General features: G+C 69.6%; 39 protein-coding genes. 19 read left to right on the forward strand and 20 right to left on the reverse strand.

All coding sequences use genetic code 11. The annotated features are described in order from the left end of the window. Positions 1 to 272 precede the first annotated feature (272 nt). The 3 genes from QNJ30_09170 to QNJ30_09180 all read left to right on the forward strand — a co-directional run bounded on the left by QNJ30_09170 (position 273) and on the right by QNJ30_09180 (position 1,517). Positions 273 to 515: a hypothetical protein gene (locus tag QNJ30_09170; protein ID MDJ0943623.1), complete on the forward strand. Its 243-nt coding sequence runs from the start codon at positions 273 to 275 to the stop codon at positions 513 to 515. 178 nt (positions 516 to 693) lie between these two features. Further along, positions 694 to 1,302 (forward strand): hypothetical protein, encoded by a 609-nt coding sequence (locus QNJ30_09175; GenBank protein MDJ0943624.1) that lies wholly within the window; start codon positions 694 to 696, stop codon positions 1,300 to 1,302. Further along, positions 1,299 to 1,517, forward strand: a complete 219-nt coding sequence (locus QNJ30_09180) for a hypothetical protein (protein MDJ0943625.1) — start codon at positions 1,299 to 1,301, stop codon at positions 1,515 to 1,517. Before QNJ30_09175 ends, QNJ30_09180 begins: the two co-directional genes overlap by 4 nt. A 112-nt stretch (positions 1,518 to 1,629) precedes the next feature. On the opposite strand, the gene QNJ30_09185 is transcribed toward QNJ30_09180, so the two are convergent. Then, positions 1,630 to 3,210 carry a hypothetical protein gene (locus QNJ30_09185; GenBank protein ID MDJ0943626.1) on the reverse strand — a complete coding sequence of 527 codons (1,581 nt, stop codon included), beginning with the start codon at positions 3,208 to 3,210 and terminating at the stop codon, positions 1,630 to 1,632. Positions 3,211 to 3,351: 141 nt separating this feature from the next. Between QNJ30_09185 and bmt the strand changes: the two genes are divergently transcribed. Then, the gene (bmt, locus tag QNJ30_09190) at positions 3,352 to 4,416 is read left to right on the forward strand and encodes a betaine--homocysteine S-methyltransferase (GenBank protein ID MDJ0943627.1); all 1,065 of its coding nucleotides are present in this window, start codon (positions 3,352 to 3,354) and stop codon (positions 4,414 to 4,416) included. An 89-nt stretch (positions 4,417 to 4,505) separates the two neighbouring features. Here the strand turns inward: bmt and QNJ30_09195 are convergent, their stop codons facing one another. The 5 genes from QNJ30_09195 to QNJ30_09215 form a co-directional block, all read right to left on the reverse strand. Then, positions 4,506 to 5,225 (reverse strand): HAD family hydrolase, encoded by a 720-nt coding sequence (locus tag QNJ30_09195; protein MDJ0943628.1) that lies wholly within the window; start codon positions 5,223 to 5,225, stop codon positions 4,506 to 4,508. Between the two features lie 10 nt (positions 5,226 to 5,235). Continuing rightward, a complete protein-coding gene (locus QNJ30_09200; protein ID MDJ0943629.1) occupies positions 5,236 to 6,051 on the reverse strand; it encodes a transporter substrate-binding domain-containing protein in 816 nt (271 codons plus the stop codon). Beyond that, entirely contained in the window at positions 6,041 to 7,264 is a 1,224-nt protein-coding gene (choV, locus tag QNJ30_09205) for a choline ABC transporter ATP-binding protein (protein MDJ0943630.1), read from the reverse strand. The genes QNJ30_09200 and choV overlap by 11 nt, the downstream gene beginning before the upstream one ends. A 3-nt stretch (positions 7,265 to 7,267) precedes the next feature. Then, entirely contained in the window at positions 7,268 to 8,128 is an 861-nt protein-coding gene (gene choW / locus QNJ30_09210; GenBank protein MDJ0943631.1) for a choline ABC transporter permease subunit, read from the reverse strand. A 96-nt stretch (positions 8,129 to 8,224) separates the two neighbouring features. Beyond that, positions 8,225 to 9,172, reverse strand: coding sequence for a choline ABC transporter substrate-binding protein (locus QNJ30_09215; protein MDJ0943632.1), 948 nt, complete (start codon positions 9,170 to 9,172; stop codon positions 8,225 to 8,227). Positions 9,173 to 9,428: 256 nt separating this feature from the next. On the opposite strand from QNJ30_09215, the gene betI reads away from it, so the two are divergent. From betI to QNJ30_09235, 4 genes are all read left to right on the forward strand, one after another. After that, the gene (gene betI, locus QNJ30_09220) at positions 9,429 to 10,022 is read left to right on the forward strand and encodes a transcriptional regulator BetI (GenBank protein MDJ0943633.1); all 594 of its coding nucleotides are present in this window, start codon (positions 9,429 to 9,431) and stop codon (positions 10,020 to 10,022) included. Between the two features lie 157 nt (positions 10,023 to 10,179). After that, a complete protein-coding gene (gene betA, locus QNJ30_09225) occupies positions 10,180 to 11,841 on the forward strand; it encodes a choline dehydrogenase (protein ID MDJ0943634.1) in 1,662 nt (553 codons plus the stop codon). Positions 11,842 to 12,333: 492 nt separating this feature from the next. After that, a complete protein-coding gene (locus tag QNJ30_09230; GenBank protein MDJ0943635.1) occupies positions 12,334 to 13,971 on the forward strand; it encodes a M28 family peptidase in 1,638 nt (545 codons plus the stop codon). Positions 13,972 to 14,190: 219 nt separating this feature from the next. Then, the gene (locus QNJ30_09235; GenBank protein ID MDJ0943636.1) at positions 14,191 to 15,588 is read left to right on the forward strand and encodes a DUF3179 domain-containing protein; all 1,398 of its coding nucleotides are present in this window, start codon (positions 14,191 to 14,193) and stop codon (positions 15,586 to 15,588) included. A gap of 1 nt (position 15,589) precedes the next feature. Here the strand turns inward: QNJ30_09235 and QNJ30_09240 are convergent, their stop codons facing one another. Both QNJ30_09240 and QNJ30_09245 read right to left on the reverse strand, forming a co-directional pair. Further along, positions 15,590 to 17,170 carry a cisplatin damage response ATP-dependent DNA ligase gene (locus QNJ30_09240; protein ID MDJ0943637.1) on the reverse strand — a complete coding sequence of 527 codons (1,581 nt, stop codon included), beginning with the start codon at positions 17,168 to 17,170 and terminating at the stop codon, positions 15,590 to 15,592. After that, a complete protein-coding gene (locus QNJ30_09245) occupies positions 17,167 to 18,228 on the reverse strand; it encodes a ligase-associated DNA damage response exonuclease (protein MDJ0943638.1) in 1,062 nt (353 codons plus the stop codon). Before QNJ30_09245 ends, QNJ30_09240 begins: the two co-directional genes overlap by 4 nt. Here QNJ30_09245 and QNJ30_09250 point away from each other — a divergent pair. After that, positions 18,227 to 18,646: an HIT family protein gene (locus QNJ30_09250; protein ID MDJ0943639.1), complete on the forward strand. Its 420-nt coding sequence runs from the start codon at positions 18,227 to 18,229 to the stop codon at positions 18,644 to 18,646. The two genes, QNJ30_09245 and QNJ30_09250, sit on opposite strands and share 2 nt — an antisense overlap. Positions 18,647 to 18,797: 151 nt before the next feature. On the opposite strand, the gene QNJ30_09255 is transcribed toward QNJ30_09250, so the two are convergent. From QNJ30_09255 to QNJ30_09270, 4 genes are all read right to left on the reverse strand, one after another. Then, on the reverse strand, positions 18,798 to 19,568 hold the full coding sequence (locus QNJ30_09255; GenBank protein MDJ0943640.1) for a slipin family protein: 771 nt from the start codon (positions 19,566 to 19,568) through the stop codon (positions 18,798 to 18,800). A gap of 2 nt (positions 19,569 to 19,570) precedes the next feature. After that, positions 19,571 to 21,031 carry a nodulation protein NfeD gene (locus QNJ30_09260; GenBank protein ID MDJ0943641.1) on the reverse strand — a complete coding sequence of 487 codons (1,461 nt, stop codon included), beginning with the start codon at positions 21,029 to 21,031 and terminating at the stop codon, positions 19,571 to 19,573. A 63-nt stretch (positions 21,032 to 21,094) separates the two neighbouring features. Next, complete coding sequence (locus QNJ30_09265; protein MDJ0943642.1) at positions 21,095 to 21,556, reverse strand: DUF2269 domain-containing protein; 462 nt, start codon at positions 21,554 to 21,556, stop codon at positions 21,095 to 21,097. Beyond that, positions 21,553 to 22,869 (reverse strand): complex I NDUFA9 subunit family protein, encoded by a 1,317-nt coding sequence (locus tag QNJ30_09270; protein MDJ0943643.1) that lies wholly within the window; start codon positions 22,867 to 22,869, stop codon positions 21,553 to 21,555. Before QNJ30_09270 ends, QNJ30_09265 begins: the two co-directional genes overlap by 4 nt. Positions 22,870 to 22,948: 79 nt before the next feature. Here QNJ30_09270 and QNJ30_09275 point away from each other — a divergent pair, with 79 nt between their 5' ends. Further along, positions 22,949 to 25,417, forward strand: coding sequence for a ligase-associated DNA damage response DEXH box helicase (locus tag QNJ30_09275; protein ID MDJ0943644.1), 2,469 nt, complete (start codon positions 22,949 to 22,951; stop codon positions 25,415 to 25,417). Here the strand turns inward: QNJ30_09275 and QNJ30_09280 are convergent. After that, positions 25,414 to 26,886 (reverse strand): hypothetical protein, encoded by a 1,473-nt coding sequence (locus QNJ30_09280; protein ID MDJ0943645.1) that lies wholly within the window; start codon positions 26,884 to 26,886, stop codon positions 25,414 to 25,416. The genes QNJ30_09275 and QNJ30_09280 overlap by 4 nt on opposite strands. Positions 26,887 to 26,948: 62 nt before the next feature. Between QNJ30_09280 and pdeM the strand changes: the two genes are divergently transcribed. The 4 genes from pdeM (at position 26,949) to QNJ30_09300 (ending at position 32,723) form a co-directional block, all read left to right on the forward strand. Next, positions 26,949 to 27,692, forward strand: a complete 744-nt coding sequence (pdeM, locus tag QNJ30_09285; GenBank protein ID MDJ0943646.1) for a ligase-associated DNA damage response endonuclease PdeM — start codon at positions 26,949 to 26,951, stop codon at positions 27,690 to 27,692. Between the two features lie 60 nt (positions 27,693 to 27,752). Then, a complete protein-coding gene (locus tag QNJ30_09290) occupies positions 27,753 to 29,204 on the forward strand; it encodes a deoxyribodipyrimidine photo-lyase (GenBank protein MDJ0943647.1) in 1,452 nt (483 codons plus the stop codon). Positions 29,205 to 29,346: 142 nt separating this feature from the next. Continuing rightward, positions 29,347 to 31,341, forward strand: coding sequence for a PhoX family phosphatase (locus QNJ30_09295; GenBank protein MDJ0943648.1), 1,995 nt, complete (start codon positions 29,347 to 29,349; stop codon positions 31,339 to 31,341). A 275-nt stretch (positions 31,342 to 31,616) separates the two neighbouring features. Then, entirely contained in the window at positions 31,617 to 32,723 is a 1,107-nt protein-coding gene (locus QNJ30_09300) for a hypothetical protein (GenBank protein ID MDJ0943649.1), read from the forward strand. 37 nt (positions 32,724 to 32,760) lie between these two features. Here QNJ30_09300 and QNJ30_09305 read toward each other — a convergent pair whose 3' ends face one another. Continuing rightward, positions 32,761 to 33,651, reverse strand: a complete 891-nt coding sequence (locus tag QNJ30_09305; protein ID MDJ0943650.1) for a tyrosine-protein phosphatase — start codon at positions 33,649 to 33,651, stop codon at positions 32,761 to 32,763. Positions 33,652 to 33,883: 232 nt separating this feature from the next. Between QNJ30_09305 and QNJ30_09310 the strand changes: the two genes are divergently transcribed. Beyond that, positions 33,884 to 34,981: a cyclase family protein gene (locus QNJ30_09310; protein MDJ0943651.1), complete on the forward strand. Its 1,098-nt coding sequence runs from the start codon at positions 33,884 to 33,886 to the stop codon at positions 34,979 to 34,981. A 185-nt stretch (positions 34,982 to 35,166) separates the two neighbouring features. Here the strand turns inward: QNJ30_09310 and QNJ30_09315 are convergent, their stop codons facing one another. Next, on the reverse strand, positions 35,167 to 36,225 hold the full coding sequence (locus tag QNJ30_09315) for a zinc ABC transporter substrate-binding protein (GenBank protein MDJ0943652.1): 1,059 nt from the start codon (positions 36,223 to 36,225) through the stop codon (positions 35,167 to 35,169). A gap of 136 nt (positions 36,226 to 36,361) precedes the next feature. Here QNJ30_09315 and QNJ30_09320 point away from each other — a divergent pair, with 136 nt between their 5' ends. Genes QNJ30_09320 through QNJ30_09330 form a run of 3 tightly spaced genes read left to right on the forward strand, consistent with a single transcriptional unit; the run spans position 36,362 to position 38,462 of the window. Then, a complete protein-coding gene (locus QNJ30_09320; protein ID MDJ0943653.1) occupies positions 36,362 to 36,859 on the forward strand; it encodes a Fur family transcriptional regulator in 498 nt (165 codons plus the stop codon). Continuing rightward, the gene (znuC, locus tag QNJ30_09325) at positions 36,859 to 37,659 is read left to right on the forward strand and encodes a zinc ABC transporter ATP-binding protein ZnuC (protein MDJ0943654.1); all 801 of its coding nucleotides are present in this window, start codon (positions 36,859 to 36,861) and stop codon (positions 37,657 to 37,659) included. Before QNJ30_09320 ends, znuC begins: the two co-directional genes overlap by 1 nt. 2 nt (positions 37,660 to 37,661) lie before the next feature. Further along, positions 37,662 to 38,462, forward strand: a complete 801-nt coding sequence (locus tag QNJ30_09330; GenBank protein ID MDJ0943655.1) for a metal ABC transporter permease — start codon at positions 37,662 to 37,664, stop codon at positions 38,460 to 38,462. Positions 38,463 to 38,468: 6 nt separating this feature from the next. On the opposite strand, the gene QNJ30_09335 is transcribed toward QNJ30_09330, so the two are convergent. Further along, entirely contained in the window at positions 38,469 to 39,311 is an 843-nt protein-coding gene (locus QNJ30_09335; protein ID MDJ0943656.1) for a phosphonoacetaldehyde hydrolase, read from the reverse strand. Positions 39,312 to 39,313: 2 nt separating this feature from the next. Beyond that, the gene (locus QNJ30_09340; protein ID MDJ0943657.1) at positions 39,314 to 40,480 is read right to left on the reverse strand and encodes a 2-aminoethylphosphonate--pyruvate transaminase; all 1,167 of its coding nucleotides are present in this window, start codon (positions 40,478 to 40,480) and stop codon (positions 39,314 to 39,316) included. Between the two features lie 99 nt (positions 40,481 to 40,579). Here QNJ30_09340 and QNJ30_09345 point away from each other — a divergent pair, with 99 nt between their 5' ends. Then, a complete protein-coding gene (locus tag QNJ30_09345) occupies positions 40,580 to 41,449 on the forward strand; it encodes a LysR substrate-binding domain-containing protein (protein ID MDJ0943658.1) in 870 nt (289 codons plus the stop codon). On the opposite strand, the gene QNJ30_09350 is transcribed toward QNJ30_09345, so the two are convergent. From QNJ30_09350 to QNJ30_09360, 3 genes are all read right to left on the reverse strand, one after another. Further along, the gene (locus QNJ30_09350; GenBank protein MDJ0943659.1) at positions 41,446 to 43,527 is read right to left on the reverse strand and encodes a putative 2-aminoethylphosphonate ABC transporter permease subunit; all 2,082 of its coding nucleotides are present in this window, start codon (positions 43,525 to 43,527) and stop codon (positions 41,446 to 41,448) included. The genes QNJ30_09345 and QNJ30_09350 overlap by 4 nt on opposite strands. Continuing rightward, the gene (locus tag QNJ30_09355; GenBank protein MDJ0943660.1) at positions 43,520 to 44,635 is read right to left on the reverse strand and encodes a putative 2-aminoethylphosphonate ABC transporter ATP-binding protein; all 1,116 of its coding nucleotides are present in this window, start codon (positions 44,633 to 44,635) and stop codon (positions 43,520 to 43,522) included. Before QNJ30_09355 ends, QNJ30_09350 begins: the two co-directional genes overlap by 8 nt. A gap of 122 nt (positions 44,636 to 44,757) precedes the next feature. After that, a complete protein-coding gene (locus QNJ30_09360) occupies positions 44,758 to 45,798 on the reverse strand; it encodes a putative 2-aminoethylphosphonate ABC transporter substrate-binding protein (GenBank protein ID MDJ0943661.1) in 1,041 nt (346 codons plus the stop codon). Between the last annotated feature and the right edge of the window lie 352 nt (positions 45,799 to 46,150).

Raw genomic sequence — 46,150 nt, forward strand, 5'->3', positions numbered from 1 at the left:
TGGCTGATCCACACCGACTGAGACGCCGGGCCGAGCCCGCGTCCTTCGAGGGGCCGCCGTCAAGCGGACGGCGGCCCCCACCCGGCGGAGACGGAACGCTCGGCCCTGCCGGCTGAAGACCTGCTCTGTTCTCGCATTAGATTTTCTGACCTGCTTGATAGGGATTCGTCGTTTGCGCTGCGCGGCGACGCGCCGCATTTCTTTTCCAAGACTGGACCTGCCGGCAATGCCAAGCCAAGGACAGGTCCAAGCTTCGGATGAGGAGATCTCAAATGAGTTATGCCAAGCCGCAGAGCTTTCAGCCGGCCGGACGCGCGCCGGAGGGGACGCGGATCCGGCTCTATCTCGGCCTCTCGGCGATCCTCGCCCTGGCCGCCTGGGGCCTGGTGAGCGACCCGAAGCTGCCGGACGCCCCCGAGCTGGCGGCGGATCGCGGGACCGCCGCGCCCGGTGCGGGCGCCGGGCAAGAGCCGGTCTTCGACGGCCGCGGCAAGTGGGGCGGCTACGCCCGCTGACCCGGGCCCCTTCGGGCTCGGCCGAAAGACCGACACCGCCCTCTGGCCAAAGGCCTGCCACCTGCGGTTGCCGGACCTCTTTCGTCGGCTAGGCCGCCTTGGCAATCCCTGCTATACTTTCCTGCCAACCAAGCAATCAAGACTTGCAGTAGGAACGGAACGACGGGGAGGTCTTTCGATGACTTCAAGGGAAGCGCAGCGTAGCGCGCTGGTTGCTGCGCTCGCTCTGGTGTTCGCGCTGGTCGGCGCGGCCGGGCCGGCGCCCGCCTTCGACGACGACGATGACGACGACGACCGGCGCAGCGCCCGCAGCCGGATCAAGATCGATGCGCCGAGCGGGTCACTGCGCATCACCGGCGATCGCCTGGTGCTGGAGGCAGCAGAGGACGAGCTGCGCCACAGGGGACCGGGCTACCGGACCAGCCTGATCGACGGCGAGTTGCGCGTCGACATCAACGACGGCCGGCTGGGCATCCGGGACGACGACGACGGCGCAGCGCCGGTCACCGTCGACGTGTTCGATCTGGCAAACTTCGCCGCGTTCCCGATCGTCTGCGGCGACACCACCTACACCTTCGCCAGCGGCGAGTTGATCTTCACCCGGCGAGAGACCAGCGAACGGGACCGTCCGGCGCCCTTCCCGCCCGAGATCGACGACGCCTTTCCCGTCGCCACCCTGGTCGGCGAGATCATCGGCACGGCAATCAACCAGGACGGCGAGGTCTTCGACGTGACCGGGCTCGACAACGCCGACGAGGTCTTCGACGGGACGACTTCACCTCGGTGACGGCGGTCTGGCTGAGCTTCATCGATCAGGACGGCGTGGTGGTGGACCGCGCCGCCTTGAGCGGCCGCTTCAAGGCCGACGAAAAGAGCAGCGAGACCGTCGTGGTCGACCACGGCAACTGCGGGGCCGAGATCGTGCCCGGCGATATCCGGGTCGGGCCCTTCTTCATCTACCCTTACCCGGCGGATCAGGTGATCAAGATCCGGAGCTTCTGAAGGCAGCGGCGGGACGGGAGATTCCCCTCACCCTCTCCCCTTGGCAGAGGGTGGAAGCGGCGTCGGCCGCGAGCGGTTGAGGGATGCAGCTGCGGTAGAGACCTGGAACCACCTACTCCGTGGCGGCGAAGGTGGCGCCCTGGGGCGACCAGGGCGAGAAGCCATAGGGCGGCAGGTCCGGGCGCAGCTCGCGGCGCTGCCGGTCCTCGGCCCAATAGGGCCCCTCGGGCGGCAGGCAGCGGGCGACGTCGATCAGGGCCTCAATGCGAGCCTCGCGCGATTCCTCGCGCTTCGCCGTCTCGATCGCCTCGGCCGGCGCGCCCAGGCAGGCCTGCGCCTCGGCCAGGTTGTGCAGCGCCGGCGCGTAGCCGCGGCTGTCGGCGCTGGCCGTCTCCAGCAGCCCCCGATCACCGGACAGCAGCGCGAGGGCGGCCAGGGCCTCGGCGCGGCGGCCGGATTCGGCGATCCGCTTGGCCGACCTGGCCGCCGCGGCGGTATCGCCGCGGGCCGCCAGCAGGCCGGCCACGCCCTTGCTGACCTCGAAGCCGGTCTTGGCGCCCAGGCGGTGCGCGCGGAAGGGCAGCTGACGGACCAGGTCCTCGTCCTCGGCCACCGTGGCCAGGCCGTAGACCGCCGAGCCGCGCATGAAGGGCAAGGTGATCTCCTGGATCAGGTCCAGCGCCTCCTGGGTCCGGCCGTACCTGGCCAGGGCCGGGACGATCCCGGCCTGGGCCGCCTCGCGCCAGCTGGTCTTCTCGATCTGCTTGGCCAGTGCCAGGGCCTCGTCCAGCTGCCCGGCATCGGCCATGCGCGGCGCGATTCCGGCCAAGGCGGCGTCGCGCAGGGTGCTGGGCGCCTTCTCGGCCACGGCGACGGCCTCGGCGAAGAGCTCCGGCCGGCCGGCGACCGCGGCCACCCCCGCCAGGTTGGGGGCCAGGAAGTCCGACTTGCGGATCTTGCGCGCCGCCACCAGGGCCTCCTCGGTCCGACCCAGCCGCGCGAAGCTGAGCGCGATCCAGGAGAAGGCCGTTGTCCGGGATTCTAGGTGGTCGCGGCCCTTGCCGCTCAGCTTCTGGACCGCGCCCAGACCGAGCTTGATCTCGCCGCCCTCGGCCTGCAGCCGGATGACGTGGGCCACGGCCAGGGCCTTGTACTCGCTGACCGGGATCCTGCCGGCGACCGCGAGGCCGGCCTGGAACTCGCCGCGCTGGGCCAGGGCCTCGACCACCTTGGCCAGGGCCGAGGAGCGCTCGGTGATCCAGGGGATCTTGCCCGCCGTCTTGACCGCCTCCTGGGCCAGGCCGAGCTCGCCCTGGCGCCGCGCGATGATGCTGAAGGCCCGGCCGGTGCCCATCGGCCGGCTGGCGGCCAGGGCCTTGGCCTCCTTCAGAAGCTCAGGCTTCGACCAGGCCGCGCCGAGTGCGGCGAGCTGGCTGCTCGCCTCGGCATCGGTCCTGTCGACCTCGGCCAGGGCCAGAGCCAGGACGCAGTCCTTGTCCGGCCGCGCGGCACAGTCGCCGGAGGCCGGGCCGGGTGCCGGTGCCGCCACGGCGACGGCCGTGGCCCCGGGCGCGCTGGTCGGGGTCGCGGACGCGGTCTCGGCAGGCTCCGAGTCCAGGACCTCGCAACCCATCAAAACCAGACCCGCCAGCGGTACCAGGACACAGGCCGGGACACAGAACAACCGTCTCATGACTCGAAACCTCCGAAACACTTGCCTATCCAGTCTGCGCCAGCCGGCGCCAAAGCAAAAGAGCCCGTGCTTCCAAGCCGGGCGGCACTATGCTATGAGCAGCGCCCTTTTCACTCCCAGCGGCTCTCGAAAGGCCGGCCGATGACCGATCCGATTCACGAAATGCTGGCAGAGCGCCCCTGGCTCCTGGCCGACGGCGCGACCGGCACAAATCTCTTCCTGGCCGGCCTGGGTCACGGCGACGCGCCCGAGCTCTGGAACGTCGAGCGGACCGAGCCGGTCTACGACCTGGGCAAGGCCTTCGTCGATGCCGGCGCCGACATCATCCTGACCAATTCCTTCGGCGGCACCCGGCATCGGCTGAAGCTGCACAAGGCCGAGGACCGGGTCACCGAGCTCAACGCCGCCTCGGCCCGCCTCGCCCGCCGGGCCGCCGACAGCGTCGGGCGCCGGGTCCTGGTCGCCGGATCGATCGGCCCGACCGGCGAGCTCTTCCAGCCGCTGGGTCCGCTCAGCGCGGCCGACGGCCTCGCCGCCTTCCGTGAACAGGCCGAGGCCCTGGCCGAGGGCGGCTGCGACCTGCTCTGGGTCGAGACCATGTCCTCGGTCGAGGAGCTGAAGGCCGCGGTCGAGGGCGCCGGCGCGACCGGCCTGCCGATCGTCTGCACCATGAGCTTCGACACCAACGGCCGGACCATGATGGGCGTCATGCCGGGCGAGGTCGCGGCCCTGGTCAAGCGGCTCGACCCGCGCCCGGTCGCCTACGGCGGCAACTGCGGGGTCGGCGCCGCCGAACTGGTCGCTGCCCTGCTCAACATGGCCGAGTCGGCCGATCCCGACGACGTCCTGGTGGCCAAGAGCAACTGCGGCATTCCGGAGTTCGTCAAGGACGAGATCCACTACACCGGGACGCCGGAGCTCATGGCCGACTACGCCCGCATGGCCCTCGACGTCGGCGCTCGGATCATCGGCGGCTGCTGCGGCACGACGCCGATGCACCTCGCGGCCATGCACGAGGCCCTGTCGGGCTACGAGCGAGGGCCCAAGCCCAGCCTGGAGCAGGTCGTCGCCTGCCTCGGCGCGATCTCGACCGGCGCCAGCGAGCAGCAGCAGGCTGGCGGCCTTCTGCAACGTCCCGACCGCGAGGGCCGCCGTCGCCGCGGCCGCCGCCGCGAAGCCGGCAGCGAGGACACCCCGCGGTTCTAACGGCGGGCGCCCCGCGGCGCATTGGCCGCAAGTCAGCCGCCAGGCGCCGACAGAAGCTAGACCTTCCTGCCTTGCCCGCCACCACGACCTCAGAGCCCGTCCAACAGCGCCTCCAGCTCGGCGGCGCCGTCGATCACGTGATCGGCGGCCGCGGCCAGAGCGGCCGGGTCGCCGGTGCCGGAGCGGACGCCGATCAGGAGGCCGGCGCCGGCGGCGCGGCCCATCTCCAGGTCGTGGAGGTTGTCGCCGACCACCGCGACCTCGGCAGCGGCCAGGCCGGTGGCGCGGCAGAAGGCCTCGGCCATGCCAGGCGCCGGCTTGGCGCCGTGGCCGCTGTCGTAGCCGGCCAGGAAGTCGAGCGCGGCGAGGCCGCCGAGCCGCTCCAGGCCGCGCCGGGCGCCGAGCGCGCTGTCGTTGGTCGCCACGCCGAGCGCGAGCCCCCTGCCCTTCAGCCGTTGGAAGAGCGCGGCCACGTCCAGCAAAGGGACCGTGAGCTCGGGGCTGGTCGAATCGAAGAAGCGGTCGACCTCCGCGGCCAGCGCCGCCTCCTCCCAGGCCGGCAGGTGGTCGATCCAGGCGGCCGCCACCTCCAGCGAGGTCCCGGCGGCCAGGATGGTGCCGGGCCGCAAGGATCCGGTCTCGCCGTCGTAGCCGCCGGCGGCGAGCAGGCGCGCCTCCAGCGCCAGGTCCCCGCCGGCCATCGCCGCCGCCAGGCGGCGGTTGACCGGGTCCCAGGTCGCCTCGAAGTCGATCAGGACCCCGTCCTTGTCGAAGAGGACGCCGCGGATCCGCCCGGGGGCTGCCGTCACTGTCTGCCCGTCACTTCTTGAAGGCGGAGAGGTCCCGCGGAAGGCCGGACTCCACCACGATGCGCTCGTACTTGCCGGTCGCCACCGCCGCCGCGATGGCGTGCTCGATGGCGTGGTGGATGTTCGAGCCCTTTTCACGCACCGCGAAGCCGACCTCGCGCTCGGCCCGGAACACGCCCTCGACCAGCATCATGCGGCTTTCGGGATCGCGGGTGGTGGCGATCGCGCTGACCGTGTGCACGAAGTAGGCGGCGGCGTGGCCCATGGAAACCGGAATGTGGGTGTGGCGGTGGTTGGGGAAGGAATGGATGCGCATCTTGCTCCGCCCGGCGGCCTGGAGCTCGTCGCTGAGCGCCTGGGCGAAGACCTCGGCCGAGGTGCCGCCGGTCACCGCGACCGTCCGTCCGCCCAGGTCATCGGCGCCGTTGATGCGGAAGGGGTTGCCCTTGAGAATCAGCATGTGGTTGCCGACCGCGAGATAGGGCAGCAGGACCAGGCCCTCGGCCTGGGCCTTCTGCTTGAGCGGCAGGGTGTTGATGGCATCGACCTCGCCGGCCTCGAGGGCGGCCCGCAGCTTGGCCCGTGGCAGCTGTTTGATCTCGAGCTCCAGGCCGTGGGCGGCCGCGACCGCGCGCGCCATCTCGACCTCGAAGCCCTTGACCTCGCCGCCCTGGCGGTAGGCGAAGGGCCGGCCCGAGAGGCCGAGGCCGACGGTGAGGGTACCCTTGGTGACCAGCTCCTCGTCCAGCCGCACGTAGTGCGCCGCCGCCCCGCCGGCGAGGCAGAGCAGAAACGCGAGCAGGCAGAAAACGCGGCTAGTCCGCATCGGTGGCCTCCTCCCCGATGGTCTTGGCCGGCGCCAGGGCGGCCTGGCGCAGGATACCCTTATAGATCTCGTCATCGCCGCAGACCCCGACAAGGCGGCCGTTCTCCAAAAGGGCCACGGGATGGCCGCTGGCCTGGCGCAGCTCGATCGCCCTGCGCAGGGTCATCTCGGTCGAGGCGGTGATCAGCGCCGCGTCGCGCCAGGCCTCGGGGTCCTGGTCGGGCGCGTAGGCGAGCAGGCGGCCGGCCCGGCCGTCGAGGCTGACGGCGCTGGGCGCGCCGGCGCCGTCGAGCTCGACCCGGAAGCGCCCCTCGCGGTCCAGCAGGACGGCCTCGCCTTCGCGCCGCAGCGCCGCCAGGGGCGTCATCAGCGAGGCGCCGCGCAGTACGTCGAGCGGGTTCATGTGGGCGACGAACTCGGCGACGTAGTCGTTGGCCGGATCGAGCACGATCTGCTCCGGCCGGCCGACCTGGACGATGCGGCCGCCCTCCATGATCGCGATGTCGCTGCCCAGCTTCAGGGCCTCGTCCAGGTCGTGGCTGACGAAGATGATGGTTTTCTTCAGGCGGCGCTGCAGCTCCAGCAGCTCGTCCTGGAGGTGGGTGCGGATCAGCGGGTCGAGTGCCGAGAAGGGCTCGTCCATCAGCAGGATGTCGGCGTCGGTGGCGAAGGCCCGGGCCAGGCCGACCCGCTGCTGCATCCCGCCGGAAAGCTCGTGGGCGTACTTGTCCTTCCACTGCGCCAGGCCGACCAGCTCGAGCTTCTCCGCCACGATGGCACGGCGCTCCTCCCGCGCCATGCCGCGCAGCTCCAGGCCGAGCCCGACATTTTCTTCCACGGTGCGCCAAGGAAGCAACGCAAACTGCTGAAACACCATGGCGATGCGGTCGGTCCGCAGGCGGCGCAGGGTGGCAGCGTCGCAGCGCGCGACGTCGATCATCTCTTCCCCGTCGCGGACCAGGACCTGGCCCCGGGTCACCGGGTTCAGGCCGTTGACCGCGCGCAGCAGGGTCGACTTGCCGGAGCCGGAGAGCCCCATGAGGACGCAGATCTCGCCTTCGTCTATCTCCAGGCTGGCGCCCGCGACGCCGAGGACACAGTCGGTCGCCTCCAGGATCTCGTCGCGCGAGCGGCCCTGGTCGAGCAGCGGCAGGGCCCGCTCGGCGTCTTTGCCGAAGACGATGTCGACGTCGACGAAGGCGACGATCGCCATGCCTCAGCCTCCCCGGGCCTTGCGCTCCGGCTGCTTGCAGATGCGGTCCAGCAGGATCGCCAGGATCACGATCGCCAGGCCGGATTCGATGCCCATGTCGGGCTTGAACTGCTGCAGGCCGCGCACGACGTAGGTGCCCAGGCCGCCGGCGCCGACGAAGGCGGCGATCACGACCATCGAGAGGGACAGCATGATCGCCTGGGTGAAGCCGGCCATGATGGTCGGCATGGCGTGGGGCAGCTCGACCTTCCACAGCAACTGCTGCTTGGTCGCGCCGAAGGACTCGGCGGCCTCGGTCAGCTGCTTGGGGGTCGAGGAGACGCCCAGGTAGGTCAGGCGGATCGGCGCCGGAATCGCGAAGACCACGGTCGAGATCAAGCCCGGCACGACGCCCAGCCCGAAGAGCACCACGGTGGGGATCAGGTAGACGAAGGGCGGCAGGGTCTGCATCAGGTCCAGGACCGGCCGGATCGCCGTGTAGAGCCAGGGCCGATGCGCGGCCGCGATCCCGATCGGGACTCCGAGCAGCATGCAGAGGAAGGTCGCCACCCCGACCAGCGCCAGGGTGTTGATCGTCGGCTCCCAATAGCCCTGGTTGATGATGAAGAGCAAGGAGACCACGACCCCGCCGACCAGCCACCAGGAGCGCTGCAGCCAATAGGCCAGGCCCGCAATGATCGCGATCAGGACCAGGGGCGGAAACCACAGCAGCCCGTCGGTCAGGCCGTCGATCATGGCTTCCATGGCTTGGGACACGAGGTCGAAGGCGGTCGCGAAGTTGGTGGTCAGGAGATCGATGAAATCCTTGCCCCAAAGGCCCACGGGGATCTTCAAGGCCTCGATCTGCTCCGTCAGCGAGTCCATGGGCGCCTTCCCTTCCATCGGCCCGAATGCAAGAGGCGGCCGGTCCCGAGGGGAGCCGACCGCCCGGTCTTTCGTGAGTCCACTGCTGGCGCCGGCCTACATGCCGAGGTGCTTCTTCACCGCCGCGGCGCCGTCGCCACTGCCGTCGATGGTGGTGACGCCCTCGAGCCAGCGGTCGACCAGGTCCGGGTTGTTCTTGACCAGCTTCACCGCCGCGGCCGCCGGGTCCATACCGTCGTCCAGCATGTAGCCCATGATCTCGTTCTCCATGTCGAGGGAGAAGGTCAGGTTCTGCAGCAGCTTGCCGACGTTGGGGCAGGTCTCGCTGTAGCCCGCCGGCGCCAGGGTGTAGACCGTCGCACCGCCGAAGTTGGGGCCGAAGTAGTCGTCGCCGCCGTCCAGGTAGGCCATCTCGAAGCGCCGGTTCATGGGATGGGGCTCCCAGCCGAGGAAGACGATCCAGTCCTTGCGCTTCCCGGCCCGGTCGACCTGCGCCAGCATGCCCTGCTCGGAGGACTCAACCAGCTCCCAGCCCTTCAGGTCGAAGGCGTCGTTGTCGATCATGTCCTGGATGATCTGGTTGCCGTCGTTGCCGGGCTCGATACCGTAGATCTTGCCGTCGAACTTGTCCTTGTTCGCGGCCAGGTCGGCGAAGGTCTTCACGCCGCCGTCGAAGGCCGCCTGGTTGACCGCCAGGGTGTACTTGGCGCCCTCCAGGTTGGTCGCGACCCGGGAGATCTGGTTCTTCTCGAAGTAGGGATCGATCATGCTCTGCTGGGTCGGCAGCCAGAGACCCAGAAAGGCGTCGATGTCCTTGTTGGCCAAGCCCTGGAAGGTGACCGGGACGGAAAGCACGTCGACCTTGGTCTCGTAGCCCAGGCCCTCCAGGATCGAGACCGCGATCGAGGTGGTCGCGGTGACGCAGCTCCAGCCGACGTCCGAGAAGCGGACCTTCTTGCAGGACTCCGGCTCCGCGGCCCGGGCCGCGCCGGCGGCGACCAGCAGCGACAGCGAAAGGACGGCGAGTAAACGCTTGGCGATCATGACTTTCCAACCTCCCCTAGACGCAGGTTCCGGCACCGGCCCCTGTCGGCCCGCCGCGTCCTGCCGCGCGCGCCCCGCAGCCGAACGGCGGGGCTTGTTGTTGTCCCGGAAGTCTAGAGGAAACCCGACGCGGCCGTCAGCCCTCCCAGTTCCGACTCGCCTTCCGGACCGGAACTATAGTTCTTTATTGATTGAACGTTCAATATAAAACACCTAGGGTAAAGGCCAACTTCGACGACCTCTTGGGGCGGCAGTAATGCCCAAGCTCGGGATGGAGCCGATCCGGCGGCGCCAGCTCATCGACGCGACCATCGCCTCGATGCACGAGGACGGCTTCGCCAACACCACGGTGCAGCGGATCAGCCGCCGCGCCGGGCTCTCGGCCGGGATCATCGCCCACTACTTCCAGGACAAGGCCGGGCTGATGGAGGCGACCATGCTGAGCCTGGTCGAGGCCCTGCGCGGCGAGGCGGTGGCGCGCCTGGCCCGGGCCCGCGGCCCGCAGGCGCGGGTCCACGCCATCATCGACGCCAACTTCGCGCCGACCCAGTGCGTGCCCGAGGTCGTCTCGGCCTGGCTCGCCTTCTGGTCGATGGTCCGGCAGTCGCCCGGCCTGCTGCGGATCCAGCGGATCTACCAGCGCCGCCTGCGCAGCAACCTGCTGCACGCCTTCAAGCTCTTCCTGCCGGGACCCGAGGCCGAGCGCCTGACCGCCGGCCTGGCGGCACTGATCGACGGCCTATGGCTCAACGCCGCCCTGGCCGGCGGGACCATGGACGCCGAGGCGGCCCGGCGCATCGCCCGGGAGTACGTCGAGTCCCAGATCTCTGCCTCGGGGCGACGACCGTGACCGCAGCCCGGACCCTGCCCCGGCCGCAGCCCTTCATCGGCGACCGCCCGATGGACGCGGTCGAGCGCGGACTCTCATGGATCACCGGGTCAAGCCCGGTGATGACAGTGGAAAAGGCGGCAGGGGTGTGTGCGCGCCCCGAAGGCGGCGAAGCGCGATGAGTGCGGAAAGCTACGACTACATCGTGGTCGGGGCCGGGTCGGCGGGCTGCGTGCTGGCGGAGCGGTTGAGCGCAGAGGGGCGCCACCGGGTGCTGCTGCTGGAGCACGGCGGCAGCGACGCCGGGCCCCTGATCCAGATGCCGGCCGCCCTCTCCTACCCCATGAACATGAAGCGCTACGACTGGGGCTACCGGGCCGAGCCGGAGCCGCAGCTCGGCGGGCGCAGCCTGGCCTGCCCGCGCGGCAAGGTGATCGGCGGCTCCTCCTCGATCAACGGCATGGTCTACGTGCGCGGCCATGCCTGCGACTTCGACGGCTGGGAGGCGGCCGGCGCCGCCGGCTGGGGCTACCGCCACGTCCTGCCCTACTACAAGCGGCTGGAATCGAGCCACGGCGGCGAGGCCGGCTGGCGCGGCGAGAGCGGGCCCCTGCACGTGACCCGGGGCCCGCGGGCGAACCCGCTCTACGCGGCCTTCGTCGAGGCCGGCCGCCAGGCCGGCTACGCGCTGACCGCGGACTACAACGGCGCCAAGCAGGAAGGCTTCGGGCCGATGGAGATGACGGTCTGGCAGGGCCGGCGCTGGTCCGCCGCCAAGGCCTATCTCCAGCCGGCCTCGAAGCGATCCAACCTGCGCCTGGTGAGCCGGGCCCTGGTCCAGCGGGTCCTGCTCGACGGCAAGCGCGCCATCGGCGTCGAGTACCGGCGAGGGGGCCGCCTGATCCTGGCCCGGGCGACGCGGGAGGTCGTGCTCGCCGCCGGCGCGATCAACTCGCCCAAGCTGCTGCAGCTCTCGGGCATCGGCGATCCGACGCGCCTCAAGGCGGCCGGCGTCGCGCCGCTGCACGCCCTGCCCGGGGTCGGCGAGAACCTGCAGGACCACCTGGAGCTCTACGTCCAGCAGGCCTGCAGCCAGCCGATCACCCTCTATTCCCAGCTCAACCTCGTCTCCAAGGCGCGGATCGGCGCCGAGTGGCTGCTGTTCAAGCGCGGCCACGGCACCAGCAACCACTTCGAATCGGCTGCCTTCATCCGCTCCAAGGCTGGGGTGAGCTATCCCGACATCCAGTTCCACTTCCTGCCGGTGGCGATCCGCTACGACGGCAAGGCGCCGGCCGAGACCCACGGCTTCCAGGCCCACGTCGGGCCGATGCGCTCCAAGTCGCGCGGTTGGGTCCGCCTGCGCTCTGCCGATCCCGAGACGGCGCCGGAGATCCGCTTCAACTACCTCTCGCAGCCGGAGGACTGGGCCGACTTCCGCACCTGCATCCGCCTGACCCGGGAGATCTTCGCCCAGCCCGCCTTCGACCCCTACCGCGGGCCGGAGATCGCGCCGGGGCCGGAGGCGGAGAGCGACGCGGCGCTGGACGACTTCATCCGCGCGTCGGTCGAGAGCGCCTACCACCCCTGCGGCACCTGCCGCATGGGCGCGCCCGACGACCCCGGGGCCGTGGTCGATCCCGAATGCCGGGTGATCGGCCTGGAAGGCCTCAGAGTCGCCGACTCCGCGATCTTCCCGCAGATCACCAACGGCAACCTCAACGGGCCCTCGATCCTGGTCGGCGAGAAGGCCAGCGACCACATCCTCGGCCGCGATCCCCTGCCGCCCGCGAACCAGGAACCCTGGATCCATCCGCACTGGCAGACGGCGCAGCGCTGACGCGCTTGCACACTCCTGGATTCCCGCCTAGACAACCGGCGCGCGCAGCGCGTCGAGTCGGCCGCCGAGCCGCACTTGAGATATGCCATGCATATACCGCAATCTGAGCAATAAAATTGTGCCCGCGACACAGCCTGGGCTCGAAAATTTCTATCTTCGCTAGCAGCCCTACAATTGACTTCTCGTTTACCAGGCGCTGTGTCTAAACTCCGCCGGCAAGAAGTGAGGACTGCCGAGGCCCTCGACCAACACGAAGAAGGGGGCTCGGCCTGCCGTCCGGAGAAGGGAGACGCCGGATGGTTGCAAGTCCACCGGAGGTCAGGGAGTGCTCGTTTTTCATCCCACATCACGGTTGAAGTCGGATCGGCGCGTTTAGGGCCGGGTCGGCTTGCCGCATCTGGACAGGCAGTCCCGTCGGCGTCGGGCACGGAGTGAAGGCGGTCGTAACAAGAGGCAAACTCTCCCGCAACGAAGAAAGAGGGAACTCGTCTCATGACCGACGAATCCAAAGGCGTGCGAGAGCGCTTCAAGCTCTTCACGAGTCTGACAAGCGTTCTGCTTGTCGCAGGCCTGGTCGCGGCGCTGGCCGTTACCGACGCCAGGGCCGACGACGATGACGATGACGACGACAGGGCGAATATCGAGGAGGCCGTCAGAAAGGTCTTCGACAGGCTGATCAAGGTCGAGAACGTCAACGCACACTTGGAGGCCTGGCAGGCGATCGCCGACGAAAACGACGACACGCGCGTGTCCGGCACCTCCGGCTACGACCAGTCCGTCGACTATGTCGCCGAGTTGACCGGGAAAAAGGGCTACAAGGTCACACGCCAGGAGTTCGAGTTCCCCTTCTTCGAGGAGCTGAGCGAAGCGGTCCTCGAGCAGGTCAGCCCGACCCCGACGGTCTACCCGGCCAACGATGCCGACGGCTTTTTCACCATGCAGTATTCCGGGAGCGGCGACACAGGCGCACAGAAAATCGAGCTCATCGATCCGGTGCTGCCGCCGGCGCCGGATCCCAACACCTCGACCAGCGGCTGTGAGCCCGAGGACTTCGACGGCTTCACCGCAGGCAATATCGCGCTCGTCCAGCGCGGCAGCTGCAGCTTCCTCCTGAAGGCGCAGAACGCCGAGGCTGCAGGCGCCTCCGGCGTGATCATCTTCAACGAGGGCCAGGACGGACGCACCGGTGCGATCAACGGAACCTTGCAATTCCCCGACGTCGACATCCCCGTGGTGGGGTCGACCTTCGCCATCGGCAATGAGCTCGCAGCGGCAGCCGGCGCCGAAGCCCGCATCGTGGTCGACGCTCTGTCCGAGTTCCGCCTGACCGAGAACCTGATCGCCGACCTGCCGGCCTGGCCGCACCAGAAGGACAATCCGGTCATCCTGCTCGGCGCGCACCTGGACTCGGTCGCCGAAGGCCCGGGCATCTCGGACAACGGCACCGGCTCCGGCGCGCTCCTGGAGATCGCCCGGAAGCTGAGGCCCTTCTCCTTCCTCCTGAAGAACCGGATCCGCTTCGCCTGGTGGGGCGCCGAGGAGTCCGGCTTGCTCGGCTCGGAGTTCTACGTCGCCAACCTCACCGCGGAGGCGCAGGCCGAGATCGCCATGAACCTGAACTTCGACATGATCGGCTCGCCCAACTACGTGCCCTTCGTCTACGACGGCGACGGCTCCGACATCGAGCCCGCCGGTCCTCCGGGGTCCGAGATCATCGAGCAGGTCTTCATCGAGGCCTTCCTGGCCCGCGGCGTCAATTCCCAGCCGACCCAGTTCTCGGGACGCTCCGACTACGGCCCTTTCATCGCGGTCGGCATCCCGGCCGGCGGCCTCTTCACCGGCGCCGAGGGCATCAAGACCGAAGAGCAGGCGGCGGAGTACGGCGGCACCGCCGGCGAGCAGTACGACTCCTGCTACCACACACCCTGCGACACCATCGACAACGTCTCGCTGGAAGCGCTCGAGTTGAACAGCAAGGTCGCGGCCGACGTCATGCTGCAGTTCGGCTTCGCCGACCTGAGCGATTTCCCGCCGGCGCCGCCGGCGGCGGCGCTCAGCGCCTTCTCGAGCTCGGTGAGCACCACCACCGGCTACGACTTCGAGTATCTCGGCAACCACCTGCGCAGGTAGGAGGGGGCCGACGGCAGCCGGGAACAAGGCTCGCCTCCAGAACGCCTCGAGGGGTGGCGCCCTGCGCCACCCCTTTTTCTTTCCGCGCCGGGTTGCGGGGTCCGCACACGCTTGCTCACAATCCGGCGAGGACGCCCTGCAATCGGGACCTGGAACCCCAGATCAGAATCCTCGCACGGCCGGGCGCCGCGCGCTGCTACCGGCTGGAGGATTCGGTCGATGCGCTTCACTCCTCTGAAGTCCCTGTTGCCCAACGCGACCGGGCTCTGGTTCGCCGTCCTGCTCGCGGCGGCCCCCTTCCCGGCCGGCGCGCTGACCGACGGCGAGATCGCGCGGCACAGCGACGACCTGGTCTTCGGCAGCCGCGACGAGCTGCTGGCGGCGCTCGAAGCCTTCGAGGCGCGCGGCGAGCGCGACATCGCGCCGGCGCTGATTCTCGCCCTGCGCTACGCCGGAACGGCGAAAGCCGAGATCGCGGCGACCCTGAGGGCGCTCACCGGGCACGAGGCCGAAAGCTGGTTCGACTGGATGCTGTGGCAGCAGGCCCACCCCGAGGTCGCGCCCCACCCCAGCTACGCCACGCTGAAGCTTAAGCTCTTCGCGACCATCGATCCGCGCTTCCTGAGGTTCCTGGTCCCCTGGGCCTCGCAGCCGGAGACCATGCGTATCCGGCTGGAGGAGATCACCTGGGGCGGGGTCGCGGTCGACGGCATCCCCTCGCTCGACGACCCGGAGCTGATCGCGGCGGCCGAGGCCGACTACCTGCGCGAGGACGACCTGGTCTTCGGCGTCGAGATCAACGGCGACGCCCGGGCCTATCCGCTGCGGATCATGGGCTGGCACGAGATGTTCAACGAGACCATCGGCGGCGTGCCGGTGGCGCTGGCCTACTGCACCCTCTGCGGCGCGGGGATTCTCTTCGAGACCCGGGTCGAAGGCCGCGCCGCGCCCTTCGTCTTCGGCTCCTCGGGCTTCCTCTACCGCTCCAACAAGCTGATGTTCGACCGGGAGACCGACAGCCTCTGGAACCAGTTCACCGGCGAGCCAGTGGTCGGCCCCCTGGCCGGCAGCGGCATCAAGCTCAAGATCCGCCCGGTCGCCATAACCTCTTGGGGCCGCTGGCGGGCGCGCAAACCCGAGACCCGGGTCCTGTCGCTCGACACCGGACACAGCCGGGACTACGGCTCGGGCGTCGTCTACCACGACTACTTCGCCAGCCCGAACCTGATGTTCCCGGCCCTGGTCGACCAGACCCGCCTGAAGCAGAAGGACTACGTCTTCGGAATCCGCAGCGTCGGCGCAGCGAAGGCCTGGCCGGTCACGGCCTTCGGCGAGGGCCGGGTGATCAACGATCGGGTCGGTCAGCAGGAGGTCGTCCTGATCGGCGACGCCCGCACCCGTAGCGTGCGCGCCTACGCCCGCGACGGCCGGCGCTTCGAGGCCAGCGTCGACCGCGGCCGCCTCTCCGGCCCGGGCGGGCTCTGGCGCCTGGAAGAAGACGCCCTGGTCGGCCCGGACGGCACGCGCCTGCCGAGGATCCCGGGGCACATCGCCTACTGGTTCGCCTGGGACGGCTACCTGGGGGTGGAGAGCGAGCTCTACGCCGAGGACGGCTGAGCTACTCCTCGACCAGCTTCTCCAGGCTCTCCAGCCTGTCGGCCTCGGCGGCGGGCTTGTCCCAGCGGATGCGGTGGATGCGCGGGAAGCGCATGGCCAGGCCCGACTTGTGACGCTTGGAGCGCTGCACGGCGTCGAAGGCGACCTCCAGGACCAGGCCGGGCGCGACCGCGCGCACCGGGCCGAAGCGCTCGGTGGTGTGGTCGCGGACCCACTTGTCGAGCTGCTTCAGCTCCTCGTCGGTGAAGCCGAAGTAGGCCTTGCCGACCGGCACCAGCTCCTCGCCCTCCGTCCCCGCGCGCCAGGTCCCGAAGGTGTAGTCGGAATAGAAGGAGGAGCGCTTGCCGTGGCCGCGCTGAGCGTACATCAGCACGGTGTCGAGCAGCAGGGCGTCGCGCTTCCACTTGAACCAGGGGCCCTTGGGGCGGCCGGCCTGGTAGGGGCTGTCGCGATGCTTGAGCATCAGGCCCTCGATGCCGTTCCGCCGGGCCTCGGCGCGCAGGGCGGCCAGGTCGTCCCAGGTCTCGAAGGGCACCAGGGGCGAGAGGTCCATGCGCGCCGGCAAGGTCTCCCGGTACCAGGCCTCCAGCGCCCCGCGCCGCTCGGCCAGGGACAGGGGGCGCAGGTCGCGCTCGCCCAGGTGCAATACATCGTAGAGCCTGAGGTGCGCCGGATGGGCGTCCAGCAGCTTGCCGGTCACGGCCTTGCGGTTCAGGCGCTGCTGCAGGTCGTTGAAGGGCGCGACCTCGCCTTCCCGCAGGACCAGGAGCTCGCCGTCGAGCACGGCGTCGAAGCCGGCGGCCTCTACGATGTCGGGAAAGGTGTGGCTGATCTCGTCGCCGCTGCGCGAGAAGAGCCGGGCCTGGCCGCCGCCGGCGGCGAGCTGGACCCGGATGCCGTCCCACTTCCACTCCGCCAGGTAGTCGGCGGGCGCGAGCTTCGCCAGGTCGGCGTCCTCCAGCGGGTTGGCCAGCATCAGGGGATGGAAGACGGCGCGGCGGTCGATCTCCGGCCTGGGCGCGCGGCCCTCCAGCCAGGCGAAGAGCTCGGTGTAGGGCGGCTCGAGCCCGTGCCAGATCTCCTCGATCTCGCTGAGCTCGGCGCCCCGCCACTCGGCCAGGCCGGTCTTGGCGAGGCGGGCCGAGACGCCGATCCTAAGGCCGCCGGTGATCAGCTTGAGCAGGGCCCAGCGGCCGCCGGAATCGAGCGCGTCGAGCCAGCCTTCCAGCAGGCCCGGCACTTCGTCGCGCTTGGCGTCCTGCAGGGTCTCGACCACCTCGGCCAGGTCCGGCGGCCGGTTGGCGCCGGGGCGCTGCGGCCAGATCAGGGCCACGGTCTCGGCCAGGTCGCCGACGAAGTCGTAGGACCAGCGGAAGAGCACCGGGTCGACCCGGCTCTCGACCAGGGCGCGGACCTGCCCGGCCTTGGCGGCGCGGAAGGACAGGGCGCCGGTCAGGGCGGCCAGGGCGTAGCCGCGCTGCGGGTCGGGCGTCGCCTCGAAGTACTGGGCCAGGTGGCGCAGCTTGCCGTTGCGCGCCGGGGTGAAGACCAAGCGGTCGAGGAGCTCGGCGAAGGGCTTCACGCCGCGCCCTCCCCCGGCGCGCCAGACGCGTCCCCGCCCTCCTGCTCCTCCTCGCCGCGGCCCAGGAGGGAGAGCGCGCGGGCCGCGAAGCCCCGGCCGCGGGCGTGGTGGACCAGGGCCTCCTCGTTGCCGTGGGTGACCCAGACCTCGGGCGCGCCGACGTCCTCCAGGGTCCGGGTCAGCTCGTCCCAGTCGGCGTGGTCGGAGATCACCAGGGGCAGCTCGGCGCCGCGCTGGCGGGCGCGCTGGCGCACGGTCATCCAGCCCGAGGCCATGGCGGTCAGCGGCTCCGGCAGGCGCCGGGACCAGCGGTCGTTGAGCGCCGAGGGCGGCGCCAGGACGATCTCACCCTTGAGCTCGGCCTTGGCCAGGCCCATCGCCGGGCGCAGCTCGCCCAAGGAAATCCCAAGGGTTTCATAGAGCTCGGTCAGCTTCTTCAGGGCGCCATGAAGGTAGATCGGGCGGTCGTAGCCGGCCGCGCGCAGCAGCCCGATCAGGCGCTGGGCCTTGCCCAGGGCGTAGGCGCCGACCAGCAGGCAGCGCTCGGGGAAGGTCTCCCGGGCCCGCAGCAGCTTGCCGACCTCCTCGGCGTCCGGCGGGTGGCGGAAGACCGGCAGGCCGAAGGTCGCCTCGGTGATGAAGACGTCGCAGGGCACGACCTCGAAGCCGGCGCAGGTCGGATCGGGCCGGCGCTTGTAGTCGCCCGAGACCACCACCCGCCGGCCTTGCCACTCCAGCACCGCCTGGGCCGAGCCCAGCACATGGCCGGCCGGCGCGAAGCCGACCGCAACGCCGTCGATGTCCTGGCGCGCGCCGTAGGCCAAGGGCTGATGCTGTCTGCCGGCCGCATCGCCGTAGCGCGCCTTCATGATCTCGAGGGTCTCGGGCGTCGCCAGCACCGCGTCGTGGCCGGGCCGGGCGTGGTCGGCGTGGCCGTGGGTGATCACCGCCCGCGCCACCGGCCGCGCCGGATCGACGTAGAAGTCCCCCGGCTCGCAATAGAGGCCCTTCGGGGTTACTCTGAGCCAACCTTCCGCTTTGCTTGGACTCTCGCGCATGCCAACCGACTTCCAGCTTCACGAACGCCTTGCGGCGGACTGCGTGGCGGTGACGACCGGGCCGCTGTCGCAGATCCTTCTGATGAAGGACGCCAACTTCCCCTGGCTGGTCCTGGTGCCGCAGCGTCCGGGCCTGCGGGACTTCCACGACCTGGACGCCGCCGACCTGGCCCTGGCGACCCGGGAGATCGTCGCCGCCAGCCGCGTCTTTGAAGATAGCCTGCGGCCGGACAAGATCAACGTCGCGGCCCTGGGCAATCAGGTGCCGCAACTCCACGTCCACGTCATCGCCCGCTTCCACGACGACCCGGCCTGGCCGAAGCCGGTCTGGGGCGTGCTGCCGCCCAAGGACTACGCGCCCGACGCCCTGGCGGCGCGGGTCGAGGCCTTGCGGAGCGCCTTGGCCGCGCAGTTCTGATCTCAGGTTCCTCCTGCTGTCATGCCCGGACTTGATCCGGGCATCCATGGCACCGCTCGGCGCCCTTCCCCGACATGGATCACCGGATCAAGTCCGGTGATGACAGTGGGTTAGGCAGCATAGCCGAAGCGAAACGGCAAGTGGCCCGCCGCTAGTCCCCCTGGCCGTCGCCGCGCGGGCCGGTCAGGCGCTCGAAGACGCCCTTGAGGTCCATCGGGAAGGGGAAGATGATCGTGGAACTGCGCTCGCTGGAGATCTCGTGCAGGGTGGTCAGGTAGCGCAGGTGCATGGCCTCGGGCTGCCGGGACAGGGTCTGGGCCGCCTCCAGGAACTTCTGCGCGGCCTGCTGCTCACCCTCCGCATCGATGATCTTGGCGCGCCGAATGCGTTCCGCCTCCGCCTGCTTGGCGATGGCGCGGATCATGCTCTCGTCCAGGTCGACGTGCTTGAGCTCGACGTTGGCGACCTTGATGCCCCAGGCGTCGGTCTGCTCGTCGAGGATGACCCGGATGTCCTTGTTGAGGCTCTCCCGCTTGGCCAGCATCTCGTCCAGCTCGTGCTGGCCGAGGACCGAGCGCAGGGTGGTCTGGGCGAGCTGGCTCGTCGCCAGCATGAAGTCCTCGACCTGGATGATCGCCTTCTCGGCATCCATCACCCGGAAATAGACCACGGCGTTGACGTGGACCGAGACGTTGTCACGCGAGATCACGTCCTGGGTCGGCACGTCCAGGACCCGCACCCGCAGGTCGACCCGGACCATGCGCTGGATGACCGGGACCACGAGGCGCAGGCCCGGCCCCTTGACCGTCTGGAAGCGGCCGAGCAGGAACACCACCCCACGTTCGTATTCGGGCAGGACCTTAAGCGAGGCCGCGATCAGCGCCAGGATGGCGACCGGGATTCCAACGAAGACCCAAAACACGGCTAGCTCCCTTCCCTCTGCGGCTCGACCACCAGGGTCATGCCCTCCATGGCGGTGACCCGGACCGCCCGGCCCGGCTCCAAGACGCCCTCGGCGCGGGCCTGCCAGACTTCGCCCTGGACCCGGACCTCGCCCCGGTCGCCCGACCAGTCGATGACCTTGCCCGGGCTGCCGACCATCTCGTCGCTGCCGGTGCGCACCGGCTGGCGGCGCAGGCCGTACATCTTGGTCGCGATCAGCAGGGTGCCGCCGCCGGCGAGCAGCGCCACCGCGCCCATGAAGTAGGGCGAGACCCCGAAGCCGGGCACGTCGGTGTCGATCAGCATGACCGAGCCGATGACGAAGGCGATCACCCCGCCGAAGCCGAGGATCCCGAAGCTGGGCAGGAAGGCCTCGGCGATCAGGAGGATCATGCCGAGGATGATCAGTCCCAGGCCGGCGTAGTTGATCGGCAGGACGTGCAGGCCGTAGAGCCCGAGCAGCAGGCAGATCGCCCCGACCACGCCGGAGACGACGGCACCGGTGTAGAACTCGAGCACGATGCCGTAGAAGCCGATGGTCATGAGGATCACGGCGACCGTTGGGTTGGTAATGATCTCCAGCAGTTCGACGCGCCAGTCCTTCTCGATCTCGACCACCGCGACCTCCGCGGTCGCCAGGGTGACCGTGCCGTCGTCCATCTCGATCTCGCGGCCGTCGACCCGGGCCAGCAGGTCCTCGACGTCGGTCGCGACCAGGTCGATCACGCCCGCCTCCAGGGCGTCCTGGGAGGTCAGAGTCGCCGCCTCGCGCACCGCCTTCTCGGCCCACTCGACGTTGCGCTTGCGCAGCTGGGCCAGGCTGCGGATGTAGGCGATGGCGTCCTGCAGGACCTTGTCCTCGATGGTCGGCTTGGCGGCCTTGGCGGGTTCCTTCTCGGGCGCGTCGGCCTCCTCGGGCTCGGCAGCCTCCTCGGACTCGGCAGCCTCCTCCGTCTCCGCATCGCCTTTCTCTTCGGCCGGCTTCTCCTTGTCCTCCTCCGGTTCCGGCTGCCGGCCGAAGGGAAAGCCGCCACCGACCTGGACCGGCGTCGCCGCGCCCAGCTCGGTCGCCGGCGCCATGGCCGCGACGTGACTGGCGTAGAGGATGTAGGTGCCGGCGCTGGCGGCCCGGGCGCCGCGTGGCCCGACGTAGCCGATGACCGGGACGGGCGACGCCAGGATGTCCTTGATGATCTCGCGCATCGAGGTGTCGAGGCCGCCGGGCGTGTCCATCTTGAGGACGATCGCGGTCGCGCCCTGGTCCACCGACTTCTCGATGCCGCGGCTGACGTAGTCGGCGACCGCGGGTCCGATCGGGCCCTTGATGGTCAGCACCGCGACCACCGGCGCCTGGGCGCGCCCCGCCGGCGCCTGCAGCCAGAGCAGGGCGCCGAGAGCCACCAGCAGCAGATAGAGTGTCAGCCTGTGGGCGCGTTCGACCATCGTCGGTTCCTCGCCCTTCAAGAATCGGCTTTTAGCCTTTGAAAGTCCACTGTTTCCTTTGGGCTAAGGCTTCGCGACCATGAGATAGAAGATCACGGCCACGGCCAGGAAGGCCGGCCAGCCCAGGCGGAACCAGTGGGCCAGGTAGCGGTGATAGCGCTGCGGCAGGGCGCCGCCTTCGGCGGCGGCCACGGCCAGGTCCCGGATGCGCAGCTGCAGCCGGACCACCGGCAGCCAGCAGGCGCCGGCCAGAAGGAAGAGCCCGTAGGCCCAGAGCAGCCAGGGCTCCAGGGGGTCGTAGCCGCCCTGCCAGATCAGCCAAGCGCCGGAGCCGGCCTGAAAGGCGATCGCCGGCGCGGTGAAGATGCCGTCGGCCAGGACGACGTTGCGGGCGATCACCGCCAGGGCCCGCAGGTCGCCCGCGCGATGGCCGCGCCACATGTAGAAGGCCGTCCCCAGGCCGGTCCCGAAAATCAGGGTCGCCGAGAGGACGTGCAGGGTCTTGACCAGGTCGTAGGCGTTCACTTGTCGTCCTCGAGGGCCCAGGCCACCAGGGTCGCAAGCAGGATCAGCGCGAATCCCAGAAACAGCATGAGGTTGGGCCAGACGAGCTGCCAGCCGATCGCGACCATCAAGCCGACCAGCGAGGCCGCCCACCACAGCAGCGCGATCGCCAGCACCCAGAGCTGCCAGGCCAGGACCAGGCGGACCTTCCAGCGCAGCAGCAGGAGCAGGCCTGACGCCAAGGCCAGCCCGAAGACGATCTGCCAGGGATCGAAGCCGCCGCCCGGCGCCGCGTCGCCCCCGGAGAGCGCCCGGCCGACGTGGAGCCCGCCGCCGAAGAGCATCACCGAGGCGCCGACGATCCAGTAGAGCCCCAGGACCGTCCGCAGGGCTGGCCGCAGGACATAGAGCCGGGCGTGCCAGCGGTCCTGGACCTGCGCCGGATGCTGGGCGAGGACCTCGTCGAAGCCGCGCGGCACGATGCCGGTGACCAGCGTGAAGCGGTCCGGCGCGGCCGCGTTGCCCTGCTCGATCATGCGCAGGGACGTCGTGGTCAGCGGGCCGCCGCCGACCAGGTCGCCGAGGCGGGCCAGGAGCCGCATCACCGGCATCGGGATCCGCAACGCCCAGGCCCGCCCGAGGCCGAGCCAGCGCCGGAGGCGGAACAGGACCTCGCGGATGGCGATCGGCTCCGGCCCGGTCACCGGGATGATCTCGCCGATGCCCACGCCGTCTTCCAGCAGGCGGCGGATGCCCTCGGTCAGGTCGTCCATGAAGACCGGCTGGAAGGGCTGCTCGCCCTTGCCGGGCAGGGGCACGAAGAGGGGCAGCGCCGCCTGGGCGCGCAGCAGCGAGGTGCCGCCGTAGGAGCCCGCCGGCGTGTAGACCAGCGAGGGCCGCAGGATCGTCCACTCCAGGTCGAGACCCTGGAGGTGCGCATCCGCCGCCAGCTTGCTGGTCGCGTAGTGCAGGTCGATGCCGGTCTCGACGCCCAGGGCCGAGACGTGGATCACGCGGCGGACGCCGGACGCCGCGCAGGCGTCGAAGAGCGCCGCCGTCGCCGTCAGATGCACCGCCTCCATGGTCGCCCGCCGTCGCGGTTGCAGCACGCCGACGCAGTTGACCAGCGCCTCGACGCCTTGCAGGCGCGGGCGCCAGTCATCGGAGCTCAGATCCCGCGTGAAGTCGCAGGCGATAAAGCGCTGATCCGGAAAGATACGGTCGGCCCGCTGGCCGTCCCGGGCGCCGATCAGCACCTCGTGGCCCGCCGCGATCAGGCAGGCCGCGACATGGCGGCCGATGAAGCCGGTCGCGCCCGTGACGAGAACCTTCATGGCCCCTCTCTAGCACGTTCGGCCGAGTCGGCGGTTAATCCGGCTTGGAGAACGGATCCGGAACGCTATAGTCGGAGTCATGGACCTGCCGCGGACTGCGCCCCTGCCCGCCGAGCTGCTGCCGGAGACCTTCGGGTCCTGGTTCGCGGCGCGCGGCTGGGCGCCACACGCGCATCAGCTCGAGATGCTGGCGGCGGCGCGCGACGGCGCCTCGGCCCTGCTGATCGCGCCGACCGGCGGCGGCAAGACCCTGGCCGGCTTCCTGCCCTCCCTGGTCGAGCTGGCGGCCGAGCCCACGGCCGGGCTGCACACGCTCTACATCTCGCCGCTCAAGGCGCTGACCGTCGACATCCACCGCAACCTGACCCAGCCGATCGCCGAGATGGGCCTCGACATCGCCTGCGAGACCCGGACCGGCGACACACCCCAGGCCAAGCGCCAGCGGCAGCGCCGGCGGCCGCCGCAGGTCCTGCTGACCACGCCGGAATCCCTGGCCCTGCTGCTGTCCTATCACGACGCGGCGCGGGTCTTCGGACGCCTGCGCTGCGTGGTCGTCGACGAGCTTCACGCCCTGGCCGACAACAAGCGCGGCGACCTGCTGTCGCTGGGCCTGGCGCGGCTCCAGGCCCTGGCGCCGGACTGCCGGCGGGTCGGGCTCTCGGCCACGGTGCGCGATCCCGAGGCCCTGCGCGCCTGGGTGACCGCGCCGGAGAGCGCGACGCCGGCACGGCTGATCCGCGGGGCACCCGGTCCGGACCCCGAGATCGAGATCCTGGTGACCCGCGAGCGCCTGCCCTGGTCCGGCCACATGGCCCTGCACGCGGTCGGAGAGATCTACGAGCGCCTGAAGGCGGTCGACACCGCCATCGTCTTCGTCAACACCCGGGCCCAGGCCGAGCTGGTGTTCCGCGAGCTCTGGCGGATCAACGACGACAACCTGCCGATCGGCATCCACCACGGCAGCCTGGAGCGCGAGCGCCGGCGCAAGGTCGAGGCGGCCATGGCCCGGGGCGAGCTGCGCGCGGTGGTCGCGACCTCCTCCCTCGACCTGGGGATCGACTGGGGCGCGGTCGACCTCGTGGTCCAGGTCGGCGCGCCCAAGGGCGTGTCGCGCCTGCTGCAGCGGATCGGCCGCGCCAACCACCGCCTGGACCGGCCGAGCCGGGCGCTGCTGGTGCCCGGCAACCGCTTCGAGTACCTGGAGTGCCTGGCCGCCCTGGCCGGGGTCCGCGAGATGACCCTGGATGGCAACCCGCCGCGCAGCGGCGGGCTCGACGTCCTGGCCCAGCACCTCCTGGGTACCGCCTGCGCCGGGCCGCTCGATCCCGATCTTTCTTATCGTCAGGCGGTTACCGCCCCACCCTACAGCGAGCTGACAAGGCGGGACTTTGACGACGTGCTCGACTTCGTCGCCACCGGGGGTTACGCGCTGAGGGCCTACGAGCGCTTCCGCCGCCTGGTCCGGGGGCCGGACGGGCTCTACCGCCTGGCCAACCGGCGCTTCGTCCAGCGCTACCGGATGAACGTCGGGACCATCGTCGAGGCGCCGACCATCAAGATCAAGCTGCGCAACGGCCGCGGCCTGGGGGAGGTCGAGGAGTACTTCGTCAACGGCCTGACCGCCGGCGACACCTTCATCTTCGCCGGCGAGCTGCTGACCTTCCTGGGCCTGCGCGAGACCTGGGCCGAGGTCGCCCGCGGCGGCAAGGGCGATCCCCAGGTGCCGGCCTACGGCGGCGGCCGCCTGCCGCTCTCGACCCACCTGGCCGAGCGGGTCCGCGGGCTGCTGGAGGCGACGGCGGCCTGGCGGGACATGCCGCCGGCGGTCGCCGAGTGGCTGCGCCTGCAGCACTGGCGCTCCGTCATGCCGCCGCGCGACGGGCTCCTGGTGGAGACCTTCCCGAGGGGCGAGCGCGAATACCTGGTGGCCTACTGCTTCGAAGGGCGCAACGCCCACCAGACGCTGGGCATGCTGCTGACCCGGCGGATGGAGCGGCTCGGCCTCTCGCCCCTGGGCTTCGTCGCCACGGACTACGTCATCGCGGTCTGGAGCCTGCGCCCGGCGGAGGACATGGCGGCCCTTTTCAGCGAAGACCTGCTGGGCGACGACCTCGAGGAATGGATGGCCGAGTCCTCCCTGCTGCGCCGGACCTTCCGCAATGCCGCGGTGATCGCCGGCCTGATCGAACGCCGCCATCCCGGCCAGGAGAAGACACGGCGCCAGGTCACGATCTCCTCGGACCTGATCTACGACGTGCTGCGCAAGTACGAGCCGAACCACGTGCTGCTGCGCGCGACCTGGGCCGACGCCGCCGGCGGGCTGACCGATATCGGCCGCCTGGGCGACATGCTGGGCCGGATCAAGGGCCGGATCCGGCACCGCCATCTCGAGAAGGTCTCGCCCCTGGCGGTGCCGGTCCTGCTGGAGATCGGCCGCGAGCAGGTCTACGGCAGCGCCTTCGACGAGCTGCTGGACGAGGGCGCCCGGGGCCTGATCACCGAAGCCACCGAGGGCGCCGACCAGGCCCGGCTGCCGCTGTCCAGTTAGAAGAAATCGGGGAAGAGGCGCTCGAGCTCCGCCTCCATGGCCGAAATCTCCTCCAGCGTGTCGTTGGCCTGGCGGTTCGGCAGGGAGCGCCCCAGGTCGTAGCAGGCGAAGGCGCGGATCAGGTCGTTGCGGCGCGCATAGTGGTCGCCCAACTCCTTGTAGAAGTTGGGCACATAGGGGTTCCTGCGGATCCCCTCGGCGATCAGGCGCGCCGGATCGAGCCCGAACTTGGCTTCGAGTTCGGGCGCCTCCGACAGCGCGTTGCCGGCGAAGACGTCGAGCAGATAGCCTCGGGTCACGCCCTTGCGCGAAAGCCGGACCAGCGTCTCGACCGTGGCCTCTGGGTTCCGCGTCCTCTGCTCGCGCGACAGGGCGCCGCGCAGCACGAGGATCCGATCGTCGCGCCCGATCATGTCCTGGACGACCTCGGCGTCCAGGCAGGACGCGCTGCCAGGATCGCCGTCGTTGCAGAACGCGGTCCTCGGCAGGTAGTGCAGCGTGCCCTCCATCAGCGTCAGCCAAGCTTCGAAGAGGGCGTCGCGCCGGACCGCCGCACGCGCCTCCCGCACGTAGTCTTCGAGGCTCTTCGGACCCTCGACATGCCGGCTGAAGACGGCGTCGATCATCACCGGCAGCAGGTCCCGATAGAAGGGGTCCTTCTTCTCGGACAGATGAAAGGGCCGGAGCTTTTCATCCAAGGGATAGGCGGCGGCCGGCTGCTGCAGGATCCGGAAGCGATACTCCTCCTCGAAGAAGGCGTTGCCTTGGGCGCGCTTGTACCTGATGAAGGCTGGGAGCTTCCCGGACTGCATCAGGGCGCGCCGGATCCGGGGGTGGAGCTTCAGGTTGTACTGCAGGAGCAGCCCGAAGGCCGCCGCCTGCTCGAGCGTCAACTCGGACCGCGACGGCTTCCAGCCGGCAACGATCTCGCCGGCGTGGAGAACCGAAACGGAGCCGTCTTTGTGGTCGATCTGCTCGAGATCGAGCTTCGCTTCCCGGTTGGTCTCCGCGCCCAGCTCGGATTCGGTCCAGAAGACCTGGAGCGGCTTGGGCACCGAGTCCGTGCCGAACTGGGAGCGTTGCATCGCATTCCTCAGGACGCTGCGGTTGCGGAGTTCCGATTGGATGAAGGTGACCGGCGCGAAGAGCGAATCGTTGCGAAAGGTCCCGGCCTTGCGGTCGACCTGCAGAAGCCGCTTGAGCTTGGTATCGATGATGGTCTGACCGGCTTCGGTCGCGAGCGACACGTAGTCCGGGCCCAGGGTCGCGATGCTGGAGGTCTCGGCCGGGCTGCGGTCAGAGGACTTCAACACCAGGATCCTCATCTCGCGCGCGTTGTAAGGACCGTGGAGGTTCCGCAGATCGGCCGCCGTCCAATGCGGACCCGGACGAGGGGCTTGCGGCTCCTGGCCGAGAACGGGCGAAGTGATCGCGCCCAGAAAGAGTGCTATGAGGACCGGCGTCCGCATGCGTCGCATCCCTGTCGTTCCACCGCGAAGGGTCTTTGGAATCCTATGCACGTCGGCACGCCATGACCAACCCGCATTCCGATGACCCGCGGCCCGCTGCGGACCCAGGGCGCCCCGGAGGCGCAAGGCTCTGCGTCAACGGCGCCGAGCTGCAGGCCGACGTCTCGGGGGCGCTCTTCTGGCCAACGCAGGAGACCCTCGTGGTCTCCGACCTTCACCTGGAGAAGGCCTCGTTCTTCGCGTCGCGGGGGCAGCTTCTGCCCCCCTACGACACCGCAGCCACCTTGCGGGGTCTCGAGGCCCTGGTCGCGCGCCTTCGCCCGGCCCGGGTGGTGAGCCTGGGCGACTCCTTTCACGACCCGGCCGCGGCCGAGCGCCTGGACGGCGCGGCGGCGGCCAGGATCGAAGCCCTGACCCGGGACCGCGACTGGGTGTGGATCTGCGGCAACCACGACCCGGCACCGCCAGCCGACTGGGGCGGCCGGGTCGCGCAGGACCTGACCCTGGGTCCGCTGGTATTCCGCCACGAGGCGCTGCCCGAGGGCCCGACCGCGGGCGAGGTCTCCGGCCACTTCCATCCCAAGGCCTCGGTCCGGGTCCGGGCGCGGCGCCTGACCGCGCGCTGCTTCGTCACCGACGGGCGCCGGCTGATCCTGCCGGCCTTCGGCGCCTTGACCGGCGGCCTCGACGTCGGCAGCCCGGCGATCACCCGGCTCTTCGCGGAGGGCTTCGTCGCCCACCTGCTCGGCCGGGACCGGATCTTCGCCTTTCCCGGCACGGCCCTGACGTCTCCGGCCGAGCCCTGATCGCTCGGCGCCCCGGCAACGTAGCAAGACGCAGACTCCCGATCGAAGGCTGCCCCCGCGATGATCAGCGACAGTGCTCCCAGCATCCTCTGGTTCCGTCAGGACCTTCGGCTCTCCGACAGCCCCGCGCTGGCCGCGGCCCTGGCCCGCGGCGCGCCGGTCCTGCCGGTCTACGTGCTGGACGACGAGACCCCGGGCCGCTGGGCGCCGGGCGGCGCCGGACGCTGGTGGCTGCACCACAGCCTGGCCGCGCTCGCGGCCGACCTCGAGGCCCTGGGCCGGCCGCTGGTGCTGCGCCAGGGGCCGGCCGAGCGGGTCGTGCCGGAGCTGGCGGCCGAGGTCGGCGCGGGCGCGGTCTTCTGGAACCGCTGCTACGAGCCCTTCGCCATCGCCCGCGACACACGAATCAAGTCGGCGCTCCAGGAGCGCGGGCTGGTCGCCGAGAGCGGCAACGCCGCCCTGCTCTTCGAGCCCTGGGTTCCGCAGACCAAGTCGGGCGGGCCTTTCAAGGTCTTCACGCCCTTCTGGCGACACCTGCTCGGCCGGCCGGCGCCGTCGGCGCCTCTGCCCCCACCTGAAGCTCTGCCGGGCGGCATCGAGGCCAGGGGCGAGGCCCTCAGGGACTGGTCGCTGCTGCCCAGTGCGCCGGACTGGGCCGGCGGCCTGCGCGATCGCTGGACGCCGGGCGAAGCGGGCGCCCAGGCCCGCCTCGCAGCCTTCCTGGACGACGCGGTCGGCGGCTACCGGGAGCAGCGCGACCTGCCGGACAGCCCCGGCACCTCGCGGCTCTCGCCGCACCTGCACTGGGGCGAGATCTCGCCGCGGCAGGTCTGGCACGCGACCCGGCACCGGGCCGCGGCCGGTGGCCCCGGGCCGGCCGCCAGCGAGGCCTTCCTGCGCGAACTGGGCTGGCGCGAGTTCTCCTACCACCTGCTCTACCACTGGCCGGAGCTGCCCGAGCGGAACTGGAAGCCGAGCTTCGACGCCTTCCCCTGGCGCGAGGACGAGGCCGCCTACCGGGCCTGGACCCGGGGCCGGACCGGCTATCCTTTGGTCGACGCCGGCCTGCGCGAGCTTTGGGCGACCGGCTGGATGCACAACCGGGTGCGCATGGTCGCCGCCTCCTTCCTGATCAAGCACCTGCTGATTCACTGGCGTCGCGGCGAGGACTGGTTCTGGGACACCCTGGTCGACGCCGACCTCGCCAGCAATTCGGCGAGCTGGCAATGGGTCGCCGGCAGCGGCGCCGACGCCGCACCCTTTTTCCGGATCTTCAACCCGGTGACCCAGAGCCGGAAGTTCGATCCCGAGGGCGGCTATCTGCGCCGCTGGCTGCCGGAGCTGGCCAAGCTGCCGGCGGCGGCGATCCACGCGCCCTGGGAGGCCGAGGCCGGGACCCTCGCCGCCGCCGGGGTGCGCCTGGGCGAGACCTATCCCTGGCCGATCGTCGACCACGCGGCGGCCCGGCAGCGCGCCCTGGCTGCGCTGGAGACGATCAAAGCAGGGGCGTGAACCGATCTATTGCGTAACCCGCCTGTCACAGAGAAGATTTAGATTGCGATCGCGGTCTGGGCGGTCTGAGATGACCGCAAAGATCGGTCTTCCCCTTTTCCAAAAATCCGCAAGGCCGACTCAGTCTGCAGGAGAGGACAACATGCGCAAGAGAGACCCAAATCCTTCGAGTTCGGAGCTGACCTACGAGACGTCAGAGGACATCGCGGTCAACCCGACGACCAACGCGACCTTCGGCGAGGTCGTCCAGCGCCGCTTCAACCGCCGCGAGGTGCTGCGCGGCAGCTTGGCCGTGACCGCCATGGGCGCGATCGCCGGCCCCATCGCCTTCGGCGGCCGCCCGGCCAGGGCGGACGGCGGCAAGTTCAAGTTCACCGAGATCGAGCACGGCGTCGACGAGACCCACCATGTCGCGCCAGGCTATAGCGCCGATATCCTGATCCGCTGGGGCGACCCGATCTTCCCGGACGCGCCGGCCTTCGACCCCCGCAACCAGACCGCCGCCGCTCAGCTGAAGCAGTTCGGCTACAACAACGACTTCATCGGCTTCCTTCCGCTGCCGGCCGGCTCCAATGCCTCCGACCGCGGACTGCTCTGCGTCAACCACGAGTACACCAACGAAGAGCTGATGTTCCCGGGCATCGAGCGTCAGGATCGGGACCTGCAGTTCGCCGACATGACCAAGGAGATGGTCGAGGTCGAGATGGCCGCCCACGGCGGCTCGGTGATCGAGGTCAGCAAGGCCGGCGGCAAGTGGCAGGTGGTCCTGGACAGCAAGTACAACCGTCGGATCTCGCCTTACGACACCGCGACGAAGATCTCCGGTCCCGCGGCCGGCCATCCCCGGATGCAGACCGTCCAGTTCCCGAGCGGCAGCGACACCATCGGCACCCTGAACAACTGCGCCGGCGGCATGACCCCCTGGGGCACCTACCTCATGGCCGAGGAGAACTTCCACGGCTACTTCTGGGGCGACATCGCCGGCAACCCCGAGAAGGCCAATTACGAGCGCTACGGCGTGCCCGGGCAGTGGTACGCCTGGGGTAAATACGTCGATCGCTTCAACCTGGAGAAGGACCCCAGAGCCGCCAACCACTTCGGCTGGGTGGTCGAGGTCGACCCGCTCGACCCGAGCGCGCCGCCGGTCAAGCGCACGGCCCTCGGCCGCTTCAAGCACGAGGGCGCGGAGCCCATCGTCAACGGCGACGGCCGCGTCGTGCTCTACTCCGGCGACGACCAGCGCTTCGACTACCTCTACAAGTTCGTCACCGAAGGCCGCTACGACCCCGCCAACCGCGCGGCCAACCGCGACCTGCTGGACAAGGGCACGCTCTACGTCGCCCGCTTCGAGGACGACGGCAGCATGACCTGGCTGCCCCTGGTTCACGGCAAGGGGCCGCTGACCGCCGAGAACGGCTTCAAGTCCCAGGCCGACGTCGCGATCGAGACCCGCCGCGCGGCGGACCTGCTGGGCGCGACGCCCATGGACCGGCCCGAGGACGTGCAGCCCAATCCGAAGAGCGGCAAGGTCTACGTGATGTTGACCAACAACTCCAAGCGCAAGGCGGAACAGGTCAACGCCGCCAACCCGCGGGCCGAGAACCTCTTCGGCCACATCATCGAGCTGACCGCGCCGGGCAACGACCACGCCGCGGAGAAGTTCTCCTGGGACTTCCTGGTCAAGTGCGGCGATCCTTCGGTGGCCGAGATCGGCGCGACCTGGAACCCCAAGACCTCGAAGCACGGCTGGTTCGCGGCCCCCGACAACTGCGCCTTCGACAGCCAGGGCCGGCTCTGGATCTCCACCGATCAGGGCAGCGCCTGGAGCAAATCGGGCACCGCCGACGGCCTCTTCGGCATCGAGACGGAGGGCGACACCCGCGGCTACAGCAAGATGTTCTTCCGGGTCCCAATCGGCGCCGAGCTTTGCGGGCCGACCTTCACGCCGGACGACAAGACCCTGTTCCTCGCGGTCCAGCATCCGGCCAGCGACGGCACCAAGGACTTCCCCGGTTTCGAGCGGCGCTCGACCTTCGACGACGCGGCCACCCGCTGGCCCGACTTCAAGGACGGCGTGCCGCCGCGGCCCTCCGTCGTCGTCGTGACCAAGGACGACGGCGGCCCGATCGCAAGCTAGCGGCACGCGCGGCGGGTCTGTTCCGGGCCCGCCGGACGCCGTTTCTGCCCTTCGCCCGAGGCGCCGGCCCACGCCGGTCCCTCGGGCGGCGCTGCACAGACTCGATCGCGCGCCCCTGTCTCCGGGGACGGCGGATCCTTCGCGTGAAGTACAGACGCGACGGCCGCGATCCGGATACAATACCGGATACCGCCGCATCGGAGCTTGCCCGGCCTTGCCGGGCAGACCCGGAGGCGTCAGCACAAAGGGGCGAGTGGAGGCCGGAGCGAAGAGTCTTGGAACACTGCCGGGGCAGAGAGCATCGGCGGGCGACAGCCGACGAAGGGGTCCCGGACCGGCTGACCGGGACCGCGCCGCTCGTCCTGCTGGCCGCCGCCAGCCTGCTCGCCCTGAGCGGCTGCGGCAGCTTCGCGCCCGTCGAGCGTCCGCCGCTCGCCTTCTCCGAGGCCGCACTTCCCGAGACCGCGGACGGATTCCCCAATTGGCCCTACCCGCCGGCGCGTATGGAGACCCTGCTGGGCGAAACCCTGGTCAGCGGAGACTTCGAGCTGGCCGAGATCGAGAGGACCAAGTACGGCGGCAGCGGGCCGAGCCGGGTCACCCTGTACTTCACGGCGCTCGACCGGCCGATCAGCTTCAAGTGGAAGGCGGTGCCGCCGAACGACCTGGAGGCGGTGAACAACACCCCGCGTAAGGAGATCGCAGCCTACGAGATCCAGAAGCTGTTCCTGGAGCCCGAGGATTTCGTGGTGCCGACGACGGTGCTTCACTGCGAGCCGATGGCGCGCTACGCCCGCAAGAAGGGGGCCCTGCGGCCCAGCGTGGCGGGCAGCGACTGCGTGCTGGGCGTCCTGGCCCTCTGGCTCGACGACGTGACCATGGCCAAGGCGCTCTACGAGCAGGACCGCTTCGTCACCGAGCCGGTCTACGCCCACTACATGGCGAACTTCAACCTGATGACCTACCTCATCGACCACAAGGACGCCCGGGAAAGCAACTTCCTGGTCTCGAAGGACGACGCGCGCCGCCAGGTCTTCTCGATCGACAACGGGATCGCCTTTCAGCCCTTCCTCTACAAGTTCTTCGCCGAGAACTGGAACGTGATCCGGGTCCCGGGGCTGCGCGGCAAGTACGTCGAGCGGCTAAGGCGGCTCCGGCGCGAGGACCTCGAGGTGCTCGGCGTCGTCGCCGAGATGGAAAGGGACGAACGCGGCATCTTCGTCCCGGTCAGCCTCGGCCCGAACCTCTCGCCGAACGAGGGCACCCGGCTGCGCGGCAGCACGCTCCAGATCGGGCTCGCCAGGTTCGAGATCGACGGCGTCTGGGCGCGGATCCAGGACTTGCTCGAAAGCGTCGACAGCGGCGAGATTCCGGTCTTCTGACCGCCACTCCGCGGGCCGAAGCGCGGCTCCCCTGCCGTCACTCCAGAAGCGTGGCCTTGAGCTTGTCGAGGGTCTCTTCGTCGATCTGAAGACCGTCTCGGATATAGGCTTCGTAGCTGCCGTAGTCTTCCTTGATCGTCGCCAGGCCGGTCTCCAGGTACTCGCGCCGGACCTCGAGCAGGGGCCGGACCTCGGACGCCGGGGTCCTGAATCTGGAGCCGACCGCGGCGAGGCTGGACAGGAAGCTCGCCCGCTGGTCCAGGAAGGCGTTGCTCAGGAGGTAGTCCTCGATCACCGTCTCTTCCGGCACGCCGACCGCCAGGAGGACCATGGCGACGGCGAAGCCGGTCCGGTCCTTGCCTTCGGCGCAGTGGATCAGCGAGGGGGTCGACTCCGGCTCGGTCAGGCGCCTGATGACCGTGGCCCACTGCGCGCGGTAGTCGCGTGCGAAGGCCCGGTTCTGCTCGACCAGCAAGCGGTGGAACTCGCCCGGCTCGACCTCGCCGTTGACGATCTTGCGCCGGGACACCGCCCGGTCCAGCGGCGCGTAGTAAACCGGGATCTCGACCACCTCCACCTCGGCCGGCGATATCGCCCGGACCGGCGTGATATCCCGCTCGCTCGCGCCCCCGGTCCGGTCGGCGTCCGGGATGCCGTTCGGCAGGCGGTTGGGCTTGTCGTCCCGCTCCACGTCGCTGCGCAGGTCGTAGACCCGCGAAAGTCCGAGAGCGCTCAGGGTCGAGAGGTCTTCGCGGGTCAGGCTGGACAAGTCGTCGGAGCGGTAGAGCACGCCCTTCTTGACCCGACGGCCATCCGAAGTGGCGTAGCCGCCGACGTCGCGGAAATTCGAAGCGCCGATCATCGGCACGTGGTTCGGATGCCGGGACGAGGCGCTGCAACCCACCAGGAAGGCGGTGACGGAAAGCATGAGCTTTCTGAGAAACGGCGGGCTTCGCATCTTGTCTCTGGGGATCCGGATCTGGCGCGGCAGTAAGCCAAAGATAATACTTGCGCCACCGGATGGAAGGCATTGATTGCGCGGCAAGCCGACGGCGATGCGATTTCGGCAGTTGCCGCTAGGGCGTTCCCCGGCTTTGCAGTAGCCTTTCAGAGCCTAGTACCTGGAAGCAAGACCAGACAACACGGGAGGATCAAGGACAATGAGCGACAGCAAACACTCCAGGGACCGCAAGCCGAGCCATCCGGACCGCCGCCGGTTCCTCTTGTCCGCCGGCGCCGCGGCCGCGGGCGCCGGCTTCGTCGCGCACGAGCTGGCGTCGGTCCGTCCGGCGCTGGCCGGCGGGGCCGCGACGCCGGGGACGGTCCAGGTCGCCGCCGCCGAGACGCCGATCGGCCCCAAGTGGTGGCCCTCGAAGTGGGGCGCCGAGGACCAGGCCGGGGCCTCCAACCACATCACGCCGGAGAAGGTCATGGCCGCCACGGCCCTGATCAAGACCGGCAAGGTCTATTCCCTCGGCCAGGTCTACGAGCCCGAGATGCCGCTCTTCGGCAGCCGCGCCTTCGCGGTCCGGATCCCCGGATCGCCGACCGGCGGCGTCTTCGGCAACAACAAGATCATCTGGAACGACGAGTTCCTGGCGACCGAGATCGGCCAGGTCGGGACCCAGTTCGACGGCCTGGGGCACATCGGCGTCCAGGTCGGCGAAGACGGCAACCAAGGAGAAAGGCGCTTCTACAACGGCTTCAGCATGTCGGACATGGCCGGCGCCTACGGCCTGCAGAAGCTCGGGATCGAGCAGGTCAAGCCGATCTTCTCGCGCGGCATCTTGATCGACGTCAAGGGCCTGAAGGGCCAGACCCTGGCCGCCGGCACGGAAATCTCGGTCGCCGACATCGAGGCCGCCCTGGACAAGCAGGGCCTGAGCGGTTCGGACGTCACGGCGGGCGACGTCGTGGTGATCCGCACCGGCTGGAGCGACCACTGGATCAAGGACAACGCGACCTACAACGGCGGCGCCCCCGGGATCGGCGTCGAGGCCGGGCTCTGGCTGGGCGAAAAGGACGTGGTCCTGGTCGGCTCGGACACCTGGCCGGTCGAGGTGGTGCCGAACCCGGACAGCAACCTGGCCTTCCCGGTGCATCAGGAGCTGATCACCAGGCGCGGCATCTATCTGCACGAGAACCTCAACCTCGAGCAGCTGGCCGCCGAGGAGCAGTGGCAGTTCGCCTATATCTTCTCGCCGGTGCCCATCAAGGGCGCGACCGGCTCGCCGGGCAACCCCATCGCGGTGGCCTGAGGTTCAGGCGGGCGGGCGGCCTGCCGCCGCAGCGGTGGGCCGCCTGCCTTGCCCCATGCGGGAAAGGCCGGAGACTAGGGGCGCCAGGTCCCCTGCGCCTCCTGGTCGGCCGCGCGGGGCTGGCCCACCAGACCAACCCGATCAGACGCGGCCTGGTGGATCGTGACGCGCGCTTAGCCCGCCGCCTAAGACTGCGGCCCCAAGCACTTGGTTAGAGAGGCGGCCAGCCCCCGCATGATCTGGCCATAGGCCGCCGGTCCCGCGGCCAGTTCGGCGCCCAGCGGATCCAGAACCGCCGTTCGGGCCGACGTGCCCTCGATGACCGTAGAGACCAGGGCAGGCGCGAACTGCGGCTCGGAAAAGACGCAGCGGGCACCGGTCTGGACGATCTTTTCGCGCACTTCGCGGAGGCGCTTGGCGCCGGGCGTCCGGCCTTCGTCAACCGAAATCGATCCCACCGCCGTCAGGCCGTAGTGAGCTTCGAAGTAGTGGTAAGCGTCGTGGAACACCACGAAGGGCGTGTCCTTGACCGCCGACAGATCCCTTCGCAACTCGCCGTCCAATGCTTCCAGTTCGGCAAGAGTCGCCTTGCCATTGGCTTGGTAGCGCTCCGCATTGGCCGGATCGGCATCGCCCAGGGCTTTCACCGTCGCCTTGACGATGACCTCGGCGTTGTGCGGGTCCAGCCAAAGGTGAAGGTTCTTGTCGTGTTCCGCATGACCCGCGTGCTCAGCGTGCTCGTGGGCCTTCTCTTCGTCGGCGTGCGCCTTCTCGGCGTGCTCGTGACTCTCGGCGTGCTCGTGACTCTCGGCGTGCCCGTGACTCTCGTCGTGATGGTCGGCCTCGGCGTGGTCCTCGTGCGCATGGACCTCCCAAGCACCGCCTTCTCGCGCCTCCAGAAGCTCAATATCGGGCAATGCCGCGATCTCGACGAGCCTTGCCTGTCCTGACAGGGCGTCCAGCGGCTCGACCAGGAAGGTCTCCATGCCCTCGCCGACCCAAAAGATCAGCTTCGCCCGGTTCAAGGCCTTGGCATCGGACGGCCTGAGGCTGTAGCTGTGCGGAGACGCCGCGCCCTTCAACAGCAGGCTTGGCGCGCCGACATCCCCCATCACCGAGGCGACGAGGCTGTGAACAGGCTTGATGGTGACCACGACCTCGGGCGCCTCCGACCGAGCCGGTCCTGCCAAGCCGAGCAGCACTGCGAGTCCCAAGGCACCTGCGCCCGCCCTTTCCATCGCCATCGCGCTTCTCCCTATTACGACAAGCTCATTTCGGACAGCCCTGACGCGGCCTGACCGCTTGATCATTTGTTATAGTATTTCATTTTTGTTTTCAATAGGCTTGGCCGGTTTCGATAAGGTGGGCGAGACGATCATCATGGTCAGGAAAAACGGGCCACCACGTCGCCAGGCCGATCAGGGCCACGATCACGAGCGCTGCATTGCCGATGCGCTCGAGACCGCGGACGCGCTCTGCGCCCGGCGCGGCGTCCGGCTGACCAAGCTGCGGCGCCGGGTGCTGGAGCTGGTCTGGACCAGCCATGCCCCGATCGGCGCCTACGACGTCCTGCGCCGGCTGAGCCAGGAACATGAGGGGGCTGCGCCGCCGACGGTATATCGGGCCTTGGACTTCCTGCTGGAGCAGGGTCTCATCCACAGGATCGAGAGCCTCAATGCCTTCGTCGGCTGCGCCGATCCGGCGGAGGCCCACACCAGCCAGTTCCTAATCTGCCAGGACTGCGGCGCCGCCGCGGAGCTGCAGGATCCGGCGATCAACCGTGCCCTCGCCCGCTCCGCCGGCAGCCTGGGCTTTCTGGTCAAGGACAAGACCGTCGAGCTGCGCGGCCTCTGCGCGCGGTGCCGAGGCTCGGCGTGATGACCGCGACCGCGCCGCACCCGCCGTCGAGGAACGAGGGACCGGCCCTGGTCACGGCCCAGGGCATCGACGTCGCCTTCGGCCGCACCACCGTTCTTTCCGGTGTCGACCTCGCGGTCCACCGGGGCGAGATCGTCACCCTGATCGGCCCCAACGGCTCCGGCAAGACGACCCTGGTGCGGGTGATCCTTGGCCTGCTGAAGCCGCAGGGCGGAGAGGTCCGGCGCGGCCCCGGACTCACCACCGGCTACGTGCCGCAGCGTCTGCACATCGACCCGGCCCTGCCCATGACCGCCCGACGCTTTCTCGCGCTGCCGCGGCGGCAGCCGGAGGACGCGCTGCACCGGGTCCTGGCGGAAGTGGGGGCCGGCTACCTGATCGATCAGCCCATCCAGAGCCTCTCGGGCGGCGAGACCCAGCGCCTTCTCCTGGCCCGCGCCCTGCTGCGCGACCCCGACCTGCTGGTGCTCGACGAGCCGCTCCAGGGGGTGGACTTCAACGGCCAACTGGCGCTCTTCGAGCTGATCGGCGGCGTCCGGGACGAGCGCCGTTGCGGCATCCTGATGGTCTCCCACGACCTGCACCTGGTCATGGCCGGTACTGACCGGGTGATCTGCCTCAACCATCACGTCTGCTGCACCGGCGCGCCCGAGGCGGTGAGCCGGCATCCCGAGTACCTCGCCCTCTTCGGGCCGCGGGGCGCCGAGGGTCTGGCGGTCTACACCCATGCCCACGACCACCAGCACGACATCTCCGGCGCCGTGGTCGAGGACCGCAAGCCGGGCCGAGCGGACCCCTGATGCTGGACGACTTCCTGCTGCGCGCCGTCCTCGGCGGAATCGGCGTCGCCCTGGTCGCGGGCCCCCTGGGCTGCTTCATCGTCTGGCGCCGCATGGCCTACTTCGGTGCCAGCCTGGCCCACTCCGCCCTGCTCGGCGTGGCCCTGGGCTTCCTGCTCGGCATCGATCCGACTCTGGGGATCGCGGCCGCTGCGATCCTGCTCGCGCTGCTGCTGGTCCTGCTGGAGCGGCAGCAGGCGCTGCCCAGCGATACCCTGCTGGGGATCCTGGCCCACGCCGGCCTGGCCCTCGGCCTGGTCGTGCTGAGCTTCTTCGAGACCCTGCGCGTGGACTTGATGGGCTACCTTTTCGGCGACATCCTGGCGGTCTCCCGAAGCGACCTGCTGTGGATCTACGGCGGTGGGATCCTGGCGCTGGGTGTCCTGGCCGCGATCTGGCGCCCGCTGCTAACGGCGACCCTGCACGAGGAGCTGGCCCGGGCCGAGGGCCTGCCGGTGGTTCAGCTGCGCCTGGCCCTGATGCTGACCGTCGCCATCGTCATCGCCATCGCGATGAAGATCGTCGGCATCCTGCTGATCATCTCGATGCTGATCATCCCGGCGGCGACGGCGCGTTGCTTCGCCCGCACGCCGGAGCAGATGGCGGCGATCGCCGCGCTCGCCGGCGTCCTGTCGGTCTGGCTGGGACTCTGGGGCTCGCTGGAAGCCGACACGCCGGCCGGCCCCTCGATCGTGGTCGCGACAACGGTTCTCTTTGCGGCCGCTCTCGCCCTGTCGCGGCTGCTCAGGCGCAGGCAGGCCTGAGCCAGCTTACGGCCGCTCGCCGCGAGCGAGGCGTTGGCCGATGTCGTCGATGCAGGGCAGGACCCGGGAGACGTCGTCGACCACGTAGTGGGCGCCGGCCTGCGCCAGGCGGCGGTGTGCCTGGCTGCGCTTCGTGGCCTGTTCGGCCTCGGGCAGCGCCTGCCATTCCTCCAGGGTCAGACCGACCTCGTTGCCGGAGACCGAGACGCCGATGCTCCACATGCCGGCGTTCAGGCCCTCTTCGATTCCGGGGAGCGTGTCGTCGACCTTGACGCAGGCCGCAACGCAATCGACCCCGAGCTCGATCGCGTTCTTGAGGCACATGAAGGGATAGGGCCGGCCCGCCGGGACGTCCGAAGCGGTCACGCAGGAATCGGGCTCGAAGCCCTGGGCCTTGGTGTCGGCCAGGTTCACCGCCGCCATCTCGGTCGAGTAGCCGGTGTTGGTGCCGATCTTGACCTCCCGCCGGCGCAGCTCGGCGACCAGCTCCAGCGTGCCCGGGATCAGCGCCGAGTAGGTCGAGAGGCAGGCGATCTGCCGCGGCACGAAGTCCGCGTACATCGCCTCGACGTCGGCCTCGCCCGGCGGCCGGCCATGCGCCTCCTGCCAGCGGCGGCGCACAGAGTCCATCAGGGTGATGGCGCGGATGTGATCCTTCTTGGGGGCGCCCATGGGCGCCCGGGCCTCGGCCATGGAAATCGGCACCTGGCGGTCCTTGAAGACCTCGACGAAGACCACCGCCGGCGCGACGCAGCCGAAGTCGACAATGGTTCCGGCCCAGTCGAAGATCACCGCCTGGACGCTGCCTTGATAGCTGCGCCGGTAGCCGAAATCGAAGATCTGGCTCACCGCTAGCTTCCCGTCCGTCCGAGCGGCCGGTAGGGGCTGCAGTCGGTGACGCCCATCTCGTCCAGGGTCGCCTCGACCGCGGCCAGGGCGCCGCGGATCTCGTCGCTGCCCAGCCGGCCGATGCAGCCGATGCGGAAGCTGGGGGCCACGGTCAGCTTGCCCGGATAGATCACATAGCCGCGTTCGCGCAGAGCATCGTAGAAGGTCTCGAAATCGAAGCGCGGATCGACCGGCATCCGGAAGGTGACGATGATCGGCGCCTGCAGCTCGTCCGGCAGCAGGGTCTCGAAGCCGAGCGCCCGCATGCCCTCGACCAGGAGCCTGCAGTTCTCGCGGTAGCGGGCGCCGCGGCCCTCGACGCCGCCCTCGGCCTCGAACTCCTTCAGGGCCTGATCGAAGGCCAGGATCACGTGGGTCGGCGGCGTGAAGCGCCACTGGCCGTTCTTCTCCATGGCCTGCCACTGGTCATGGAGATCGAGGCTCAGCGAGGGCGAGTTGTCCTCGCTGGCCTCCAGGGCGCTGCGCCGCGCGATGCAGAAGCCGAGGCCCGGCGCGCCCTCCAGGCACTTGTTGCTGGAGGCGACCAGGGCGTCGAAGGGGACCTCCCGGGCGTTCAGCGGCAGCGCGCCGAAGGCGCTCATCGCGTCGATCAGCAGCCCGCGCCCGTGCCCTGCGGTCACCTCGGCGATGGCCTCGATGGGGTTGAGGATGCCCGAGGTCGTCTCGCAATGGACGGCCGCGACGTGGGTGATCTCGCGGTCCTCGGTCAGGGCCCGGTCGATCGCCGCGGGATCGTTGGGCCGGTCCTCCGGCGTCTCGAGGATCCGCATGACCCGGCGGTGGTACTTGCAGATCTTCGCCATGCGCTGGCCGTAGGCGCCGTTCATGACGATCAGCACCTTGCCGTCCTGGGGCACGAAGTTGCCAAGCATGGCCTCGACCGCGAAGGTCCCGCTGCCCTGCAGGGGCACGCAGACGTGGCTGCCCACGCCGCCGGCGATCGCGACCAGGCGCTCGCGGATCCACCGGTTGATCTCGATGAAGCCGTGGTCGCGCGAACCCAGGTCGTGGAGCATGGCTTCCTTGACCGTCGGCGAGGTGGTCAGCGGCCCAGGGGTCAGCAACCAGGGATCGCCGGTCGGCGAGCCCGAGGCGGTGGAGGTCGGCATGGCCGCACCTTTCTTTAAGGGAAGCACCTTGTGACTTATAGCGACCCAGGGTAGCATCAGTCCAATCGATATTCTTGATATATAATATAGGTTTAAACTATGAATTTCCTGCAGTTGCGCGCCTTCCACGGGGTCGCCAGCGCCGGCAGCTTCACCCGCGCCGCCGAACGGCTCCACGTCACCCAGCCGACCCTGTCGGGCCAGGTCAAGGACCTGGAGCAGGGCTTCGGGGTGAAGCTCTTCGAACGCCGCGGTCGCGGGGTGGCGACCACCGAGCTCGGCGGCCGCCTGCTGACGATCACCCGGCAGATCTTCGGCCTCGAGGCCGAGGCCGAGCAGCTGCTGTCCGGGGCCCGGGCCCTGACCCGGGGCCGGCTGCGGATCGGCGCCGACGCGCCCTTCCTGGTCCTGCCCCTGATGGCGGCGCTGCAGCGGCGCTTTCCCGGGATCGACCTGGCGGTCGCCTTCGGCAACTCCCAGGAGGTGCTTCGCAGCCTGGTCGAAGGCCGCAACGACGTCGCGATCCTGCCCGACGTCGCCAAGGAGCCGCGGCTTCACGCCCAGGCCTTTCGGCGCGACCGCCTGGTGGTCTTCGTCGAGCGCGGCCATCCCTGGGCGCGACGGCGCAGCGTCCACCTGCGCGACCTCGCCGAGGAACGGCTGCTGCTGCGCGAGGTCGGCTCGACCACCCGTGCGATCTTGGAGCGCGCCCTGAGGCGGGCCCGGGTCCGGCCGAGCGAGACCCTGGAGATCGGCAGCCGGGAGGCGGTCCGCGAGGCCGCGGCCGCGGGGCTCGGGGTCGGCGTGGTCGCCGAGAGCGAGTTCGGTCACGACGACCGCCTGCACAAGCTGGAGATTCGGGGCGGCGCGGTGCAGGCCACCGAGTACGCCGTCTGCCTGAAGGCCAAGCGCGAAGACCGGGCGGTCGCCGCCTTCTTCGAGGTCCTGGCGGACTCCGCCCCCGGTTAGCGCGCCCGCCAGGCCTGGGTGCGGCGGTGGATGCCGCGCGAGGCGGCGGCGTGCAGCAGGCGGACCGCGGCGTTGGTGTAGAAGATCATCATGCCCATGGCCGCGGCCGGCGCGATGTCGCCGGCGTCGTCCATGTTGAGCACCGCGACCGAGGCCAGGGTCGTGTCGGGGCTGTAGAGGAAGACCACGGCCGAGACCGTGGTCATGGCGTTGACGAAGAGATAGATCCAGATATCCAGGATCGCCGGCGCACAGACCGGCACCGTGACCCGCGCGAAGACCCTGGTGACCGGTTGCTTGAGGGAGGCAGAGACGGACTCGAACTCGGGGTCCATCTGCTTCAGCGCGGTGACCGCGGTCAGATGCGCCACGGTGTAGAAGTGGGTGACCGTGCAGATCACCAGGATTCCCATGGTGCCATAGAGGAAGTTTAGGGGGTTGGCCGGGTCGTTGAAGAAGAAGATGTAGGCCAGCCCCAGCACCATTCCCGGCACCGCCATCGGCATCATGGCGAGAAACTGGAACCCGGCCCGGCCGAGTTGCATGCGCCGGGCCTTCTCGACCATGTAGGCGCCGAGGAAGACCACCAGTGTGCCGAGGAAGGCCGAATAGAGCGCCATGCGGATCGAGTTGCCGTAGGACGCCCAGCCGCCGCCGTCCATGACGTCGAAGTCGTAGTTGGCGAGCCCGAGCGAGAGGTCGTAGGGCCAGAACTTGATCAGCGCCGCGTACTGGCAGACCGCCAGGATGCCGAACATGAAGAGCGCGACCGCCAGGCTGTAGGCCAGCATCACGGCGTCGAAGCGGCGGTTCGGCTGCGGCCGGTAGGCGACGGCGCGCGCCGACAGCAAGGCGACCTGGCGCTTCTGCACCATGCGGTCGACGACGAAGGCCGCGACCGCCGGGATCAGGAGGATCATGCTGACCACCGCGCCCATCTCGAAGTTCTGCTGGCCGATGACCTGCTTGTAGACGTCGACCGCCAGGACGTTGAACTGGCCGCCGATCACCTTGGGCGCGCCGAAGTCGGTGATGACCAGGGTGAAGACGACGAAGGCGGCGCTGATTAGCCCATAGCGCGCGCCCGGCAGGGTGACCGTGAGGAAGATCCGCGCCGGGCGGGCGCGCAGGGCCACCGCGGCCTCGTAGAGCCGCGCGTCGGCGATCGAGAGCGCGGTCACGATGATGATCAGGGCATGAGGAAAGGTGAAGAAGACCTCGGAGATGACGATCCCGAGCGGGCCGTAGATCGCCGATGGACCGTAGGCGCCGTCCCGCAGCCAGGCCCAGAGCGGTGCCACCGCCTCGGCGCCGAGCAGGGCCTCGAGGACCTTGAGGACCATGCTCTGCGCGCCGAAGAGATAGACCAAGGCGATGCCCGGCAGCAGCGAGGGCACCAGGATCGGGATCATGGCGATCACCCGGAAAGCCGGACGGAAGGCCATGCAGCTGCGGGTCAGGGCATAGGCGAAGACAAAGGCCAGGGTGACCGTGATGACGGTGCTGATCAGTGCGATCTCGAGGCTGTTGAAGATCGAGCGGAACAGCGCCGGCGTCGAGAAGTACTCCAGGTAGTTGTCCAGGCCGACGCCGGGGGCCGGCCGCAGGGCGACCCGGCGGAAATCGTTGCTGGAGAATTCGTGCCACTCCGAGGTGGTCACGGGCTTGCCGCGCACCAGGAAGCCGCCCTCGCTCATTTCGATGTTGCGCAGGCGGTAGCGTGTCTTGGATCGGAAACTGAAGTCCGGAAAGAGCTTGGCCGGCGAGAGCCTCTCGTCGGCCGCGGCGCGCTGCGCGCCGGACTCGACCAGGCCCTGCGCCAGGGCAAGATCCAGGGCGTTCAAGGTCTCGCCCCAGCCCTCGCCGCTGTCGACCTGGAGCTCGTAGCCGGCGAGCCGGAAGCTGTAGGTCGCCACCGATTTCGAGAGCATGAAGTAGAGCGGCAGGGCGAGCGCGACCACGAGGTAAAGGCCGATGACCAACATGAAGCCGCGCAGGATCCAATCGTCGCGCCCCAGCTTGGGTCGGATCAGCGGCGCCTCGGCCGGCGCGGCCCCGGCGGTTGCGGCCTCAGCCACGGCCCGCGCCCTCGGGATAGACCCGGATGCGCTCGACCGGCAGGGTGACGGTGATGGTCTGGCCGGCGTCCACGCCCAGGCGCCGTACCAGGTTGCGCGAGAGGTCCGCGAGCAAAGCGGCGGCGCCCAGTCCCGGCGCGGCCAAGCTGGCGCGGTAGAAGGAGCCGAGGAACTCCAGCTCCTCGATCTCGGCCCGGAAGCTGTTGGCCTGCGCCCGGCCGGGCTCCTCGATGACGACGTCCTCCGGGCGGATCGCCAGGGTCACGCCCTCGCCGGCGTCCAGGCCCCGGGCCTCGCAGGCCAGGGCCAAATCGCCCAGGCGGACCCGTCCCGGCGCCTCGGCCCGTCCGGGCAGGAAGTTCATGGTGCCGATGAAGTCGGCGACGAAGGCCGTGGCCGGCTCGCGGTAGATCTCGTCCGGCGTGCCGACCTGCTCGATCACGCCGTGGTTCATGACCACGATCCGGTCGGCCATGGTCAGGGCCTCCTCCTGGTCGTGGGTGACCATGATCGTGGTCACGCCGAGGCGGCGCTGCAGGGCCTTGATCTCGTGGCGCAGGCGGGCGCGCACCTTGGCGTCCAGCGCCGAGAGCGGCTCGTCGAGCAGGAGCAGCCCCGGCGAGGTCGCCAGGGCGCGGGCCAGGGCGATGCGCTGCTGCTGCCCGCCGGAGAGCTGCGCCGGGTACTTGTCCTTCTGCTCGGGCAGGCCGACCAGCGCGAGCAGGTCGTCGACCCGCCGTGCGGTCTCGCCCCGTCCGGCCTTGCGGCTCTCCAGACCATAGGCGACGTTGCGTTCCACGGTGAGGTTGGGAAACAGCGCGTAGGACTGAAAGACGATTCCGAAGTCGCGTTCGTTGGGCGGCAGGGCCGAAACGTCCTCTCCACCCTGGATGACGCGGCCTCTCGACTGGATGTCGAGGCCGGCGATGGCCCGCAGCAAGGTGGTCTTGCCGCAGCCCGAAGGCCCGAGGAAGCAGACGAATTCGCCCTCGAAGATGTCGAGGCTGACGTCCCGGATCGCAACGAAGGCGCCGAAGGCCTTGGTCAGCCTGTCGATCCTGAGATAGGCCGAGGCCTCTGGCCGAGGGCCGCCTGCGGTCTCGCTCATCCGGTTCCTTCCGCCGCTTCCCGAGGCTGCCGCCGGTGGCTCCTGCCCGATACCAAGGAGCGGCCGGCGACCCGCCCGTCGGGTCGCCGGAACCGCTCAGCCACCTCCGCGTCCGGCCGGACTCAGCCCTTGGGCTCCGACTTGGAATCGTAGCGCGACTGCCACTCGCCCAAGATGCGCTTGCGGTTCTGGGCCGCCCATTCGAAGTCGTTCTCGATCATCGCCTCGGTGATGCCCTCCGGGAAGAACTTGACCGGCTTGGCCAGGCCCGGGATGGCGACCACGGCGTAGCCCTCGTTGTAGAGCTTGTTCGCGGTCTCGGTCACCGACCAGTCGACCAGGGCCTTGGCCGCCTCCAGGTCGTCGGTGCCGGCGACGATGGCGGTCGCCTCCATGTCCCAGCCGATTCCCTCCTTGGGCACGATGATCTCGAGCGGCGCGCCGGCCGCCTTGGACTTGGCGCCGCGGAAGGCGAAGGAGACGCCGATCGGGACTTCGCCGGCCGCCGCCTGCTTGCAGGGCTTGGAACCGGAATGGGTGTAGTGGCTGATGTTCTGGTGCAAGCGGTCCATGAAGTCCCAGCCGCCCTCCTCGCCGAAGATCTGCAGCCAGCTCGAGACGTCGAGGAAGCCGGTGCCCGAGGAGTTCGGGTTGGGCATGGCGACGTGGCCCTTGTAGACCGGCTTGGTCAGATCTTCCCAGGAGGCCGGCATGGGCAGCTTGTTCTTCTCCGCCTCCACGGTGTTGACGCAGACCGAGGCCACCCAGGCGTCCATGCCGGTCCAATAGGGCGGATCGTCCTTGTCACGGAACTTGGGATCCAGGGCCGCCAGGCCCTTGGGCGCATAGGGCTCGAGCATGCCTTCGCCCTTCATCAGCAGCAGGCTGGTCGCCGCGAGGCCCCAGATCACGTCGGCCTGGGGGTTGTCCTTCTCGGCCAGCAGCTTGGCGGTGACGATGCCGGTGGAATCGCGGACCCACTTGATCTCGATGTCCGGGTGGTCCTTGTTGAAGGCCTCGGCGTAGCGCTTGAGGTCCTCGGCCTCGACCGCCGTGTAGACCGTGAGCTCGGTCTTGGCGAAAGCCGACCCGGCCGCCAGGGCCGCTGCAGCCATGGCAAGGACGCCGTGGCGCAGGCCACGGACGAAGGTGGTCTTGGGCATATGGTCTCCTCCCCGCAATGCGACGACCCGGGCAAGCTGCGCTCGCCGGCGTCGCCTTCCTTGTTCGGCCCGGGCGATCGCCCGGCGCCTTGTTTATGCCAAGAGACTAATGAGGTTTTGTGACAAGCGATAGGGTGTTCGCGACGACGCGCTCAGTCCAGAGCGAGACGACAAGCAAGACCCGCCTGGGTTGTAGTCCGCCGTCCCGGAGCGGCGCCGGTCCCGAGGCTAGTGTGGTGGTTCCTAAGTTCGTCATATCTAGGATCGCTTTTGCCGTCCTCTGGGCAGGAAGCGTCGCGCGGCCGATGCTGGCGCATCGGCGAGCGGCGCTGACGCCCCCAGAGGACGGCAA

The sequence above is a fragment of the Kiloniellales bacterium genome, from assembly GCA_030066685.1.
Lineage (GTDB): Bacteria > Pseudomonadota > Alphaproteobacteria > Kiloniellales > JAKSBE01 > JAKSBE01.

Excerpts from the sequence above, each read along its gene's own strand:
- QNJ30_09170 (MDJ0943623.1), top strand. The coding sequence starts at position 273 with ATGAGTTATGCCAAGCCGCAGAGCTTTCAGCCGGCCGGACGCGCGCCG.
- QNJ30_09175 (MDJ0943624.1), top strand. The coding sequence starts at position 694 with ATGACTTCAAGGGAAGCGCAGCGTAGCGCGCTGGTTGCTGCGCTCGCT.
- QNJ30_09185 (MDJ0943626.1), bottom strand. The coding sequence starts at position 3,210 with ATGAGACGGTTGTTCTGTGTCCCGGCCTGTGTCCTGGTACCGCTGGCG.
- bmt (MDJ0943627.1), top strand. The coding sequence starts at position 3,352 with ATGACCGATCCGATTCACGAAATGCTGGCAGAGCGCCCCTGGCTCCTG.
- QNJ30_09200 (MDJ0943629.1), bottom strand. The coding sequence starts at position 6,051 with ATGCGGACTAGCCGCGTTTTCTGCCTGCTCGCGTTTCTGCTCTGCCTC.
- choV (MDJ0943630.1), bottom strand. The coding sequence starts at position 7,264 with ATGGCGATCGTCGCCTTCGTCGACGTCGACATCGTCTTCGGCAAAGAC.
- choW (MDJ0943631.1), bottom strand. The coding sequence starts at position 8,128 with ATGGACTCGCTGACGGAGCAGATCGAGGCCTTGAAGATCCCCGTGGGC.
- QNJ30_09215 (MDJ0943632.1), bottom strand. The coding sequence starts at position 9,172 with ATGATCGCCAAGCGTTTACTCGCCGTCCTTTCGCTGTCGCTGCTGGTC.
- betI (MDJ0943633.1), top strand. The coding sequence starts at position 9,429 with ATGCCCAAGCTCGGGATGGAGCCGATCCGGCGGCGCCAGCTCATCGAC.
- betA (MDJ0943634.1), top strand. The coding sequence starts at position 10,180 with ATGAGTGCGGAAAGCTACGACTACATCGTGGTCGGGGCCGGGTCGGCG.
- QNJ30_09230 (MDJ0943635.1), top strand. The coding sequence starts at position 12,334 with ATGACCGACGAATCCAAAGGCGTGCGAGAGCGCTTCAAGCTCTTCACG.
- QNJ30_09235 (MDJ0943636.1), top strand. The coding sequence starts at position 14,191 with ATGCGCTTCACTCCTCTGAAGTCCCTGTTGCCCAACGCGACCGGGCTC.
- QNJ30_09250 (MDJ0943639.1), top strand. The coding sequence starts at position 18,227 with ATGCCAACCGACTTCCAGCTTCACGAACGCCTTGCGGCGGACTGCGTG.
- QNJ30_09245 (MDJ0943638.1), bottom strand. The coding sequence starts at position 18,228 with ATGCGCGAGAGTCCAAGCAAAGCGGAAGGTTGGCTCAGAGTAACCCCG.
- QNJ30_09260 (MDJ0943641.1), bottom strand. The coding sequence starts at position 21,031 with ATGGTCGAACGCGCCCACAGGCTGACACTCTATCTGCTGCTGGTGGCT.
- QNJ30_09270 (MDJ0943643.1), bottom strand. The coding sequence starts at position 22,869 with ATGAAGGTTCTCGTCACGGGCGCGACCGGCTTCATCGGCCGCCATGTC.
- QNJ30_09275 (MDJ0943644.1), top strand. The coding sequence starts at position 22,949 with ATGGACCTGCCGCGGACTGCGCCCCTGCCCGCCGAGCTGCTGCCGGAG.
- QNJ30_09280 (MDJ0943645.1), bottom strand. The coding sequence starts at position 26,886 with ATGCGGACGCCGGTCCTCATAGCACTCTTTCTGGGCGCGATCACTTCG.
- pdeM (MDJ0943646.1), top strand. The coding sequence starts at position 26,949 with ATGACCAACCCGCATTCCGATGACCCGCGGCCCGCTGCGGACCCAGGG.
- QNJ30_09290 (MDJ0943647.1), top strand. The coding sequence starts at position 27,753 with ATGATCAGCGACAGTGCTCCCAGCATCCTCTGGTTCCGTCAGGACCTT.
- QNJ30_09295 (MDJ0943648.1), top strand. The coding sequence starts at position 29,347 with ATGCGCAAGAGAGACCCAAATCCTTCGAGTTCGGAGCTGACCTACGAG.
- QNJ30_09305 (MDJ0943650.1), bottom strand. The coding sequence starts at position 33,651 with ATGCTTTCCGTCACCGCCTTCCTGGTGGGTTGCAGCGCCTCGTCCCGG.
- QNJ30_09310 (MDJ0943651.1), top strand. The coding sequence starts at position 33,884 with ATGAGCGACAGCAAACACTCCAGGGACCGCAAGCCGAGCCATCCGGAC.
- QNJ30_09315 (MDJ0943652.1), bottom strand. The coding sequence starts at position 36,225 with ATGGCGATGGAAAGGGCGGGCGCAGGTGCCTTGGGACTCGCAGTGCTG.
- QNJ30_09320 (MDJ0943653.1), top strand. The coding sequence starts at position 36,362 with ATGGTCAGGAAAAACGGGCCACCACGTCGCCAGGCCGATCAGGGCCAC.
- znuC (MDJ0943654.1), top strand. The coding sequence starts at position 36,859 with ATGACCGCGACCGCGCCGCACCCGCCGTCGAGGAACGAGGGACCGGCC.
- QNJ30_09340 (MDJ0943657.1), bottom strand. The coding sequence starts at position 40,480 with ATGCCGACCTCCACCGCCTCGGGCTCGCCGACCGGCGATCCCTGGTTG.
- QNJ30_09345 (MDJ0943658.1), top strand. The coding sequence starts at position 40,580 with ATGAATTTCCTGCAGTTGCGCGCCTTCCACGGGGTCGCCAGCGCCGGC.
- QNJ30_09355 (MDJ0943660.1), bottom strand. The coding sequence starts at position 44,635 with ATGAGCGAGACCGCAGGCGGCCCTCGGCCAGAGGCCTCGGCCTATCTC.
- QNJ30_09360 (MDJ0943661.1), bottom strand. The coding sequence starts at position 45,798 with ATGCCCAAGACCACCTTCGTCCGTGGCCTGCGCCACGGCGTCCTTGCC.